This window comes from Methylobacterium sp. AC433, assembly GCF_979253015.1.
Map to the genome: position 1 here is coordinate 277,566 of NZ_CEEDBN010000003.1, position 54,570 is coordinate 332,135.

The 54,570-nt window shown below is 69.8% G+C and carries 52 protein-coding genes, 1 tRNA gene, 2 pseudogenes and 1 other annotated feature (2 of these 56 running past the window's edge); of the genes and pseudogenes, 25 read left to right on the forward strand and 30 right to left on the reverse strand.

All coding sequences use genetic code 11. From position 1 onward, the window contains the following. The 3 genes in view from AC0IWM_RS07270 to AC0IWM_RS07280 are tightly spaced (each overlapping or abutting the next) and all read left to right on the forward strand, a layout consistent with a single transcriptional unit that may run on beyond the window. On the forward strand, window positions 1-36 hold the final stretch of the coding sequence (locus AC0IWM_RS07270; RefSeq protein WP_471753838.1) for a peptide ABC transporter substrate-binding protein. 1,563 nt of this gene lie to the left of the window's left edge; 36 of the gene's 1,599 nt are visible here — the last part of the coding sequence; its start codon lies off the left edge, out of view; its stop codon occupies window positions 34-36. After that, window positions 33-956, forward strand: a complete 924-nt coding sequence (locus AC0IWM_RS07275; protein ID WP_471753840.1) for an ABC transporter permease — start codon at window positions 33-35, stop codon at window positions 954-956. The genes AC0IWM_RS07270 and AC0IWM_RS07275 overlap by 4 nt, the downstream gene beginning before the upstream one ends. Beyond that, complete coding sequence (locus AC0IWM_RS07280) at window positions 953-2,035, forward strand: ABC transporter permease (protein WP_471753842.1); 1,083 nt, start codon at window positions 953-955, stop codon at window positions 2,033-2,035. The genes AC0IWM_RS07275 and AC0IWM_RS07280 overlap by 4 nt, the downstream gene beginning before the upstream one ends. Here the strand turns inward: AC0IWM_RS07280 and AC0IWM_RS07285 are convergent. Next, a complete protein-coding gene (locus tag AC0IWM_RS07285; RefSeq protein WP_471753844.1) occupies window positions 2,019-2,288 on the reverse strand; it encodes a hypothetical protein in 270 nt (89 codons plus the stop codon). The genes AC0IWM_RS07280 and AC0IWM_RS07285 overlap by 17 nt on opposite strands. Window positions 2,289-2,418: 130 nt before the next feature. Between AC0IWM_RS07285 and AC0IWM_RS07290 the strand changes: the two genes are divergently transcribed. Together AC0IWM_RS07290 and AC0IWM_RS07295 are read left to right on the forward strand one after the other, a co-directional pair. Continuing rightward, complete coding sequence (locus AC0IWM_RS07290) at window positions 2,419-3,909, forward strand: MFS transporter (protein WP_471753846.1); 1,491 nt, start codon at window positions 2,419-2,421, stop codon at window positions 3,907-3,909. A 96-nt stretch (window positions 3,910-4,005) separates the two neighbouring features. Then, complete coding sequence (locus AC0IWM_RS07295) at window positions 4,006-4,326, forward strand: hypothetical protein (protein WP_471753848.1); 321 nt, start codon at window positions 4,006-4,008, stop codon at window positions 4,324-4,326. A 4-nt stretch (window positions 4,327-4,330) separates the two neighbouring features. Here AC0IWM_RS07295 and AC0IWM_RS07300 read toward each other — a convergent pair whose 3' ends face one another. Beyond that, a complete protein-coding gene (locus AC0IWM_RS07300) occupies window positions 4,331-4,798 on the reverse strand; it encodes a nucleoside deaminase (RefSeq protein WP_471753850.1) in 468 nt (155 codons plus the stop codon). A gap of 361 nt (window positions 4,799-5,159) precedes the next feature. Here AC0IWM_RS07300 and AC0IWM_RS07305 point away from each other — a divergent pair, with 361 nt between their 5' ends. The 4 genes from AC0IWM_RS07305 to AC0IWM_RS07320 all read left to right on the forward strand — a co-directional run bounded on the left by AC0IWM_RS07305 (window position 5,160) and on the right by AC0IWM_RS07320 (window position 10,283). Beyond that, complete coding sequence (locus tag AC0IWM_RS07305; protein ID WP_056474959.1) at window positions 5,160-5,363, forward strand: CsbD family protein; 204 nt, start codon at window positions 5,160-5,162, stop codon at window positions 5,361-5,363. A gap of 1,171 nt (window positions 5,364-6,534) precedes the next feature. Further along, window positions 6,535-8,526: a pseudouridine synthase gene (locus AC0IWM_RS07310; RefSeq protein ID WP_471754127.1), complete on the forward strand. Its 1,992-nt coding sequence runs from the start codon at window positions 6,535-6,537 to the stop codon at window positions 8,524-8,526. Further along, window positions 8,523-9,080, forward strand: coding sequence for a 16S rRNA (guanine(966)-N(2))-methyltransferase RsmD (gene rsmD / locus AC0IWM_RS07315; protein ID WP_471753852.1), 558 nt, complete (start codon window positions 8,523-8,525; stop codon window positions 9,078-9,080). The genes AC0IWM_RS07310 and rsmD overlap by 4 nt, the downstream gene beginning before the upstream one ends. A gap of 90 nt (window positions 9,081-9,170) precedes the next feature. Beyond that, entirely contained in the window at window positions 9,171-10,283 is a 1,113-nt protein-coding gene (locus AC0IWM_RS07320) for a spore photoproduct lyase family protein (RefSeq protein ID WP_471753854.1), read from the forward strand. Between the two features lie 43 nt (window positions 10,284-10,326). Here AC0IWM_RS07320 and mutL read toward each other — a convergent pair whose 3' ends face one another. Continuing rightward, on the reverse strand, window positions 10,327-12,228 hold the full coding sequence (mutL, locus tag AC0IWM_RS07325) for a DNA mismatch repair endonuclease MutL (protein WP_471753856.1): 1,902 nt from the start codon (window positions 12,226-12,228) through the stop codon (window positions 10,327-10,329). Between the two features lie 131 nt (window positions 12,229-12,359). Between mutL and AC0IWM_RS07330 the strand changes: the two genes are divergently transcribed. Then, window positions 12,360-13,490 (forward strand): glycosyltransferase family 61 protein, encoded by a 1,131-nt coding sequence (locus tag AC0IWM_RS07330; RefSeq protein WP_471753858.1) that lies wholly within the window; start codon window positions 12,360-12,362, stop codon window positions 13,488-13,490. A gap of 4 nt (window positions 13,491-13,494) precedes the next feature. Here the strand turns inward: AC0IWM_RS07330 and AC0IWM_RS07335 are convergent, their stop codons facing one another. Then, complete coding sequence (locus tag AC0IWM_RS07335; protein ID WP_471753860.1) at window positions 13,495-14,523, reverse strand: KpsF/GutQ family sugar-phosphate isomerase; 1,029 nt, start codon at window positions 14,521-14,523, stop codon at window positions 13,495-13,497. A 209-nt stretch (window positions 14,524-14,732) separates the two neighbouring features. On the opposite strand from AC0IWM_RS07335, the gene AC0IWM_RS07340 reads away from it, so the two are divergent. Beyond that, window positions 14,733-16,514, forward strand: a complete 1,782-nt coding sequence (locus AC0IWM_RS07340) for an outer membrane beta-barrel protein (protein ID WP_471753862.1) — start codon at window positions 14,733-14,735, stop codon at window positions 16,512-16,514. Between the two features lie 61 nt (window positions 16,515-16,575). On the opposite strand, the gene AC0IWM_RS07345 is transcribed toward AC0IWM_RS07340, so the two are convergent. The 4 genes from AC0IWM_RS07345 to AC0IWM_RS07360 all read right to left on the reverse strand — a co-directional run bounded on the left by AC0IWM_RS07345 (window position 16,576) and on the right by AC0IWM_RS07360 (window position 20,229). Beyond that, entirely contained in the window at window positions 16,576-17,172 is a 597-nt protein-coding gene (locus tag AC0IWM_RS07345; RefSeq protein ID WP_471753864.1) for an AprI/Inh family metalloprotease inhibitor, read from the reverse strand. 260 nt (window positions 17,173-17,432) lie between these two features. Continuing rightward, complete coding sequence (locus tag AC0IWM_RS07350) at window positions 17,433-18,677, reverse strand: cytochrome P450 (protein ID WP_471753866.1); 1,245 nt, start codon at window positions 18,675-18,677, stop codon at window positions 17,433-17,435. Next, complete coding sequence (locus AC0IWM_RS07355) at window positions 18,674-19,966, reverse strand: NAD(P)/FAD-dependent oxidoreductase (RefSeq protein WP_471753868.1); 1,293 nt, start codon at window positions 19,964-19,966, stop codon at window positions 18,674-18,676. The genes AC0IWM_RS07350 and AC0IWM_RS07355 overlap by 4 nt, the downstream gene beginning before the upstream one ends. Next, window positions 19,963-20,229, reverse strand: a complete 267-nt coding sequence (locus AC0IWM_RS07360) for a ferredoxin (RefSeq protein ID WP_471753870.1) — start codon at window positions 20,227-20,229, stop codon at window positions 19,963-19,965. Before AC0IWM_RS07360 ends, AC0IWM_RS07355 begins: the two co-directional genes overlap by 4 nt. Window positions 20,230-20,484: 255 nt before the next feature. Between AC0IWM_RS07360 and AC0IWM_RS07365 the strand changes: the two genes are divergently transcribed. Then, window positions 20,485-22,602, forward strand: a complete 2,118-nt coding sequence (locus tag AC0IWM_RS07365; protein ID WP_471753872.1) for a TonB-dependent receptor — start codon at window positions 20,485-20,487, stop codon at window positions 22,600-22,602. A 128-nt stretch (window positions 22,603-22,730) separates the two neighbouring features. Further along, window positions 22,731-23,009: a hypothetical protein gene (locus AC0IWM_RS07370; RefSeq protein ID WP_471753874.1), complete on the forward strand. Its 279-nt coding sequence runs from the start codon at window positions 22,731-22,733 to the stop codon at window positions 23,007-23,009. Between the two features lie 113 nt (window positions 23,010-23,122). Here the strand turns inward: AC0IWM_RS07370 and AC0IWM_RS07375 are convergent, their stop codons facing one another. Then, on the reverse strand, window positions 23,123-23,497 hold the full coding sequence (locus AC0IWM_RS07375; protein ID WP_056475002.1) for a DUF6481 family protein: 375 nt from the start codon (window positions 23,495-23,497) through the stop codon (window positions 23,123-23,125). A 221-nt stretch (window positions 23,498-23,718) separates the two neighbouring features. After that, on the reverse strand, window positions 23,719-23,928 hold the full coding sequence (locus AC0IWM_RS07380) for a cold-shock protein (RefSeq protein WP_056180426.1): 210 nt from the start codon (window positions 23,926-23,928) through the stop codon (window positions 23,719-23,721). A gap of 609 nt (window positions 23,929-24,537) precedes the next feature. Here AC0IWM_RS07380 and AC0IWM_RS07385 point away from each other — a divergent pair. Together AC0IWM_RS07385 and AC0IWM_RS07390 are read left to right on the forward strand one after the other, a co-directional pair. Continuing rightward, on the forward strand, window positions 24,538-26,457 hold the full coding sequence (locus tag AC0IWM_RS07385; RefSeq protein ID WP_471754129.1) for an autotransporter assembly complex protein TamA: 1,920 nt from the start codon (window positions 24,538-24,540) through the stop codon (window positions 26,455-26,457). Window positions 26,458-26,573: 116 nt separating this feature from the next. Continuing rightward, window positions 26,574-30,848 carry a translocation/assembly module TamB domain-containing protein gene (locus AC0IWM_RS07390; protein WP_471754131.1) on the forward strand — a complete coding sequence of 1,425 codons (4,275 nt, stop codon included), beginning with the start codon at window positions 26,574-26,576 and terminating at the stop codon, window positions 30,846-30,848. 3 nt (window positions 30,849-30,851) lie between these two features. Here the strand turns inward: AC0IWM_RS07390 and AC0IWM_RS07395 are convergent, their stop codons facing one another. Continuing rightward, window positions 30,852-31,040, reverse strand: coding sequence for a hypothetical protein (locus AC0IWM_RS07395; RefSeq protein ID WP_471753876.1), 189 nt, complete (start codon window positions 31,038-31,040; stop codon window positions 30,852-30,854). Between the two features lie 117 nt (window positions 31,041-31,157). Here AC0IWM_RS07395 and AC0IWM_RS07400 point away from each other — a divergent pair, with 117 nt between their 5' ends. The 4 genes from AC0IWM_RS07400 (at window position 31,158) to AC0IWM_RS07415 (ending at window position 32,816) form a co-directional block, all read left to right on the forward strand. Continuing rightward, the gene (locus tag AC0IWM_RS07400; protein WP_471753878.1) at window positions 31,158-31,661 is read left to right on the forward strand and encodes a peptide deformylase; all 504 of its coding nucleotides are present in this window, start codon (window positions 31,158-31,160) and stop codon (window positions 31,659-31,661) included. Window positions 31,662-31,748: 87 nt separating this feature from the next. Beyond that, window positions 31,749-32,225, forward strand: coding sequence for a hypothetical protein (locus AC0IWM_RS07405; protein WP_471753880.1), 477 nt, complete (start codon window positions 31,749-31,751; stop codon window positions 32,223-32,225). Next, a complete protein-coding gene (locus AC0IWM_RS07410) occupies window positions 32,222-32,527 on the forward strand; it encodes a hypothetical protein (RefSeq protein WP_471753882.1) in 306 nt (101 codons plus the stop codon). Before AC0IWM_RS07405 ends, AC0IWM_RS07410 begins: the two co-directional genes overlap by 4 nt. A gap of 43 nt (window positions 32,528-32,570) precedes the next feature. Continuing rightward, window positions 32,571-32,816, forward strand: coding sequence for a hypothetical protein (locus AC0IWM_RS07415; protein WP_471753884.1), 246 nt, complete (start codon window positions 32,571-32,573; stop codon window positions 32,814-32,816). 7 nt (window positions 32,817-32,823) lie between these two features. Here the strand turns inward: AC0IWM_RS07415 and AC0IWM_RS07420 are convergent, their stop codons facing one another. The 10 genes from AC0IWM_RS07420 to AC0IWM_RS07465 form a co-directional block, all read right to left on the reverse strand. After that, complete coding sequence (locus tag AC0IWM_RS07420) at window positions 32,824-33,033, reverse strand: hypothetical protein (protein WP_471753886.1); 210 nt, start codon at window positions 33,031-33,033, stop codon at window positions 32,824-32,826. A gap of 229 nt (window positions 33,034-33,262) precedes the next feature. Further along, window positions 33,263-33,937, reverse strand: a complete 675-nt coding sequence (locus tag AC0IWM_RS07425; RefSeq protein WP_471753888.1) for an HAD family hydrolase — start codon at window positions 33,935-33,937, stop codon at window positions 33,263-33,265. 107 nt (window positions 33,938-34,044) lie between these two features. After that, window positions 34,045-34,332, reverse strand: a complete 288-nt coding sequence (locus AC0IWM_RS07430) for a hypothetical protein (protein ID WP_471753890.1) — start codon at window positions 34,330-34,332, stop codon at window positions 34,045-34,047. A 226-nt stretch (window positions 34,333-34,558) separates the two neighbouring features. Further along, entirely contained in the window at window positions 34,559-35,026 is a 468-nt protein-coding gene (locus tag AC0IWM_RS07435) for a DUF2934 domain-containing protein (protein ID WP_471753892.1), read from the reverse strand. Between the two features lie 79 nt (window positions 35,027-35,105). After that, complete coding sequence (locus tag AC0IWM_RS07440) at window positions 35,106-35,366, reverse strand: hypothetical protein (RefSeq protein ID WP_056475034.1); 261 nt, start codon at window positions 35,364-35,366, stop codon at window positions 35,106-35,108. Between the two features lie 101 nt (window positions 35,367-35,467). Continuing rightward, window positions 35,468-35,869: a hypothetical protein gene (locus AC0IWM_RS07445; RefSeq protein WP_056475038.1), complete on the reverse strand. Its 402-nt coding sequence runs from the start codon at window positions 35,867-35,869 to the stop codon at window positions 35,468-35,470. After that, window positions 35,866-36,294, reverse strand: coding sequence for a hypothetical protein (locus AC0IWM_RS07450; RefSeq protein WP_471753894.1), 429 nt, complete (start codon window positions 36,292-36,294; stop codon window positions 35,866-35,868). The genes AC0IWM_RS07445 and AC0IWM_RS07450 overlap by 4 nt, the downstream gene beginning before the upstream one ends. 538 nt (window positions 36,295-36,832) lie before the next feature. Continuing rightward, window positions 36,833-37,288 (reverse strand): hypothetical protein, encoded by a 456-nt coding sequence (locus tag AC0IWM_RS07455; protein WP_471753896.1) that lies wholly within the window; start codon window positions 37,286-37,288, stop codon window positions 36,833-36,835. A gap of 43 nt (window positions 37,289-37,331) precedes the next feature. After that, a complete protein-coding gene (locus AC0IWM_RS07460; protein WP_471753898.1) occupies window positions 37,332-38,594 on the reverse strand; it encodes a class I SAM-dependent RNA methyltransferase in 1,263 nt (420 codons plus the stop codon). Continuing rightward, a complete protein-coding gene (locus AC0IWM_RS07465; protein ID WP_471754133.1) occupies window positions 38,591-39,337 on the reverse strand; it encodes a TlyA family RNA methyltransferase in 747 nt (248 codons plus the stop codon). The genes AC0IWM_RS07460 and AC0IWM_RS07465 overlap by 4 nt, the downstream gene beginning before the upstream one ends. A gap of 252 nt (window positions 39,338-39,589) precedes the next feature. Here AC0IWM_RS07465 and AC0IWM_RS07470 point away from each other — a divergent pair, with 252 nt between their 5' ends. Beyond that, window positions 39,590-41,137, forward strand: coding sequence for a CYTH and CHAD domain-containing protein (locus tag AC0IWM_RS07470; protein ID WP_471753900.1), 1,548 nt, complete (start codon window positions 39,590-39,592; stop codon window positions 41,135-41,137). A gap of 18 nt (window positions 41,138-41,155) precedes the next feature. On the opposite strand, the gene rlmB is transcribed toward AC0IWM_RS07470, so the two are convergent. After that, a complete protein-coding gene (gene rlmB / locus AC0IWM_RS07475; protein WP_243214578.1) occupies window positions 41,156-41,983 on the reverse strand; it encodes a 23S rRNA (guanosine(2251)-2'-O)-methyltransferase RlmB in 828 nt (275 codons plus the stop codon). Window positions 41,984-42,322: 339 nt separating this feature from the next. Between rlmB and AC0IWM_RS07480 the strand changes: the two genes are divergently transcribed. Both AC0IWM_RS07480 and AC0IWM_RS07485 read left to right on the forward strand, forming a co-directional pair. Then, window positions 42,323-42,397 (forward strand) — tRNA-Glu (locus AC0IWM_RS07480). A 276-nt stretch (window positions 42,398-42,673) separates the two neighbouring features. Beyond that, a pseudogene (locus AC0IWM_RS07485) lies at window positions 42,674-43,436 on the forward strand (integrase core domain-containing protein). Then, window positions 42,901-43,018: a sequence feature (AL1L pseudoknot), on the forward strand. (Overlaps the previous pseudogene by 118 nt.) 39 nt (window positions 43,437-43,475) lie before the next feature. Here AC0IWM_RS07485 and AC0IWM_RS07490 read toward each other — a convergent pair. After that, window positions 43,476-43,592: pseudogene (locus tag AC0IWM_RS07490) on the reverse strand (transposase); the annotation flags it as partial. A 751-nt stretch (window positions 43,593-44,343) separates the two neighbouring features. On the opposite strand from AC0IWM_RS07490, the gene AC0IWM_RS07495 reads away from it, so the two are divergent. From AC0IWM_RS07495 to AC0IWM_RS07505, 3 genes are all read left to right on the forward strand, one after another. Continuing rightward, window positions 44,344-46,734 (forward strand): TonB-dependent receptor, encoded by a 2,391-nt coding sequence (locus tag AC0IWM_RS07495; protein WP_471753902.1) that lies wholly within the window; start codon window positions 44,344-44,346, stop codon window positions 46,732-46,734. A 41-nt stretch (window positions 46,735-46,775) separates the two neighbouring features. Next, the gene (locus tag AC0IWM_RS07500) at window positions 46,776-47,579 is read left to right on the forward strand and encodes a DUF1868 domain-containing protein (protein ID WP_471753904.1); all 804 of its coding nucleotides are present in this window, start codon (window positions 46,776-46,778) and stop codon (window positions 47,577-47,579) included. Between the two features lie 63 nt (window positions 47,580-47,642). Then, the gene (locus tag AC0IWM_RS07505; RefSeq protein ID WP_471753906.1) at window positions 47,643-48,707 is read left to right on the forward strand and encodes a LacI family DNA-binding transcriptional regulator; all 1,065 of its coding nucleotides are present in this window, start codon (window positions 47,643-47,645) and stop codon (window positions 48,705-48,707) included. Window positions 48,708-48,829: 122 nt separating this feature from the next. On the opposite strand, the gene AC0IWM_RS07510 is transcribed toward AC0IWM_RS07505, so the two are convergent. The 7 genes from AC0IWM_RS07510 to AC0IWM_RS07540 all read right to left on the reverse strand — a co-directional run. Further along, window positions 48,830-49,705, reverse strand: coding sequence for an energy transducer TonB (locus AC0IWM_RS07510; protein ID WP_471753908.1), 876 nt, complete (start codon window positions 49,703-49,705; stop codon window positions 48,830-48,832). After that, window positions 49,702-50,193, reverse strand: a complete 492-nt coding sequence (locus AC0IWM_RS07515; RefSeq protein ID WP_471753910.1) for an ExbD/TolR family protein — start codon at window positions 50,191-50,193, stop codon at window positions 49,702-49,704. The genes AC0IWM_RS07510 and AC0IWM_RS07515 overlap by 4 nt, the downstream gene beginning before the upstream one ends. Then, window positions 50,193-50,828, reverse strand: a complete 636-nt coding sequence (locus AC0IWM_RS07520) for a MotA/TolQ/ExbB proton channel family protein (protein WP_471753912.1) — start codon at window positions 50,826-50,828, stop codon at window positions 50,193-50,195. The genes AC0IWM_RS07515 and AC0IWM_RS07520 overlap by 1 nt, the downstream gene beginning before the upstream one ends. Window positions 50,829-51,077: 249 nt before the next feature. Continuing rightward, window positions 51,078-51,869: an inositol monophosphatase family protein gene (locus AC0IWM_RS07525; protein WP_471753914.1), complete on the reverse strand. Its 792-nt coding sequence runs from the start codon at window positions 51,867-51,869 to the stop codon at window positions 51,078-51,080. A gap of 64 nt (window positions 51,870-51,933) precedes the next feature. Further along, on the reverse strand, window positions 51,934-53,052 hold the full coding sequence (locus AC0IWM_RS07530; RefSeq protein WP_471753916.1) for an extracellular solute-binding protein: 1,119 nt from the start codon (window positions 53,050-53,052) through the stop codon (window positions 51,934-51,936). Between the two features lie 27 nt (window positions 53,053-53,079). Next, on the reverse strand, window positions 53,080-53,904 hold the full coding sequence (locus AC0IWM_RS07535) for an ABC transporter permease (protein WP_471753918.1): 825 nt from the start codon (window positions 53,902-53,904) through the stop codon (window positions 53,080-53,082). Next, a protein-coding gene (locus AC0IWM_RS07540) for an ABC transporter permease (protein ID WP_471753920.1) crosses the window boundary here: on the reverse strand, window positions 53,901-54,570 show its 3' portion. It continues 170 nt past the right edge of the window; only the last 670 of its 840 coding nucleotides appear in the window; its start codon lies off the right edge, out of view; the stop codon is at window positions 53,901-53,903. Before AC0IWM_RS07540 ends, AC0IWM_RS07535 begins: the two co-directional genes overlap by 4 nt.

The following is a 54,570-nucleotide window of genomic DNA, read 5'->3' on the forward strand; positions in this document are numbered from 1 at the left end:
GCCGCGCCGACGCGCTTCCTGAGGCTGACGGCGTGATCGGCTTCGTCCTGCGCCGCCTGCTCCAGGCGATCCCGACCCTGTTCGCGGTGGTGACCCTGAGCTTCTTCCTGATCCGGCTCGCGCCCGGCGGCCCCTTCGACCTGGAGCGGCCCCTGCCGCCGGCCGCCATGGCGAACCTCGCCCGGGTCTACGGCCTCGACCAGCCGCTGATCGTCCAGTACGGGCGCTACCTCGGCGCCCTTCTCACCGGCGACTTCGGACCCTCGTTTTCCTTCCGCGACCTCACCGTGGGCGACCTGTTCGCCCGCGGCCTGCCGGTCTCGATGACGCTCGGCGCCCTCGCCCTGGCGCTGGCTCTCGGGCTCGGCATCGGCCTCGGCGCGCTGGCGGCCTTCCGCCGTGGGAGCGCCGTCGACCGCCTCGTCAGCCTCACCGCCGGGCTGACGCTGGCGGTGCCGACCTTCGTGGTCGCGCCCCTGCTGCAGATCGTCTTCGGCCTGACCCTGCGCTGGCTGCCGGTGGGCAGCTGGGAGAACGGCGCACCGGCCAACCTCGTGCTCCCGGTCGTCACCCTGGCCCTGCCCCAGGTCGGGGCGCTGGCCCGGCTCACCCGTGCCTCCCTCGGCGACGTGCTGGCCGCGCAACCCATCCGCACCCAGCGCGCCATGGGCCTGCCGCCCCACCGCATCGCCCGCCACGCCCTGCGCGGCGCCCTGCTGCCCGTGGTGGCGATCCTCGGGCCGACGGCGGCCTCCCTGCTCACCGGCTCTGTGGTGGTCGAGACCATCTTCGGCCTGCCCGGCATCGGCCGCTACTTCGTCGATGGGGCGCTGAACCGCGACTACACCCTGGTGATGGGCACCGTCGTGCTGGTGGCGCTCTTCGTGATCGCCCTCAACCTCGTGGCCGACCTCCTCTCCGGCCTCCTCGATCCGCGCCTGCGGGCGGCCCGGTGAGGCGCGCCCTCTCGCGGCTCGCCCGCAACCGGGGGGCCGTGGCGGCCCTGGCCGTCCTGGCGCTCGTCGCCCTCGCCTGCCTGGCCGGCCCCCCGCTCACCGGCCACGATCCGGGCCGGATCTACCCCGACCTCGTGCGCACCGCCCCCTCGCTCCGGGCCCATCCGCGGCCCGAGGCGATCGCGCCGGCGCTGGAGCGCCTCGCCTTCCGGATGCGGGTGACGGCCGCGGACATCACGGTCGCGGACGGGCGGCTGCACGTCACCCTGTCGGCGCCGAACCCGATCAACGAACGGGCGCTGAGCTACCTGCCCCGCTCGGACCTGTTCGGCCCGGCCACGATCGTCTCGCGGGCCGAGGACGGGCGCCGTCTCGTGGTCGAAGCGCCGGTGCGACGCATGTATTTTCCCCTCGGCACCGACGTGCTCGGGCGCGACCTCCTCAGCCGCAGCCTCGTCGCCGGCCGGGTCTCCCTGCTGATCGGCCTCGTCGCCACCGGCGTCGCCCTCCTCATCGGCGTCACCTACGGCGCGGTGGCGGGCTATGCCGGCGGCCGGGTCGACGCGCTGATGATGCGGCTCGTCGACGTGCTCTACGCCCTGCCCTTCGTCTTCTTCGTGATCATGCTGCTGGTGTTCTTCCGGGCCGGGCTCGGGCTGATCCTGATCGCCATCGGCGCGGTGGAATGGCTCGACATGGCCCGGATCACCCGGGCGCAGACCCTGTCCCTGCGCCACCGCGACTTCGTGCGGGCCGCCGAGGCGCTCGGCCTCTCGGCCGCCGCGATCCTGCGCCGCCACATCGTGCCGAACACCCTCGGGCCGGTCACGGTGGCGGCGACCCTGCTGGTGCCGCGGGTGATCCTCCTGGAGAGCTTCCTCTCCTTCCTCGGCCTCGGTGTGCAGGAGCCGTCCACGAGCTGGGGCGCCCTCGTCGCCGAGGGCTCGCGCGCCATCGAATCCGCGCCCTGGATGCTGGCCGCGCCGGCCGGGTTCCTCGTCGCCACCCTGGTGGCACTGAACGTGCTGGGCGACGGCCTCGCCGACGCCCTCGACCCGCGCCTCAGCGCGGACCGGTGAGGCCGGGATAGACCACGCGGACCACGCGCCGCTCCTCCGGGATCTCCGAGACCGGCCGGCCCTTCGCGTCGCGCTCGGGCATGGCCTCCGGCGCCCCCACGTCGCTCGGGCGCAGGCGCCACGGATCGAGGCCGTGCGAAGCCGCGCCGCGCCCGGCCTCGGACGCCGCGGCGGGCAGGAATCCGAGGGCGGCAAGGGCAAGGAGAAGGGCGAGGAGAAGGGCGGAGGGAACGGGCAAGTGAAGGCGTGGCATCGCTGAGGCGTCCGGTCGAGCCCGCCGAGTTCAGCCGAGATCACTTACCTTTGCGCCAAGCTTGGCGGAACCGCCGGGCCTCGGCCCGGATTGCCAACAACTGTCCCGGAGCACGGTTAACGAGGATTCGATGGCAACCAAGGCCGTGGCGGAACGAGGCAGCGCGAGCGCGGGGACGACGCCGGAGCGCGTTCCGATGGGCACCGTGATCGACACGGACATCTCCGCCCGGCTCGACCGCCTGCCCTGGGGGCGCTTCCACGTCCTCGTCATCGTGGCGCTCGGCATCACCTGGGTGCTGGACGGCCTCGAGGTGACCCTCGCGGGCTCCCTCGTCGGAGCGCTGCGGGCCGAGCCCATGAGCTTCACCGAGTTCGACATCGGGCTCGCGGCGAGTTCCTACCTCGTCGGCGCCGTCACGGGGGCGCTGGGCTTCGGCTGGCTCACCGACCGCATCGGCCGCAAGAAGCTCTTCTTCATCACCCTGGCGCTCTACCTCGCCGCCACCGCCGCCACCGGCCTGTCCTGGAACATCTACAGCTTCTGCCTCTTCCGCTTCCTCACCGGGGCCGGCATCGGCGGCGAGTACACCGCCATCAACTCGACGATCCAGGAGCTCGTGCCCGCCCGCGTGCGCGGCTGGACCGACCTCGTCATCAACGGCTCGTTCTGGATCGGCGCCGCGATGGGCTCGTTCCTGTCCATCGTGGTGCTGCGCCCGGGGATGATCGACCCGGCCTGGGGGTGGCGCATCGCCTTCTTCGTCGGCGGCGGCATCGGCCTCGTCATCCTGCTGCTGCGGACCTGGATTCCGGAGAGCCCGCGCTGGCTCGCCACCCACGGATACGTCGCCGAGGCCGACCGCGTCGTCACCGGCATCGAGAAGCGCTTCACCGACGAGGGCCACACGCTGCCGCCCATCGACGAGAGCAAGCGCATGAAGCTCAGGACCCGCAGCCACACGCCCCTCAAGGAGGTGTTCGGCACCATGCTGGTCGGGCACCGCAAGCAGACGATGGTGGGCCTCGCCCTGATGGTGGCGCAGGCGTTCTTCTACAACGCCCTGTTCTTCACCTACGCCCTGGTGCTGCAGCGGTTCTACAACGTGCCGGGCGACCATGTCGGCTGGTACCTGCTGCCCTTCGCGCTGGGCTCCTTCCTCGGCCCGCTGCTGCTGGGGCGCCTGTTCGACACGGTCGGCCGGCGCCCGATGATCGCCTTCACCTACGGCATCTCGGCGATCCTGCTGGCGATCACCGGCTACCTGTTCAAGATCGACGTGTTCGGGCCGGTGGGCCAGACCGCGGCCTGGATGGTGGTGTTCTTCTTCGCCTCCGCCGCCGCGAGCGCGGCCTACCTCACCGTGGCGGAGACCTTCCCCCTGGAGATCCGGGCGCTGGCCATCGCGGTGTTCTACGCGCTGGGCACCGGCATCGGCGGCGTCTCCGGCCCGCTCCTGTTCGGCGCCCTGGTGGAGACGGGGTCCCGCGACAACGTGCTGATCGGCTACCTCGTCGGCGCCACCCTGATGGCGGTGGCGGCGGTGGTCGGCGGCCTCTTCGGCACCGCGGCCGAAGGCAAATCCCTGGAGGACGTCTCGAAACCGCTCGCGGCGGCCTGAAACACGAGGTTCGGCGCCGGCAAAGCTTGAAACCACCGGGGATGGTCGGGGTTGGTCACCGATCGATCGTGTCACGCCCATCCCCGGAAGGACCTCATGCGGATCATCCCCACCACGCTCGCGCTCGTCCTGTCGGGCGGCGTCCTCGCCTGCACCTCCGCGGTCTTCGCCGAGGGCAACAGCCCGGCCGAGATCAAGCAGCCCGGTCCGCCGCGGATGACGACGCCGGGCGTCGCCGGCGCGCCGGTGGTCAAGCCCGGCGGCGTCGACAATGGCGGCCCCGGATCGGTCGGCACCATCGCCCCCGGGGCGACGGGCGCCTCCAGCGTCTCGAACAATTCCGGCGCCTCCGGCAATGCCGAGCAGAACCAGAAGCCGATCGGCAATACCGGCGGCGGTGGCGGCGGCGGGAGCTGAGCCTTCAGGTCACCCGCCGCTCGGCGAAGAAGGCCCGCAGCAGATCGGCGGCCTCGCGCTCGCGAAGGCCGCCATAGACCTCCGGGCTGTGGTGGCAGGTCGGCTGGTTGAAGAAGCGCGGACCGTTCTCCACGGCCCCGCCCTTCGGATCCGAGGCCGCGAAGTAGAGGCGACGGATGCGCGCGAACGCGATCGCGGCCGCGCACATCGCGCAGGGCTCCAGGGTGACGTAGAGGTCGCATCCGCTCAGGCGCTCGTCGTCCAGGGCCTGGCAGGCGGCCCGGATCGCCAGGACCTCCGCGTGCGCGGTCGGATCGCGCAGGGCCCGCGGACGGTTATGCGCGACCGCGACGACGACCCCGTCCTTCACTACCGCCGCGCCCACCGGCACCTCGCCCTCCCCCGCTGCCAGGCGCGCCGCCGCGAAGGCGCGGCTCATCGGGTCGCTGGCGGAAGGGTCGGCATCGGGCATCGGCGCTGTCCTGCGATCGGCGCCCGATCCTTGGCCGTCAGGCCGACGATCCGCAATGGGGCACGCCCGCTGCATCCGGCACCCGCGGGACCGGTTCACCGAACCGGGAACGGGTCAGCCGGGGACCCGCCCCGGGCCGCCTGGACGGTCGTCGCGCTCGAAGCCGGAGCCCCGGGACGTCCGAAGGAGAGAAATGAACCCTGCGGGCGCCGCCCGATCCGCCGCGGGCCGAGGCGTGAGGCCGAACCGGTTCACGAGAATGTTAAAGCGCGGAACATCGTCCGGGCGTGGCCGTTGGACTGGGCAATGCGGCTCGGCTGACACGTCGCCTGGCTGCCAACCCGAAGACGAGGAGCGCACGATGAGCAGCACCACCGACAAGATCAAGGGTCTCGCCAACGAGGCCGTCGGCAACGTCAAGCAGGGCATCGGCAACGTGACCGACAACGACAAGCTCAAGGCCGAGGGCAAGGCCCAGGAGCTGAAGGGCGAGACCCAGAAGACCGTCGGCGATGCCAAGGACGGCGTCAAGAACGCCGCCGACACGGTCAAGAGCAAGCTCTGAGTTTTCCGGCCCGGCGCTCGGCTCCGGGCGACACGGAATGGGAAAGGCGGCGCGAGCCGCCTTTTTTCATGTTTGCGCCCCGCAGGCGGCGAACCCGCGGCCCATGAGCGCGGGATCACTCGCAACGGCGCGTCCGCTCTGTTATGGGGCAGGCATGACCGACAAGACTGACGATACGATGGGCGGGTCCGTGGACGCGCCTGCCAAGACCTCCCGTTCGAAGGCCAAGGCCTCGACGAAGACCTCTGCGGCGAAGACCAAGGCCGTCGCGCCGGCCGCATCGGCCGTCGAGGCGCCGGCCGGCAAGCCCGCGAAGGCGGCCAAGGCTGCCAAGGCCGAGCCCGTGACGGTGGAGGTCGAAAAGACCGGGACCGGTAAGGCCAAGTCTTCGCGCGCGCCGGCGGCGGAAGCGAAAGCTTCGGCCGGCAAGTCGTCCGATGCGAAGGCGCCGAACGCGAAAGCGGCGAAGCCGGCCGTCACCAAGGACGACGCGGCGAAGGCGGAAGCCGTGACGGCGAAGACGCCGAAAGCGGCCACGCCGAAGATTGCGGCGGGCAAGTCTACCGCAAGCAAGTCTACCGCAAGCAAGCCCACCGCAGGCAAGTCCGCGGAAGCGAAGGTCGAGACGGTCGCGCCCGCCGATCCCAAGCCCGCCGATCCCAAGCCTGCCGAGCCCAAGCCTGCCAAGCCCAAGCCTGCCAAGGCCGTGGCCCCGAAGACGGCGGCCGAGACCGCGCCTGCGGTGACGGAGGCGTCCGAGCCCAAGCCCAAGACGGGGAAGGCCGCGAAGGCGACGGCCGGAAAGGCGTCGGAGGCCGCGCTCGAAGCCGAGGCAGGCGACGTCAAGGCGAGCAGAGCCAAGGCAAATGGAGCCAAGGCAAGTGGAGCCAAGGCAAGCGGAACCAAGGCACCCGCGGCGCCCGGTCTCGCGACGGAACCGTCCGTTGCCGAGCCGGCAGCCAAGCCCGCAGCCAAGCGCGCCAAGGCGGTCGAGAAGTCCCAGGCCTCCGAGCCGAAATCCTCCGAGCCGAAATCCTCCGAACCGAAATCCTTCGAGCCGAAATCCACCGAGTCGAAGCCGGCGGCCCCGGCGGAGCGCTGGGCTCCGGCGACCGATGCCGGCATTCCCGGCCCCTCGGCGGAGGAGAAGCCCAAGGTCCGCCACGCGGCCATGCCCCGCGGGGGCGATGCGCCCCTGCGCCGCAAGACGGCCCTGGCGAAGCCCGCTCCCGCGCCGCGGCCCGAGGCGGCCTCCTCCGGCGGCCCGGCCCGCGACGACGCCACGCCCGACGGCGACCGCATCGCCAAGGCCATCGCCCGCGCGGGCATCGCCTCGCGCCGCGACGCCGAGGCGATGATCGAGCAGGGCCGCGTCACCCTCAACGGCAAGGTCCTGGCCTCGCCGGCGATCAACGTCACCCCGGACGACCGGATCACCGTGGACGGCGAGCCGCTGCCGGCCCGCGAGCGCACCCGCCTTTGGATCTACCACAAGCCCCGCGGCCTCGTGACCACGGCGCGCGACCCGGAAGGGCGCCAGACCGTCTTCGACAACCTGCCCGAGGACCTGCCCCGGGTCGTCGCCATCGGTCGCCTCGACATCAACACCGAGGGACTGCTGCTCCTCACCAACGACGGTGGCCTCGCCAAGGTCATCGCCCACCCCGACACCGGCTGGCTGCGCCGCTACCGGGTGCGCGCCCACGGCGACACCACGCAGGCCGAACTCGACAAGCTGCGCCGGGGCGTCACCATCGACGGTATGGATTACGGCCCGGTGGATGCGACCCTCGACCGGGCGTCCGGCGACAACCTCTGGCTGACGCTCGGCCTGCGCGAGGGCAAGAACCGCGAGGTCAAGCGCATCCTCGAGCATCTCGGGCTGGCGGTGAACCGGCTGATCCGGCTGTCGTTCGGGCCGTTCCAGCTCGGCGACCTCGAGGCGGGTCTCACCGAGGAGATCCGCACCAAGGTGCTCAAGGAACAGCTCGGCCCGGCCCTCTCGGAGCAGGCCGGCGTCGATTTCGAGAGCCCGGTGCGCGAGCCGATCGCGCCCTTCGGCTCGCCGAAGCAGCAGGCGAAGCAGCCCGCCCGCAGCGCCTCCGCCGCCCAGCGCCGCGAGCCGCGCGCCTATGACGACGAGGCGCCGCGTGGCGGCGGTCGTCCGATGGCCCCGGCCAAGCCCGCCCGGGTTCCCACCGGCGGCAACAGCGCCGGGCCGCGCCGCTCCGTCTGGCGCGCCGAGGACGAGGCTGCCGCGGAGGACGCGCCGCGCCGGGTGAAGATCCCGCGCCGGGGCGCCGACCCGAAGGCCGAACGCGAGGCCGCCGCTGCCCGCGGCCGCGAGCGCGTCGGCGCCATCAGCACCGGCGAGCGCCGGGTGCTGGTGGAACGCCTGAAGTCGAGCCCGCAGGAGCACTCCGCCGAGCCGCATCGCCGCGACAGCGCCGTGCGCCGTCGCGGGGACGAGGACGCGCCTCGGGAGGGCCGCTTCCCCCGCGCCGAGACCCAGGCCCGGCCCTTCCGGCAATCCGACGACCGCGCCCCCGGAGCCCGCTCCACCGGCGAGCGTCCGGCCCGTGGCTTCGGCGGCGAAGGCCGGCCGCCGCGCCGGGACGACGACCGCCCACGCGGAAACTTCAGGCCTCAGGACGGCGCCGAGCACCGCGGCCCGCCGCGCGGCGGCGAGGACCGTCCGCGCGGTCCCTTCCGCGGCAACGCCAACCGTTCGGAGGGCGGCGACGAGCGCGGTGCCCGTCCGGCCTCGCGCGGTGCTCCCGCTCGCGACGGCTTCCGCGGCGACAAGCCCAGCGGCTTCCGCGGCAACGACCGCCCCGGCGCCGACCGTGGCGGCTTCAAGGGCGGCGCCCCCCGTCAGGACGGCGAGCGCGGCGGCTTCAAGGGCGGCGCTGCCCGCCAGGACGGCGAGCGCGGTGGCTTCAAGGGCGGCGCTGCCCGCCAGGACGGCGAGCGCAGTGGCTTCAAGGGCGGCGCGGCCAGGTCCGGTGGCGGCAAGCCGGGTGGCGGCTTCAAGGCCGGCGGCAAACCCGGTGGGTTCGGCGGCAAGCCCGGCGGTTTCAGCCGCGGTGGGTCCGGGGGTGGCAAGCCCGGCGGCAGCAAGCCCGGCGGCGGTGGCCGTCCGCCCCGCGGTGGCAGCCGGTGAGGATCGTCGGCGGCGATCAGCGCGGTCGCCGCCTCGCCACCCCGAAGACGGACGCGATCCGGCCCACCTCGGACCGGTTGCGCGAGGCGATCTTCAACGTCCTCGCCCACGCCTATGACGACGCCGTCGCCGGGGCTCGGGTCCTCGACCTGTTCGCCGGCACCGGCGCCCTCAGCTTCGAGGCCCTGTCCCGCGGGGCGACCTATGCCCTCCTGGTCGACGAGGGGGCGGAGGCCCGGGCGCTGATTCGCGAGAACATCGAATCCTTCGGCGCCGAAGGATCGACCCGCCTGTTCCGGCGCGACGCCACCCGGCTCGGTCCGGCCGGGACCAGCGGCACGTTCACCCTGGTGTTCTGCGATCCGCCCTACAATCGCGACCTCGCACCGGCGGCCCTGGCCAGCGCGGCGGCCGGCGGCTGGCTCGCCCCCGGCGCCCTCGCGGTCATCGAGGAATCCGTCGGCGTGCACGTCGCCCTGCCGCCGGGTTTCGCCGCGCTGGAGCGTCGGGTCTACGGCGATACGGCCCTCGCCTACGCGCGCTACGCCGCCTGAGGCACGACCTCGACACGACCCTCTTGGTATACGGGCGCGACCCGCGCGCGCGCCGCGGACCCCCAGAGGCGGCCGTCGCGTTTACCCGGGATGGCCCTCGCCGAACCCCGAACCGACGCCGCCGCGATCGATCCCGATCCGCGCCCCGCCCGACTCTGGCGCCCGCGCCGCGTCCTCGTCACACCCGCCGCCCTCGAATACGCCCACGGCCGGACCATGGTGGCCCGCGCCGAGGCGCTCGGCCTGCCGGTCGAGCGCCTGCGAGCCAACCGCCTGACAGGACTTAAAAATCCGGATCCGCGCGCCGCCTATCGCGAGGCCAAGGCGACCCTCGCCGTCGTCGTCGCGCCCCCGACGAAGCTGAGGCTCCAGCCGATCCCTCCGAGCGCCGATTGGCGCTTCGATTTCGCCGAGGGCTGCCCCGCGCATTGCCAGTACTGCTACCTCGCCGGCTCGCTCTCGGGACCTCCGGTCACCCGGGCCTACGCCAACCTCGACACGATCCTGGGCAACCTCACGGCCTATCTCGGCCAAGGTGCCATCACCTCCGCCCAGACCGATCGCGCCCACGAAGGCACCACCTTCGAGGCCTCCTGCTACACCGACCCCCTCGGCATCGAACATCTCACCGGCTCACTCTCGGCCGCCATCACCCATTTCGGTGCCTGGGACGCGCCGGTGCAACTGCGCTTCACAACGAAGTTCGCCGCCGTCCAGCCCCTGCTCGGCCTCGCCCATCGCGGCCGGACCCGCATCCGGTTCTCGGTGAACGCGCGCGCCGCCGCCTGCTACGAGGGCGGTACGGCGAGCCTCGATGCCCGTTTGGGGGCTCTCCGCTCCGTCGCAGAGGCCGGCTATCCCGTGGGGCTCACCGTCGCGCCGATCCTGCCGGTCCCCGACTGGCAGGACGCCTACGCCGGCTTGATCCGGGATGCTGCCACGGCACTGTCCGGTGTGAGGGACCTCGATCTCACGGTCGAACTCATCACCCACCGGTTCACGCCGGGCTCGAAGGAAGTGCTCGAGGGATGGTATCCGGGCTCGGATCTGCCGATGCAGGAGAGCGACCGCAGCCGGAAGCTGACGAAGTTCGGCTCGGTCAAATACGTCTTTCCGCGCGATCTCATGCAGGCAATGCGCCTTTCGATCATGAACGAGCTTGCCGACGTGCTGCCGGCTGCGCGGATTCTCTATTGGACCTGAAGCATCACCGCTGTCCGATCTTGGTGACTCTCCGTCGAAAAACTTAGCGCCGCCCGAACAGCCGCTCGATGTCGTGGAGCTTCAGCTCCACGAAGGTCGGACGGCCATGGTTGCAGGTGCCGGCGAGCGGTGTCGTCTCCATCTCGCGCAGCAGTGCGTTCATCTCTTCCGGGCGCAGGCGCCGTCCCGCCCGGATCGAGCCATGGCAGCTCATCCGTGACAGGATCGCGTCCAGACGCCGGCCAAGGGGTCCTCCGCCCTCGTCCGTACCGTCCGGACTTTCGTCCTCCAGCCCGCTCTCGTTCAGCGCATCGAGAATGTCGATCACGAGGCTTCGGATCGAGGCCGTGGCGAGTGCGGCAGGAACCTCACGCACGAGGACCGCGCCGGTGCCGAACGCCTCCAGCGTAAGCCCGAGCCGATCGAGATCGGGCGCGGCGGCCACGAGCCGCTCGGCATCGCCCGGCGCCATCTCGACGACGTCGGGGATCAGCAGGCCCTGGCGAGCGATGCCGCCCCGCGATCGTTCCCGCTTCAGACGTTCGTAGACCAGCCGCTCGTGAGCCGCATGCTGATCGACCAGCACGAGCCCGTCGGCGGTCTGGGCAACGATGTAGGTCTCGTGCAACTGCGCCCGGGCCGCACCGAGCGGATATCCATCGGCTTCCAGCGGGTCGAGGGTCGGGCCAGGATCCGCCGATGGAACCACCAGCTCATCGTCGAATCGTGCCTGAGAAGGCTCTGCCATCCCGCTCCATACCGGAGGGCGCGGGATCGCCTGCCGATACTGACTCGGCGCTGCGACGGACGCGAACGACCGCGGCAGGCTCGGCATCGGACTTCGGTAGGCGCTCGCACCAGAGTGTAATGCGAGATCGGTTGTCCGCAGCACATCAAGGGTCCGGGCAGCGCCGGTGGTGGAACCGCGTAGGCCGGCTTGGCGCAGGGTCTCGTGAATCGCGCTGACGACCAGGCTCCGGACCAGACCAGGATCACGGAAGCGCACCTCCGTCTTGGCAGGGTGCACGTTCACATCCACCAGGGACGGGTCGCACTGGATCGCCAGCGCAAGGACGGGGTGGCGGTCGGAGCTCATCGTGTCGGCATAGGCGCCGCGCACCGCCCCGAGCAGAAGGCGATCACGGACGGGGCGACCATTCACGGTGAAGTGGATCTGATTGGCAGCGCCGCGATGATAGCTCGGTAGGCCGATATGTCCGGATAGGGCGAAGCCCTCACGGGCCATATCGAGGGCAAGCGCATTCGCTCCGAAATCGGGACCGAATACTCCAGTGAGGCGCCGCAAGGTAGCAGCGGGTCCGGTGTCGGCTTCGGCTAGGAAGACCAGCGGCGTCCCGTTCTCGGTGCGAAGCGCAAAGCGGACCTGCGGCTGCGCCACCGCAAGGCGACGCAGCATATCGCTGATCGCCGCCGTCTCGGCCCGATCCGACTTCAAAAACTTTAATCGTGCCGGGGTCGCAGCGAAAAGATCACAGACTTCGATGCGGGTGCCCTTCGCACTCGGCGCCGGCCGTACCTCGCCCTTGACGCCGGCGTCCACCGTGAGTGTGACGCCCATATCCGCGTCTACCGTGCGACTGGTCAGCGTCAGGCGCGCAACGGCACCGATCGAAGGCAGCGCCTCACCGCGAAAACCCAGCGTCTCGATGCAGGTCAGATCGCCACCCGGCAACTTCGAGGTTGCGTGTCGTTCGACCGCAAGCGCTAGGTCGGCTCCGCTCATGCCGGCACCGTCATCGACCACACGGATCAGACGTCGCCCACCGCCTTCGATCGAGACCTCGACGCTTCTCGCGCCCGCATCGATTGCGTTCTCCACGAGTTCCTTGACCGCCGAGGCGGGCCGCTCCACGACCTCGCCCGCTGCGATGCGGTCGACGAGGATCGGATCGAGGCGTCGGACGGGGCGAGGTGGCGTGGACATGCGGAGGAAACTATAGCTGCGCCTAGATCCGGCCGAAAGGCAACGCGAAGGCCGATCATGTATACCGCGGTCCGTTCGCGTTGCTGGCCGCTCCCACGCCGTCGGACCGCTCACGCGACGTGGACTTCCGCATGGCGACTTCGAGCATCATGGTCCAAGGATTCAACCTGCGCGTGAGACCCAAGCTACAGCGGTGCCGCACGGTCTGGGGACGCACCGAGCACCGCGACGCCCTCCCAGGCCTGCGCACGGTGACGAACGCCATTTATCAACCGGCGAGCCCCGACGGGAGCTGGGCGTTGTGCGATGCCGCCGGGACGATCATCGAGTTCGGCGCCGACCCGATGCTGACGGACGTGGTGGATCAGGCCGATGATCGCCCCACCCTCTTCATCGGTCCGCTGATCACGCATTACGGCCACTTCCTCCTCGGCACCTTCGCGCGCCTCTGGCCGCTGCTCAGCTGGACGGGACCGAGGCCGCGCCTCCTGTGCTATGCGGAAGGCCCCTTGGATGTGCTGCACGCGCAATGGGCCGCTCTTCCATTCCTGGCCGACATCTTGGCTCGCTTCGATCTGAGTGTCGAAGACCTCGTCACCTATCAGAACGTGACGCGAATTCCCGAACTCCTGCTGCCGGAGCCATCCGTGAAGGAGCAGGACTTCACCTACGCGACGTACGGGCTGCTCACGCGCTTCACTGGCGAGGCATTCTACGATCCGGCCACTGTCGATCGCGAAGCCCGGCCGGTCTACTTGTCGAAGGCTCGGCTGGGATCGGGCATTTCGCGGCTGCGTAACGAAGATGCGCTGTGTGAGGCCCTGTCGCGGCATGGCGTCGACATCGTCTTTCCGGAAGCTCTGCGCTTTCCCGAACTGGTTCGGCTTCTCTCCGAGCGGCGGATGGTGCTCGGAACAGCGGGCTCGGCCTTTCACACGGCCGTCTTCGCGGCCCCAAACCGGCGCATCCTGGCGCTGAACTGGACGCCGCCGGTCAACGCCAACTTCCTGCTGCTGGATGCGCTGAACGGCACACGGGCGCGCTACTACTTCGTTCCCAGGAGCACGATCGGGGATGAGCCAGGCTTCCACTTCGGCTGGTCGATTCCCGACCCCGAGGCGGTCGCCGCCGAGATGCTGGAGCGCGTTCGGGGCTTCGACACCCTTGATGCCCGTGATGCGGCGGAGGATGCGGCCCGGTGGCGTGCCAAGTGGATTCCGGGCTGGAAGCCTGTCCAGCGCTGGCTCGATCGCCGGACCTGATCGCTCAGGCGACGCCCGAGCGAAGCAGATCGTGGTAGTGCACGAGACCGACGGGCCGGTCGTTCTCGACGACGATCAGCGCGGTGATTTTCATCGATTCCTGGATCTCCAGGGCTTTGGCCAGCAATGTCTCGGGAGTCACCGTCCGAGGCTTGCCGCTCATCAGCGCCTCCACGGCGAGGCCGTCGAGATCGCTGCGGAAAACGTTGCGACGCAGATCGCCGTCGGTGAGGATTCCGGCGAGGCGCCCATCGGATTCCACGATGACCACCGAGCCGAACCCCTTGGCATCGATCTCGGCGATCGCCGCGCGCATCGGCGTGCCGCGTGGGACGACTGGCAGTTGCGCTCCGGTATGCATGACTTCACGCACCTGGCGCAGCGACGCTCCGAGCCGGCCCCCCGGATGGTAGATGCTGAATTCTCGGGCCGAGAAGCCGCGGGCTTCGAGAAGGGCGATCGCCAGGGCGTCTCCGAGGGCAAGCTGCATCGCCGTGGAGGTTGTCGGGGCCAGGCCATTCGGACAGGCTTCGCGTGCCTTCGGCAAGGTCAGGCAGATGTCGGCCTCGCGCCCGAGAGTCGAGGACTTGTTGGAGGTGATCGCGACGAGCCCGACCCGGTAGCGCCTGGCGTAACCGATGATGTCGGCGAGTTCGGTGGTCTCTCCGGACCATGACAACGCCACGACCACGTCCTCGGGCTGGATCATGCCGAGATCGCCGTGACTGGCCTCGGCGGGATGAACATAGAGGGCCGGCGTGCCGGTCGAGGCGAGCGTCGCCGCGATCTTGCGCCCGATATGACCGGACTTTCCCATACCGGTGAGGATGGCGCGCCCCTTGGCGCGGGCAATGTGTGACACCGCCTCCGTGAACGCCGCCCCGAGACCGTTGTCGATGGCCTCCATGAGGCAGGCGAGCCCGTCGCGTTCGGTCTCGATGGTCCGCAGCGCGGAGGCGACCGCGGGCGAGAGCGCCGTCTCGTTGAGCGTCGGGGCGGGGCGCAAGGCCTGGGCACTGTCTGTGGGAGCCATACCGGCCCGTGTCCTTCTCGTGAGTCCGCGCGCCCGTGAGCCGCCAATGCCGACTGGCTATGAACAGCGATTGTGGTCGGATGGCGACTCCGTGCAGCCGCCGATAGCCACTCTCTGACCGTTGACGCCCCATTAACCGTGTCGGTTGTAGGCCTGTTAATCATGACGCCGGGGGGTCCTCCACGAAGGACGTTTGGGCGTCGTCCGTCATGCGTCTCCGCCGACGGTTCAGGTCTCGATGCGCCGGATCCGGCGCGAAGTCAGCGGAAAGACAACGATCCGTGACACGCGCAGGGCCGATCGCAGGGGGAAGCATCCGGAGCCTTGGTGGCTTCGCCCTGATCGCTGCCCTCACGCTCTCGCCCTCGGCGGCGACGGCTCAGGCCCTGCCGTCGGGCGCACCGGATGCTGCTTCCGGAACAGCTGGCGTCGGCGATGTTCTGCCTCTGGGTCCGAGTCTGCGCGGCAGCAACGTTTCGGGCAGCGGCGTCCTCAACAGCAACGGCAGCACAACGGGCGGTGAGACCACGGGAGGCGGCGGGCTGGCGACGCGCGCCCTGGCTGGCAGCCGCTCGGGCAGCGCCCTCGTTTCCGGTGGGACCAGCGGCGCCAACAATCGCGGCCTGACCAATATCCTGCGCCTTCGGGCGATGCCGCCGCGGCGCTTCGGGAATGCCACGGTGCGGCCGGTGCGGTCGATCACGCAGGTGCCGCCCTATGATCTGCGCCTGACGCCGGTGGTGCGCAGCGCGGTGAGCGGCGTGCCGTTGCCGACGATCCTGCCGCTCGCCGGCGTGCAGACGCCGGGATTCTTCCTGTCGACGGCGCTGCGCCGACCGATCACCATCGACGAAGCTTACGCGCCGCTGGGTATCAAAGTGGGGACCTTCACGATCCTGCCCGCGATCCAGCAGAGCATCGGCTACGACACGAACCCCGACCAGATCACCAACCGGCTCGCCAAGCCCTCGTTGGCGCTGCGGACCGACGGCGAATTGAGCTTCCGTAGCGATTGGTCGTCGAGCGAACTCACCGGCGACCTTCGCGGCGGCTACAGCGACTACCCGGACAATCAGGGGGCCAGCCGCCCGAACGGATCCGGCGTGACGCGGCTGCGGATCGACGCCAACCGCGACACGCGGATCGAGGTCGAGGGGCGATTTCTCCTGGAAACACAACGCACTGGCACGCCGGACCTCGCGGCCGCGACGGCGACCCGGCCGCTGATCGCGAGTTACGGGACGACGGTCGGCGTGACCGAGCGGTTCAACCGGGTCCAGGTGTCGCTGCGGGGCCTGCTCGACCGCTCGGAGTTCGAGGATGCGCAGCTCTCCGACGGCACCATCCTACGCCAGAGCGACCGCAACCTGAACCAGTACGGCCTGCAATTGCGGGCCGGTTACGAGATCTCGCCCGTCATCACGCCCTTCATCGACGTCCTCGCCGATACGCGCGTCTACGATCTGCGGGTCGATTCGACGGGAATCCGGCGTGACTCGGACGGCATTACGTTCTCGGGCGGCGCGACCTTTGCGTTGACCCGCTTCATCAGCGGCGAAATCTCCGCCGGTCTTCAGCATCGCAGTTACGTCGACCCGGCTCTGCGCGACCTGACGGCCCCGGTGATCAACGCGGCGCTGATCTGGACGGCGAGCCCGCTGACCACCGTTCGGCTCAATGCCGCGACCGGTGTCGTCGAGACGTCGGTCCCGGGTTCGAGCGGTGTCCTGACACAGACCGCGACGCTGGAAGTCCAGCACGACCTCCTGCGCAATCTCTCGCTGACCGGTGGGATCAGCTACCTGTCGAACGACTACGACCGGGTGAACATCAGCGAGCGCGGTTTCTCGGCGACTGCGCGGATCGACTATCGCTTCAATCGCTGGCTGGCGATGCGCGGGAGCTACATCTACCAGCGCCTCGACAGTACCTCGGCGGCTTCGAGCTTCCACGCGAACACGTTCCTGCTCGGCCTGCGCATCAATCCGTGACGCGCAGGCCCCCGGGGCGGTCGCCGTATACCAGGCAGGTCGTGTCGAGGTCGCGCGGTTTTCAGCGCACCATCGCCAGCGACGCGCCGGATTTCGACAACGCGCCGTCGAGCGCCCCGCCACCCTGGCGCAGGCGGGCCGCGACGGTGCCGCCGGGCTGGTAGAGGTAGACCTCGCCGTCGCGGTAATCCCAGGCGGTGACCTTGGAGAGGTCCTTGTTGGGGCAGCCCGAGGCGCTGGCCTTGTAGAGGTCGAGGGCGGGGGCGCTCGACAGGGAGACCTTGCAGCTCGCACCGGTGGCGTCCTTGGCATTCCAGGTGCCGACCACCGAGGACCGGCCGCTGGCCACCACCGGCGGCGGGGGCGGTGCGACGGGCGCCGGATCCGGCGCGATCACCGGGGTCGAGGGGGCGACGGCGACGTTGGCGCCGACCGGAGGCGGCAGGTCGGCCGGGATGGCGCTGGCGCCCGGCGGCGGGGCCAGCGGCTCCGAGGTGACCGGGCCGGACGGCATCGCCGGCACGACGGGCTCCAGGGCCGCCTGGGGACCCGGGGCGAGTCGGCCGCGCGTCGGTCCCTCGAGGCGCTGGGAGGCGCAGGCACCGAGGCCGGCGGCGAGCGCGAGGATTGCGGCTGTCGACAGGAGCGAACGCGGCATCGATGACAGGTTCCGAAGCAGGAGCGGGATCGGAGCCTGCGGCCCCGGTTCGGGCCTGCGTCACCGGCAATTGCGCTGGCGGCAAGGCACCGTCTGCAGCCTGTGCGGGATTTGTCGGGATGGCCGGAGATTTGCCGGCCGGTGTGGCGTTCGTGTCTCACGGCGCCGGGCCGCGGCTGAAAGGGCCGAGCGGAAGCCGGCAGGAGCCGCACGACGATCCCGGTAGGCCCGGCCTTCCGGGCCGCCGATCCGCGCCGCCCCTACGGTGCGATCCCGTCGATGGCCAGCCGCAGGTGCTTCGGCCCGCGCAGGGCCGAGCCCGGGCGATAGGGCGGCGGGTCGGCGGCCAGGCGCGGGTTCTTCAGGCGGCGCGCGAGGGCCACCAGGGCGGCCTCGACCTCGAAGCGCGCCAGGGGGGCGCCGACGCAGTAATGCAGGCTGCCGCCGAAGCCGAGGTGGCGGTTGTCGGTGCGGTCGGGGTCGAAGCGGTCGGGTTCGGCATAGACCTCCGGGTCGCGGTTGCCGGAGGCCAGCAGCAGCACCAGGGGCGCGCCCTCCGGGATGGTCACCCCGTCCTGCGTGATCGGGCACAGGGTCTTCCGCGTGCGGAACTGGACGGGGGGCTCGTAGCGCAGCAGCTCCTCCACCACGCGGGGCGCCCGGCTCGGGTCCTCGCGCAGGCGGCGCAGTTCCTCCGGGTGGCGCAGCAGGGTCAGCATGCCGTTGGTGATGAGATTCACCGTGGTCTCGTGCCCGGCCACCAGCAGCAGGATGGCGGTGGCGATGAGGTCGAAGTCGCTCATCCGCGAGCGGCCGTCGACGCCCTGCGTCGCCAGGCCGGAGAGCATGTCGTCCTGGGGATCCTTCCGCTTCTCCGCGATCAGGCACTGCATGTAGGCGGAGATGGCATCGAAGGTGCGGCTGTTCTCGGCGCGCAGGTCGTCGTCCTGCAGGGTGTCGGGCTCCAGGGCGGTGGCGAGCTGCGTCGCCCAGCCATGGAACTGCGCTTCGTCCGCCGGCGGAATCCCCAGGAGTTCGCAGATCACCGTCACGGGGAGCGGGTAGGCGAGGTCGTCCACGACATCGATGGATTGGGCGTCGCCGAGCTTGTCGAGGATCTCGTCGACGAGGATGTGCGAGCGCGCCCGCAGGGCCTGGACCCGCTCCGGGGTGAATTGCTGCATCACCGCCGCGCGCAGGCAATCGTGGTCGGGCGGATCGCGGAAGATGAAGGGCCGGTGGGTGTCGGTGATGTGGTCGCGCACCGGCTTCACCAGCCAGTCTTTGAAGGGGTTGCCCGTCCTGGGCCGGTCGGCGGGGGGCAGGGTCTCCGAACTCACCCGCGGATCGTGCAGCAGGCTCGCGATCGCCGCGTGGGAGGCGGCCACGTAGGTGCCGTCCTCCTGGCGCGAGACCGGGCATTCCCGCAGGCGGGCGAAGAGCGGGTACGGGTCCGGCCGGGCGGCCTCGTCCTTGATCTGCGCGAACAGGGTGGGATCGGTCATGCCTTCTCCTTGTCGGCCGGTTCGGGAAAGGCCGGCGGCAGCACGGCGAAGGGGCCGGCATCGACGCCGCCGGGCTCCGGGGGGAACGGCGCCCCCGCCGCGACGCGCTCGGCATAGGTCGGAAGCCAGCGGCCGCAGTCGAAGGCCACGGCGGCGATGCAGCGCCCTTCCCGGCCGTAGACCGCCAGGAACCGGCCCTCCTCGAGGCTGCCTCGGGCGATGACGACGCCGTCGGCGCCGTCGGTCAGGCCCACCGACTTGATGGTGATGCCGCCCTGGCTCGACCAGAAGGCCGGCACCACGGCGTAGGGCTCGGGCGCGAGGCCGGCGAGCAGCCGCCCGGCATGCTGCCCCTGCGCGACGGCGTGGCCCCAATGCTCCAGGGCGATACGGTGGCCGGGATAGAGCGGGTGCGGAAACCGCGCGACGTCGCCGGCCGCCGCGATCCGGGTGTCTGGCCGTTCCGACTCGTCGAGGACGTGGCCCTGCGCGTCGCAATCGAGGCCGCCCGCGTCGAAGGCGAGGCCGGAGCCGGCGAGCCAGCCGGTGTTGCGCACGGCGCCGAGGGCCACCACCACGACGTCGGCGGGAAGCGTGGTGCCGTCGGCGAGCCGCACCCGCACGACGCGGCCGGTGCCGTCATCCTCCAGGGCCGCGACCTTCACGCCGCTGCGGATGGTGCTGCCGAGGCTCGCGTGCAGGGCCTCGACCACGGAGCCGAGATGCCGCCCGAGCACCTTCGCAAGCAGGGTCGGGCCGGTCTCGACCAGGGTGACGGAGAGGTCGAGCGCCCGGCAGGCGGCGGCGACCTCGCAGCCGATGAAGCCGCCGCCGATGATCACGACCTGGCCCGGGCGCGCCGCGAGGGCGCGCCGCAGCGCCTCGGCATCGTCGCGCCCGCGCAGGGTGTGCACCCCCGACAGGCCGGCCTGCGAAGCCTCCGGCCATGTGCGGGCGGAGGCCCCGGTGGCGATCAGGAGCCGGTCGTAGGGCACCGCCTCGCCGCTGGCGAGGGTCACGATCCGCCGGCTTCGGTCCAGGGCCGTCGCCGGATCGCCGAAGCGCCAGTCGGCATCGAGGGTCACGAGGTTCGGCAGGGCCGTGGCATCGGCCGGCACCGCGCCGGTGAGCACCGCCTTCGAGAGCGGCGGCCGGTCGTAGGGCCTGTGCGGCTCGGCCCCGATGATCGTCAGGGGACCTCCGAAGCCCGCCTGCCGCAGGCTCTCGGCGCCGCGCAGGCCGGCGAGCGAGGCCCCGACCACCACGATGCGCGTCTCGGCATCGCTCATCGGGGCGCGGCCCCGGGATCCTCGACGCGGATGGCCTGGACCGGGCAGGCGATGCGGGCGCGCTCGACCTCGTCGCGGGCGGCGGCCGAGGGCGCCGGGTCGTAGTGCAGCGCCTCGCGCCCCTTCAGGATGAAGTGGTCGGGGGCCGCGTAGCAGCACTGGGCGTAGGCCTGGCACAGGTTCAGGTCGACGGTGACCCGCAGGCCGCCGGCGGCGCGCCGGGCATCGGCGCTCGGCCGGTCGTGATGGGGAAGATCGGACATGCTTGCGCAATGAGCCCGGGCGGTCGCCGGTTCCGCGGCGGGCGGCGCGGTGTCGGGACGCGGCCGAGGGCGCGGACCTTCCTCCCGACCGGTGGTGCGACCGGGGAAAGGCCGGGGCCGCGCCGGTGATGTGTGCAGGCCACACCCCACGGCGAAGCCCACCCACCCGCCGATCCGCTCTTGTCATAATATAACATCTGCCACATGAAACATTATAACGTGTTTGGACGAGGTGGGCGGGTGCGGCGATCGCGGATGGTATGGGCCGGAGCGGTCCTGGCGGGAACGGGTGTCGGAGCGAGCCCGGCCGGAGCCCAGCAGGCGCAGGCGACCCTGGAGGAGCTCAGCGTTACCTCGCCGAGCCCGATCGTTCCGAGGCCGGGCTCCGGGCCGGCCTCCGGGCCGCCCATCGGCGTGCTGCCGGTGGTGACCAACACCTTCTCGCCCGTGACGGTGGTGACGGCCGAGCAACTCGCCCGCGACCAGCCGCGCACCCTCGGCGACGCCCTCTCCGACCGGCCCGGCATCTCGGCCTCCACCTACGCGCCGGGGGCGGCGAGCCGGCCGATCATCCGCGGCCTCGACAACAACCGGGTCCGCATCCAGGAGAACGGCGTCGGCATCCAGGATGTCTCGGAGCTCGGCGAGGACCATGGCGTCCCGATCAACCCGCTGGTGGCCAACCGCATCGAGGTGATCCGGGGCCCGGCCTCGCTGCGCTTCGGCTCGCAGGCGATCGGCGGGGTGGTCAGCGCCGAGAACAACCGGGTGCCGACCTACATCCCGGCGGGCGGCGTCTCCGGGTCGGCCACCACCGGATTTTCCTCGGTCGACAACGGCCGCCTCGCCGCCGTGACGGTGGATGGCGGCTCGGGCAACGTCGCGGTCCACGCCGACGGATTCCGGACCGCGGCCGACAGCTATGCCATTCCGGGCGGCATCCAGCGCAACTCCGCCAACGAGAGCCAGGGCGGCGCGGTCGGGATGTCGTTCATCGGCGACCGCGGCTTCGTCGGCCTGTCCTACAGCCACTACGACGCCCTCTACCAGATACCCGGCGGCGAGGCCGCCGAGAGGCGGACCCGCCTCGACCCGCGCCAGGACCGGCTGCTGGCCCGGGGCGAGTACCGCCCCCTCGACGGGCCGATCGCGGCCGTGCGCTTCTGGCTCGGCGGCTCCGTCTACCGCCACGACGAGACCGGCCTCGGCGAGGACGGAGTCGACGGCATCCGCGCCACCTTCAAGAACCGCGAGGCGGAAGGGCGCATCGAGCTCCAGCACGTGCCCGTCGCCCTCCCCTTCGGCACGCTCACCGGCGCCCTCGGCCTCCAGGCCGGGCGGCGCACCCTCGGCACCGCCGGCGAGGCCGGCGGCCTGCTGGCACCGACGGATTCGCGCAGCAACGCCGTCTACCTGTTCGAGGAACTGGCCCTCGCCGGCGGCCTGCGCCTGCAGGCGGCCGGGCGGATCGAGGGCGACCGCTCCACCGGCACCGCCACGGCCTTCCCGGGCGATTTCCTGCCCGTGGCGGGCGAGGAGCCCCTGGCCTTCGGCCGCCGGCGCCGGTTCGCCCCGAAGAGCGTGAGCTTCGGCGCCCTGCAGGACCTGCCCTACGGCTTCGTCGCGAGCCTGAACGGCTCGTTCGTCGAGCGGGCGCCCACCGCCTTCGAGCTCTACTCGCGCGGCGCGCACGATGCGACGGAGACCTTCGAGATCGGCGATGCCCGGCTGAAGAAGGAGCGCGCCCGCACCGTCGAGGCCAGCATCCGGCGCGCGGAGGGACCGCTGCGCCTCGACGCGACGGGCTATTACACCCGCTACACGGGGTTCATCTACAAGCGCGACACCGACATCCGCTGCGGCGACGACTTCGCGTCCTGCGGCAGCGACGATGAATTGCAGCAGATCGTCTATTCCCAGCGCAACGCGACCTTCTACGGGGCCGAGATCGGGGCGCAGCTCGACCTGATCCCGGTGGGCAGCGGCTTCGCCGGGCTCGATGCGCAGTATGATTTCGTGCGTGCCCAGTTCGACGACGGCACCTTCGTGCCCCGCATCCCGCCCCACCGCCTGGGCGGCGGCGTCTTCGTGCGCGCCGATGGCTGGTACGCCCGGGTCAACCTGCTCCACGCCTTCGCGCATACCGAGGTGGCGCCGATCGAGACGGTGACGCCGGGCTTCGACGACCTGCGCGCGGAGGTGAGCTACACCAGGCCCCTCGATCCGACCGTCTACGGCATGAGCGAGGTCACCCTCGGCCTCCAGGGCCGCAACCTGCTCGACGACCGCATCCGCAACTCGGCCTCGTTCAAGAAGGACGAGATCCTGCTGCCCGGCCGCAACGTGCGGCTGTTCCTCACGGCGCGATTTTAGCGTGTCGAGGGGTCGTCTTCGCGTGTCGAGGGCGGCCCCGAAGATAAAGGCCGACGCGGAGCGCCGGGCATGCTAGAAGATCGCAACCCCGCACGACCCCGTGCCCTGGGCAACTCCATGAGGCCCAAGTGGCAAATGCGTTCAAGAGCGGTGCGTCCCAGTCGCGCTCGACCAATGACTTCAACGAGCGCGCGAAGCTGCTGTCCGAGCGCCTCGGTGCCATCGAGAAGCCGGTGCAGATGAAGCGCGCGAACGCGCCGCGCCGCACCTTCAAGGCCGGACCGCGCCCCGAGGGCGAGACCGCCGAGCCGGCCGAGGCCCAGACCGAGGCTCACGAGACCGCCGAGACCGAGACCGAGGACGGCGAGACGGAGAACCAAGAGTCCGAGGGCCGCACCGAGGCCTGAGGGTTCGTCCCGCCGCCTTCAGATCGTCCAAGGAAAAAGGGCCGACGCGCTGCGTCGGCCCTTTTTCATGTCCAGTCCCGGCGCCGCCGAAGGTCGGCGGCACCGTGCGAAACCTAGCGGCGGGCCTTGGCCTTGCGCGCCGCGTAGCGGGCATCGCGGGCCTCCTTCTTGGCGGCGAGCTCGGCGGCCTTCGCCTCGGCCGCGGCCAGGGCCTCGGCCTCCTCGCGCGCGATCTGCGCGGCGAGCTCGGCCTCCTCGCGGGCACGCTTCGCCTCGGCCGCGGCCTTCTCTGCGGCGATCCGGGCGGCCTCACGCTCGCGGGCGCGCTCGTCGCGGGCGCGGGCGATCTCGGCGCGGGCCTGCGCCTTGGCGACCATCTCCGGATCGTCGGCCGGAGGACGGGCCTTGAATTTTTCCAGCAGCATCTGCTTGGCGCTGAGGGAGTTCTTTCGGCGGTCGTCGAAATTCCTGTAGTCGAAGGCGCCCATCTGACCTTTCTCGTGTGGTGTGTCGCCCGCATCCGGCGTGGAGCACGCGCGGCATGGGGCCGTGGGTGGAATCAGGCTTTCGGATTGTCTTGCATCGCAGCAGCCAAATGCCTGACTGCCTGCCGATAATCAACAGAAGCCGCCCCTCGGCGAGCGGCTTCCGACAGGTTGTTGAAACGATGCCTCAGCCTTCCGGCATCGTCGGGATCCGGATCTCCGGATCAGGCGGCCTGGAGGTTGCCGGCCGACTGCTTGCCGGTGCGCCGGTCGCTCTCGATCTCGTAGGAGACCTTCTGGCCCTCGATCAGGTTGCGCATGCCGGCGCGCTCGACGGCGGAGATGTGGACGAACACGTCCTTGCCGCCGTCATCCGGCTGGATGAAGCCGTAACCCTTGGTCTCGTTGAACCATTTCACGGTGCCCGTGCTCATGGTGCTGTTCTCCTGAAGCGTTGATTTGCCTGCCATCGGCTGCCCGGCGCCCGCGTGTGGTCGCGCGGGCGCCCGAAGCGCAGGGTCGTCGAATGGGATGAGATCGAAGCGGCACCCGCGGACAGGCCTGTCGGGCAGTCCTGACGCAATGGCGGGTGTGCGACCCGGTGAAATCCGGCCATGGAGCGATGGTTACAAACGTAGGAAGCCTGCGATGCAGGGACAAGGCGCCAGGCAAAGCTGGGTTCCCTAGCCGGCCGACGAAAGCGTGCGCGCTGTCGACCGCGCCTGCGGCGAAGCGCGCAACCGGCGCTGCGCCTGGGGGTGACCGAGCCCGCAATGGTTGCTGCACCGGGGCCGGAACGGTACGCTGTCGGGCAAGGGACGGGGGTCCGGAGGACCCGGAAGCACGATGGGGATGCGGGACCGGCGGCGAGGCCGCGGCCCGAGAGGGGATGGGATGGCGGGGCCTGCGACGCAGCGACCAGGGCCGGAGGCGCAGCCGCGCCGGGCTCGCGGGAACGGCCATTCGTGACGCGAATTCGGGGGCGGATTCGGCGAGCGTCGGCCTGGAGGCGCGCGGGTGCCGCGTGGACGCTCGCGCTCGGCCTGGCCGCGGGTGGGCCGGCGACCGGCCCGGCCTCGGCCTTCGACCTGTTCGGCCTGTTCGGTTCCGAGGAGGGGCCGCCGGCCCCGAGCGCGGGTGCCCTGCCCTACACGGTCAAGTTCTCCGGCATCGATGACGACGACGTCCTGCGCGCGCTCCAGGACACCTCGACCCTGTATCGCCTGCGCCAGGAGGCGCCGCCGGACGGCGAGGGCCTGGTCCGCCGGGCGGAGGCCGACCAGCGTCGCCTCGCCGACGTGCTCTCGGGCTACGGCTATTACCAGGGCACCGTGACGATCCGCATCGACGGCGTCGTGCTGGCGGGCGAATCCACCGTGGTCCCGGCCGCCCGCGCGGCCGAGGGGTCGCGGTCCCGCGCCCTGGTGCCGGTCAAGGTCGTGGTCGATCCCGGCCCGCTCTACACCCTGCGCTCGGTCGCGGCCCGGGACCCGAGGGGAAACTCCTTCCCCGCGGAGGTCCTGCCCGAGCGCTTCACCCGCACCGGCGACGACGTCCCGGCCCGCTCGGCCACGGTGCTGGCCCGCGAGGCCAAGATCGTCGACCGCTTCCGGGCGCTGGGCCATCCCTTCGCCAAGGCGGTCTCCCGCGACCCCGTGGTGGACGACGCGGCCCACGTCATGGACGTGACCTTCACGATCGATCCCGGGCCGATCGCCGGGCTCGGCGCGGTCGCGGTGCGCGGCACCAGGGACATCGACCCGGCGGTGGTGCGCTCGTTCATCTACGCCGAGCCGGGCGACCCGTATTCGCCCAAGGCCGTGTCGGACATCCGCCGCTCGGTCGCCAAGGTCGAGGGGCTGGGCTCGATCCGGGTGCGCGAGGGCGAGACGCTCGACCCCTCCGGCAACCTGCCGATCTTCGTCGACGTCACCGAGCGCGAGAAGAACCTGATCGGCGTCGCGGCCCGCTACTCCACCGTCGATGGGCCGGGCATCCGGGCCTATTACACCAACCGCAACCTGTTCGGCGGCGGCGAGACCTTCCGGGTCGATGCCGACATCTACTACCTGGGCAACGACCTCTATGCCAAGCAGCGCAAGGCCGCCGGCATCGATTCGAACGGCCTCGGCGGCCGGCTCTCGGCCACCTTCGTCAAGCCGGCCCTCTGGGGCACCCGCAACGACTTCATCGCCAACGTCTTCGCGGGGCGGGAGGCGCAGCAATCCTACGTCAGCGACGCGGCCGGCGGCACCGTCGCCCTGCGTCACCGCTTCTCCGACAGCTTCTTCGCGCAGATCGGCGTCGACGGGCAGGCGGGTCGCTCGCAGGACGCCCTCGGCAAGGTCGATTACCGCCTCGTCGGCGTGCCGCTCTCGGTGAGCTACGATTCCACCGACAACCTGCTCGATCCGACCGAGGGCGTGCGCCTCACCGCCTCGGCGACGCCCTATGCGGGCTTCCTCGGTTCCGACCCGTCGATCTTCGTCGCCAAGGCGCAGGGCTCGACCTACTACGCCTTCGACGACGAGGCCCGCTACATCCTGGCCGGCCGCATCGGCTTCGGCTCGATCTCGGGCGCGAACCTCGAGGACATCCCCGCCAACATCCGGTTCTTCGCCGGCGGCGGCGGCTCGGTGCGCGGCTTCCCCTACCGTACGCTGGGGCCGCGCGGCCCCTTCAACCTGCCCATCGGCGGCCGCAGCCTGCTCGAGGCCTCGGTGGAGGCGCGCATCAAAGTCACGGATACCATCGGCGTGGTGCCGTTCATCGATGCCGGCACCGCCTTCGCCAGCAGCCTGCCCGATTTCGACGAGCGCATCCGCTACGCGGTCGGCCTCGGCCTGCGCTACTACACCGGCATCGGCCCGATCCGCGTCGACGTCGCCTTCCCGATGGACCGCATCAAGGGCAATCACGAGCGCCCGGTGGCCCTGTACATCAGCCTGGGGCAGTCCTTCTGATGGGCATCTGGACCGCACGGACCACTCGGATCGCGGCTCTCCCGCCCGCTCCGCAGGCACCCTACCCCGCGACGGGGAGAGGGAGATTGCGCCTCGCCGCCGTGCTGTGCCTGTCCATGTTCGCCGCGACCCCGGCCACGCTCACCCGCGCCGACGACGGCGAGAAGACGGTGCTGGGCGGGCTCTTGTCGAAGGCGCTGTCGACGCCGGGTTCGCGGGTCGCCATCGGCGCCGTCGACGGCGCCCTGTCCTCGGATGCCACGATCCGCGATGTCGCGATCAGCGATGCCAACGGCGTCTGGCTGAAGCTCGACAAGGCGCGCCTGGTCTGGCGCCGCCTCGCCCTGCTCTCGGGCCGCCTGGAGGTGGAGAGCCTGGAGGTCGGCCGCCTCGAAGTCCTGCGCCGCCCCCTTCCCGCCCCGGTCTCGGCGACGCCGGAGCCGGACGGATCGCTGCTGCCCGACCTGCCGGTGAAGGTGGAGGTGAAGGCCTTCAAACTCGCCGAACTCGTCCTCGGCGAGGCGCTGGCCGGACAGCCGGCCCGCCTCGGCGCCGAAGGCCGGGCGAAGCTCGGTGCGCCCTCCGAAGGCCTCGACCTCGATGTCGCGGTGCGCCGCCTCGACGCCGAGGGGCGCTTCGGCGCCCGGCTGCTCTTCGTGCCCAAGGGCGAGACCCTGGAACTGAAGACCACCCTGGTGGAACCCGCTGGCGGGCTTCTCTCGAAGGCCGCCAACCTGCCCGGCACGCCGCCGATCAACCTCGATCTCGACGGGCGGGGCACCCTGGATGCCTGGAACGCCCGCCTCGACTTCGATGCCGGACCGGACCTCGGCGCCCGCGGCACCGCGCGCATCTCCCGCATCGGCGCCGAGCGGCGGCTCGCTCTCGACCTCGCCTCGCGGATCGAGGGATTGCTGCCCGGCCCGGCCGCCGCGATCTTCTCCGGCACGACCAAGCTCGACGGCGGGCTGCGCTTCGCCGACAGCGGCGCCTTCGGCATCGACCGACTGGAGCTGACCTCGCGCACCGCCCGCCTGGAAGCCAAGGGAACGCTCACCGCCGACCGGGTGGCCGACTTCCTCGTCTCCGCCCGCGCCGTGCCCACCGAGGGCGGCGTCACCAGGGCGGCGGATGCCGAGCTCGACACCCTGGTCTTCGACGGCAGCCTGAAGGGTCCCGTGGCGCGGCCGACCGTGAACGGCGTGCTCAAGGCCGCGGGCCTGCGCGCCGGCGGTTCCGCCCTGGAGCGGGTCGACGCGACCCTGTCGATGCTGCCGGCCGGCTCCGACCCCTCCGTCGCCCGCTTCGCGCTGTCCGCCGACGCGAAGGTCGACGGCCTGCGCCTCGCCGATCCGGCCCTGCGCCGGGCGATCGGATCGCGGGCGGCGCTCACCTTCCGCGGCACCCTGCAGCCCTACGGCATCCTCGACGTCGCCCAGCTGGCCCTCGATGGACCCACGGCGAAGGCCTCCTATGCGGGCCGGGTCGGCCAGAACACCCTCACGGGCACGGTCGATGCGGCGCTCTCCGACCTCGCTGCCTTCTCGGAAGTCGCCGGACGGCCCCTCGCCGGCACCCTGACGGCGCGGGCGGCCCTGACCGGCGACCCCGCCCGCAAGGCGGTCAGCGCCGATGTCGACCTGCGCACCAGCGGCCTCGCCCTCTCGCTCCCGGCCCTCGACCGCACCCTCGGCGCCGCGCCGCGCTTCAGCGGCCGGCTCTCGCAGGTCTATGACGGCTACGCCTTCGAGGGCGCCCGCTTCGAGGGGGCCGAGATCGTCGGACGCCTCGACGGCCGCGCCACCGCGCGCCTCGCCGACGCCAAGCTCGTGGTCGACCTGAAGGACCTGTCCGCCCTCGACCCGAAGCTCGCCGGGCGCGCGCTCCTCGATGGGCGGCTCAGCGGCACCCTGGAGAAGCCCGACCTCACCGCCACCCTGACGGCGGGGGAGGCGCGCGCCCTCGGCCGGCCGCTCCGGGACCTGCGGGTCGAAGCGGCCCTGAAGGATCTCACCGGAGCGCTGGACGGCACCCTGCGCCTGTCCGGCGACGTCGCCGGCAAGGCGCTCCAGGGCGACGCGCACCTGGCCCGCCGCACGCCCGACGACTGGAGTCTCGACCGCCTCGCCTTCCGGCTCGGCTCCGTCGCCCTGAACGGCCGCGCCTCGGTGGACGCCCGCACCCTCCTCACGGACGGCGCCCTCACCCTCGCGGCCGGCAATCTCGACGACCTCGCGCCCCTCGCCCTGACGCCGATGGCGGGCAACCTCGACGCCGCCGTCACCCTGTCTCGGGCCGGCGGGCGCCAGGATGCCGCCATCAAGGGGAGCGGGGCCTCGCTGCGCTTCGGCGAGATCGGCCTGTCGCGCCTGGAGGCCGACCTCACCGGGCGCGACCTGCTGGCCCGGCCGGTGGTCGACGGCCGGGTGAATGCCGACCGGATCGTCGCCGCGGGACAGAGCCTCGACACCATCCGCCTCGTGGCGGTGGGGACGCCGAGCGCGAGCGACATCACCCTGACGGCGAAGGCACGCGGCTTCGACCTCGACGGCGCCGCCCGCCTGGTGCCCGGCGAACGCACCCGCATCGACCTGGCGCGGTTCTCCGCCGCCCGGGGCGGCGACCGCCTGGCGCTGGCCGGCCCCGCGAGCGTCACCCTCGACGGCGGCTCGGCCGTGATCGACAACCTCGTGGTGGCCGCGGGCAGCGGCCGGCTCAGCCTGTCCGGCCGGGTCGGCCAGGCCCTCGACCTCAAGCTCGGCATCCGCAGCCTGCCCCTGGCGCTGGCCCGGATCGCCTCGCCCGGTCTCGCGCTGACCGGCACCCTCGACGGCGAAGCGGACCTGCGCGGCTCCGCCAACCGCCCCGAGGGGCGCTACGCGCTCACCGTCGCCCGCCTCGTCACGCCCGAGACCCGCAAGGCCGGCCTGCCGGCCATCGACGCCCGGGCCAGCGGAACGGTGAGCGACGGCCGCGCCGGCATCGACGGACGGGTCTCGGCCGGGCGCGGGGCCGAGATGACGGTCACCGGCTCGCTGCCCGTGGCTCCCGGCGAGGCGCTCGCCGTGAAGCTGCGCGGCACCCTCGACGCGGCGCTCGCCAACAGCCTGCTCAGCGTCGGCGGCCAGCGCGTCGCCGGGCGGATCGCCCTCGATGCCGGCGTGACCGGCACGCTGGCCGCGCCCCGCGCCGAGGGCGCCGCCACGCTGACGGGCGGCTCCTTCAGCGATCCGCTCCAGGGCATCCGCCTCACCAACATCGAGGGCCGGGTCACCGGCCGCGGCGACACCCTGGTATTGGAGCGCCTGACGGCGCTGACCCGCAACGGCGGCAGCCTGCGGGGCGAGGGCCGGGTGGCGCTGGAGCCCGCCGCCGGCTTTCCGGGCTCGCTCCGGGTCTCGGCCGAGCGGGCCGAACTCGTCTCCAGCCCGCTCATGACCGCGGTGGCCAGCCTCAACCTCGCCCTGACCGGGCCTCTGGCCCGGACTCCGAAGGTGGCTGGCCGGATCGATCTGATCTCCGTCGACGTCTCGGTGCCCGACCGCCTGCCCGCCACCGTGCAGCCCCTGCCCGAGATCCGCCGGGTGAACACGCCGCCGGAGGTGCGCGCCCGCCTCGCCGCCCGGGCCGACCGGCGCGCCAGGGTCGCGGCCCTGGGCAAGCGCGGCAAGGCCGCCCCGCCCTTCGACGCCACCCTCGACATCGCCGTGAACGCCCCGAACCGCATCTTCGTGCGCGGGCGCGGCATCGACGCCGAGCTCGGCGGCGCGCTGCGCCTCACGGGTTCCTCGCGCGATCCCGTGGCCACCGGCGATTTCGAGATGCGCCGCGGCCGCCTCAGCGTCGTCGGCCAGCGCCTGGACTTCACCCGCGGCCGGCTCACCTTCGGTGGCGAGATCGCCACCCCCGACCTCGACTTCGTCGCCGAGACCAAGGCGGCCGAGGTGACGGCTCGGATCGCCGTGACGGGCCCGGCCAACCAGCCGAGCTTCCTCCTCACCTCCGACCCGAGCCTGCCCCAGGACGAGGTGCTGTCGCGCCTGCTGTTCAAGAAGGCGTCCGGCGGCCTGTCGCCGTTCCAGGCCCTGCAGCTCGCCCAGGCCGTGGCGCAGTTCTCCGGCGGGGCCGGCGGCGTCGACGTGTTCGAGCAGGCGCGCAAGGGACTGGGGCTCGACAGCCTCGACGTTTCGACCGGCGCCAGCGGCGGGCCGGCCCTCGGCGCCTCGCGCTATCTCAGCGACCGCCTCAGCGTCGGCGTGAAGGCGGGCGCCAAGCCCGCCGACACCGCGGCGACGGTGGATTACGACGTGACCCGGCGGATCAAGATCCAGGGCGAGGCCGGCAGCGACGGCCGCACCGCCGTCGGCGTCGGCGCCGAGTGGGAATATTGAGCCTCAGCGCGTCAGCCAGAGCCACTGGCCGACGCTGCTCAGCGTCCCGTTGAAATGCGGGACGAGGACGATCGCCCAGAGCATGCCGAGGAGCGTGGTCAGCGCGACGAGGATGACCTCGCCGGAATCGCGCAGCCGCAGGAACCGGCTCGCCGGCGCAGGAGATCGGGTCTCGGTGCGGGGTTCGGCCATTCCGTCTCCGGGTCGGCGTGTCATTCGGCCCGAACGCCGCGAGCCACGGGCCAGCAGGCCGGCCCCGACGCCGCCGCACGCAACCGTGACGCCCCTCCCGCACCGGAGCCCGCCGCCTTGTCCGCCTCGTCCCTGCTGATCTATCCCGATCCCCGCCTGCGCCTGGTCGCCGAGCCCTTGGCGCGGTTCGACGAGGCCCTGCGCGCCTCGGCCCGCGAGCTCGAGGCGGTGATGCTGGCGGTCTCCGCCCTCGGCCTCACCCTGCCGCATATCGGACGGGCGCAGCGCCTGGTGCTGCTGCGGATGGAGCCCGGCGAGCCGGTGACCGCCTACGTCAACCCGGAGATCGTCTGGGCCTCGGCCGAGCGCGGCCCGCAGCAGGAGGGCAGCGTGTCGATGCCGGGCGTCATGGACGTGGTCGACCGGGCCGCGCGCGTCCGGGTGGCGTATCGTGACCTCGACGGCGCCGCGCGCGAGGAGGAGGCGGAGGGATTCCGGGCCGCCTGCCTCCAGCACGAGATCGACCAGCTCGACGGCATCTTCTGGATCGAGCGCCTGTCCCGCCTGCGCCGCGACCGCGCGATCAAGCGCTTCGCCAAGCTGCGGCGCCCCGGTGGCTGAACACGCGATCGTCGGGGGACGCTTTCGGCGCAGGCGCGTTATGCTTGGCTTTCCGTCTGGACAGCCGCCCCGCCGAGATTCGATCTGATGCCCCCGCTCCGACCCGCCCTGCTCGCCCTGGCACTCGCCGCGCCCTTGTCCGCCGCGCCCTTGTCCGCCGCGCCCTTGCCCGCCGCGGCGGCGCCCGCGGTGGCGGCCCCGGCGATCGGATGCCCCTCGCTGGCGAATCTCAGGCTCCTGCTGCGCGAGAGCAAGGACGATGCGGCCGCCGCCGCGAGCCTGCTCGCCGACGACAAGGCCGATCACCTCGGCTGCGCGACCATCCCGCGCGACGCAGTGGCGGGGATCGCCGAGCATCTGACCCTGAACGGCAACGCCTACGATTGCCTGACCTTGCGGACCACGAGCGTCTGCCACTGGGTCGTCGCCGGCACGGCGAAGCCCGTCGCGGCCGGGCCGAGGCCTCGCGGGGGCGACAAGGCTCGGGCCTCCGACAAAGCCGCTCCATCCGACAAAGCCCCGCAGCCCGACAAAGCCCCGCAGCCGGAGAAGGCCCGCCGATGACCCGAACCCTCCGCCTCGGCCTCGTGGCCGCCCTGCTGGCGCTCGCCGCCGGCTCCGCCGTCCGGGCGCAGGCTGTCGAGCCCACGGACGTCGTCGCCTGCCAGACCCTGGTGGAGCTGCGGGTGCTGATGGCGAGCGGCGACCGGGCCGCGGCCGAGGCGGCCCTGCCGCAGCATCCGGGCTGCCGCCGGATCGCGCGCGCGCGCATCGGCGCCGCCGAGCACCGCGCCATGGTGGGCGGGACGCCCTTCGAATGCCTCAGCGTGGCGGACGAAGGCGCCTGCGCCTGGGTGCTGCCCTGACGCGGTCACGGACGAGGACGACGGTGGATCGATGGAACGAACGATGAGATGGACCGGGCCGGCCTTCGCGGCGCTCCTGGTCGCGACGGCGTCGGCGGCGCTGGCGCAGGGGGAATCGACGCCGATCCAGAGTCCGCAGGATGCCGCCTGCCGGACCGAGGCGCGGAACCGGGTGTTCTCGACACCCGACCCGAAGGGGCTCGGCCTCTACGCGATCGGCCGGCAGCTCTACTTCGCCTGCATGAAGCGCACGCAGCCCGGGCCACGCCGGCGGCCGCGGGCGTCCTGAGGAACTCTCAGACGCTGAGGGGGGCGCCGATCCGGGCGCGCAGGACGTGCCGGAGATTCTCATTGTCGTTGGTGTCCGCGTCGAGGGCGGCCATCAGGCGGAGCAGCCGGCTGATCGGCGTGGTCCGGTCCTGGACCGCCGCGTCGATGAGCGCCCGGAGGGGGGTCGGCTCGCTGACCGGAAGCAAAGTCGGGTACGTCTGGGCCGGCTGGGGCATGGTCCGCGGATCCGTGGCGTGATCGGGCGCGATCACGGGCGGCCTGCTACGCCATCGCCGGACCCCGCGCCAGGGTTTTTTGCCATCTATCCATAGCCGGCACGCAATCCTGCCCTGCGCGACGGAACAAAGCGGGATTAAACGGGAAATGTGTGGATCGACTCGGATCCCGGGCCGAACGTGGCCGATTCGCCACCGACCCCGTCCGAATCGACATCGGGGCGACGGATCACGTCGCCAGCGGCGAGGACACGTAGCCGTCGAGGAGATCCTGCGGGTCGCCGTAGATCGCGATGCAGCCGGCCGCGCCGAGATCGGCTTCCGGGAAACCGCCGCAGAGGACGCCGATGGTCCGGAGACCGGCCTTTTCGGCCGCCTCGGCATCGTAGGGGGTGTCGCCGACGACCACGGCCTGCGCCGCGGTGAGCGGCGCGAGCTTCTCCAGAGCCGCCTGGAAGATGTCGGGGAAGGGCTTCGAACGCTCGACGTCGTCGGAGGTGACCACGACGTCGGTGAGGTCCTCGACCTGCATCAGCGACTGGTAATGCTCGACCTCCGCGGCCTTGCCGGACGAGGCCAGCGCGACGGTCAGGCCCTGGCCCTTCAGGTGCTCGAACAGGGCACGGACGCCCGGGAAGGGCTTCACTTTCGACAGGTAGTCGCGCTTGAACAGGTCCGAGCGGTAGGCCTCGATGGTCTCGCCCTCGCGCGCGATCCGGGCCTCGTCGAGGAAGACGGGCAGGAGCTGGTCGCCGCCCTTGCCGATCTGGCTCCGGGCCTGGTCGTGGCTGACGGTGACCCCGAAATGCGCGAAGGCGTCGACCCAGGCCTGGGCATGGAGGTCGACGCTGTCGAGCAGGGTGCCGTCGATATCGAAGATCACCGCCCGCACGGTCTTGGTCATCGCGTCATCCCGAACCCATCGTGCGCCGGTCGAAACACCGGCGCTCCGTGGGCGAACGGATGGCTACCGGGGCTGTTCCGCGCCGGACGAGCGAATCGTTCGCGGGATCAGCGCGGGAAGATGTGCAGCCCGTCATCGGGCAGCAGGTTGCGGGCCGGCCCGCCGGTCTGCTGGCCGCGGCCCTGCTGATAATAGGGCAGTTCCGGCCGGCGGTCGTTGTCGCCGCCCGAATCGTACTCGTAGGAGCGGCTCCATGGGGCGCGCCCGCCCACCCCGCCGGTGGTGTCGACGTCGATCAAGGCCGGGCCGTCGCGATAGCCGACCGGCGCCGCCACGGCGCCGATCGGCAGGCCGGCGAGGCTGAGGGCCAGGAGGGTGGAGAGCGTCGTCTTCATGGGGCCTCGGCTGGAAAAGCGCGCGGTCCCGGGGACCACGGGCGCGTGTCTGGGTCTGGCCTGACAACGGTCAAGGTTTCCCTTCGTTCCTGCCTCCCCCGTACGGGACCTGCCTCCCCGGGCGGGACCCGCTGCCGCAAACAGCAGAAAGCCCGCCCCGCCGGTCCGGCGAAGCGGGCTTCGAAGATCGTGCGGGGCCGGGGCCGGAACGCTCCGGCCCGCTCCCTCAGTGAACGGTGGCGACGCTCTCGGCGGCGCGGCTGCGGGCCGGCGCGCGCGGAGCCTTCGTCACGGCTGCCTTTGCAACGGCAGACTTCGCGACGGCGGCCTTGGCGACGGGGGCCTTGGTCGCCGCGGCCTTGGCCACCGCGGCCTTGGCGACTGGGGCCTTCGCGGCGGCCGTCTTGGCGGCCTGCGTGCCGGTCTCCGCCTTCACCTTGGTCTCGACCTTGGCGCTGGCGCTGCGGCTGCGGCTCGGCTTGGCCTTCAGGGTCTCGGCGAGCACCACGGCCGGGCTGGCCGAGAGGGTGACGTCCGCGGTGGCGGCCTGGAGCACCTCGACGCCCGTCCGCGACGGGGTCAGGATCTCGTTCTCCGCGCGCAGCCAGTGCGCCTCGGCCTGGCCGATCACGCGGCCCTCGTCTTCCCAGATGTAATAGGCGCGCTCGCGCACCTGCTGCTCGAAGGGGTTCATGGTCTCTCCTCGTCCCTGCGGTCCGACGTCCCGGGCGAGGATGAAACCGGATGGTTAAGCGGGGGTTAACCGCCCCGGCTTAGCCCTTCGAGAGGCGGCGGGCATTGGCCCGGACCTTCCGGCGATAGCCGGCCACGACGCGGGCGGTGGAGCCGCCGGTGGCGATCAGCAGGGCCGCCTCGTTCGCGGCCATGATCTTCTCGGTGATCATGCGCTGGGCCTCGGCCTGCGCGGCGGCGCCGCCGGTCGACAGCTTGGCGAGTCGCAGGCCGATGACCTGCTGCGATTCCATGGCGAGCAGGGTCGCGTCCATGCCGAGCTTCCACCAGGAACCGAACATCAGCCATCACTCTTCGAAGCGGTTTCGCCGGGCCATCGTGGCGGCCCGGCATCAAGGAAGCGGTCCCGCACCCGGTGGTCGGGATGCGGGGGCGGGCCGGCTCAGTCGAACAGGCGGTTCTTGGCGCCGGATCCGCCGAGGCTGATCTTCTTCGTGCCCGATCCGCCGAGACTGATCTTCTTCGGCGGCGCGGCGGCCGGGCTCGGCGTCGCCGGGCGCGCCGGCTTCAGGCGGGACTGGCCGTAGACGACCGAGCCGATCTCGTCGGCGACGCGCACCAGGTCCTCGCGCTCGCAGGCCCGCGCCACCCGCAGGCCGAGCTGGTGCATGTGGCTCTTGCCGTAGAGGTACACGGCGAGCCGCGCCCGCGTCGTCGTCGACATGGCGTCCAGGATCTCCGGCAGGTCGTCCTCGTCCGCCCGGTAGACCTGGCCGAGGAGTTCGAGGGAGACCGGGCAGTCCGGATCGGGAACGGCGCCGCTGGTCGGATGGGACTGCGTCATGGAGCGTCTGCCTGTGCGAGGGGCGGAAGGGGAGCGGCCGCGGTATCGGCCGCGATGGGCGTGGGGCCGCCCGCATCGGTGCGGACGGAAGGGGCCGGCGCGGGCACCGGCGGCACCGGCACCGCCGGCGGGAGGGCCGTGAGGCAGCCGGTGCAGACCGAGGCGATGGCGATGCGGGACCGCGCTTCCGCCCGCTGCCAGACCGCCTCGCTCCGGGCGCGCGCGGCCAGGGCGGCGGCCTCGTCGAACGCGCCGCCCCCGCCGAGCCCGAGGGCCGGCTCGCCACCGGGACGGATGCGGATGAACAGCGGTTCCTGCGCGGCGGCGACGCCTGCCGCCGGGACTCCGATAGCAGGGGCGAGGGCGATGAGGCTACCGGCGATCGCGCAGGCGCGCCACAGGCGTGCGGGAATGAGACGGGGCATCGGCTCCTCGGTCGGGCGCCCGCGACGGGATCGGTCAGGTCTGGTCCCATCGTACGGCCCAACAGGGTTAACATGGTCTGAAGCGAACCGGATGCCGCAGCGGCAGCGCGTCCGCTCGACCCTCGGTGGTCGGGCAGCCTAACAGGACGCCATGGAACCGAACGTCTACCTCCTGATGGCGGCAGCCCTCCTGTACTCCGGCTACATGGTCATCGCCATGCGCTCTTGAGCGCGTTTCGGCCATGCGCTCTTGAGCGCGTTTCGGCCATGCGCTCTTGAGCGCGTTTCGGCCATGCGCTCCTGAGCGCGTTTCGGCCATGCGCTCCTGAGCGCGTTTCGGCCATGCGCTCCTGAGCGCGTTTCGGCCATGTGCTCCTGAGCGCGTTTCGGCCATGTGCTCCTGAGCGCGTTTCGGCCATGTGCTCCTGAGCGCGTTTCGGCCATGCGCTCCTGAGCGCGTTTCGGCCATGCGTTCCTGAGCGCGGCCCGACCACGCGCCCAGGAAGGGCGTCGCGGCCATACGGTCGCGAGGGCGGCCTTAGCGGCGCTCGTCGCGTTCGATCACCGCGCAGGCGGTGACGGGCGCCTCGCGGGATCCCGAGAGCGAACAGGTCACGAGGACCTTCCCGGCATTGACGTTGCTGTGCCGCGTCGTCGCGGCGGCGGTGAGCGCCGTCCGGCCCGCCTGCGCCAGCACGTCTGCGGCGATGCCCGTGACGGCGTGGCCGGCGCGTCCCAGCAGGTCGAAGTAGCCGGCGGGCAGCGGCGCCCCCCGGAACTGGGTGCCGGTGGCCGAGAGTTCGCCGCAGGCGAGCGTCATGCCGACCCCGTCGGCGCCGCGGAACTCCGCGAAATCCGCACTCCGCTTCACCAGATCGGCCCCGGTCTCCGAGGTCACCCGGTCGATGAGTTCGCCGCAGACATCCGCCGAGGCGGGTCCGGCGAGGGCGAGAAGGCCGAGGGTCGCGGCCAGGGCGGGAAGGAATGCACGCATGCCCCTCACCTAAGGGCGCGCGGGGGGTTGTCGAGCGCCGGGCCTACAGGCGCTTGCGCGGCGGCCTCGGGCGACGGAACACGCCGACCATCTCGAGATGGCCCGAATAGGCGAATTGGTCGACCGGAATCACCCGTTCCAGCGTGTAGCCGCCCGCCACCAGGGTGGCGGCGTCCCGCGAGAAGGTGCCGACGTCGCAGGCGACCCCGATCACCAGCGGCACCTTCGATTCGGCGATCCGGGCCGCCTGTGCACCGGCGCCGGCCCGCGGCGGATCGAACACCGCGGCGTCGTAGGCATCGAGCTCGAGGGGCAGCAGCGGGCGGCGGAACAGGTCGCGACGCTCGGTGGTGACCCGGCGCAGGCCTGGAACCGCGCGCACCGCCCGGTCGAGGCTCTGCAGGGCGGCCGCCTCGCCCTCGACGGCATGGACGTCGCGGCCGCGCGCCATGGCGAGGCTGAACGGGCCGCTGCCGGAGAACAGGTCGACGACCCGCTTCGTCTTCCTGTCGAGGGCGGCGATCACCGCCTCGGTGAGCACGGCCTCGCCGGCCTCCGTGGCCTGCAGGAAGCCGCCGGCCGGCGGCACCAGCCGCAGGCCCGAGGTCGTCACCGCCGGCGCCCGTCGCTCCACCAGCACCTCTCCGTGCAGCGACAGGCGCGCGAGGTCGAGCTCCCCGGCCAGACGCACCAGGGCGGCGCGCACGCCCTCGGCCGCGGGGCCGTGCCCGCGGACATCCACGTCGAGGCCCGCCTCCGTGGCGGTGAAGGCGACGTCGAGGGGCTTGCGCCCGTGCCCCAGGGGGGCGCTCAGGGCGACCGCGGCCTGGGGCGCCCGGTGCAGGGCCGGCACCGTGATCGGACAATGGTCGATGGCGACGAGGTCGTGGCTGCGCGCCGCCATCAGGCCGGCCTGCGCCGTGCCCTCCACCGCGCGCACGTGCAGCGTGAGCCGCCGCCGCCCCTCCCCGCGGGCATCGACCAGCGGCTCCGGCACCACGCCGAGCCCGGCATGGGAGAGGACCTGGACGAGGTGGTCGCGCTTCCATGCGGCGTAGGGCTCGGGCGCGAGGTGCTGGACCGCGCAGCCGCCGCAGGCACCGAAATACGGGCAGAACGGCGCGATCCGGTCCGGCGAGGCCCGCTCCACCGCGACGAGCGTTCCCCGCGAGCCCGCTCGCTGAATCGTGACGCTCTCCCCCGGCAGCGCCAGGGCCACGGCGGTGCCGTCTTCGGCCAACCCGTCGCCGCGCGCACCGAGGCGGCGGATCTCCAGGGTCTCGGTCTGCGGCTGGGAGTGGGTCATGACGATGGGTCCAGGCGAGCCCCGATCAGGAACTCGCGGTTGCCGTCGCCGCCGGCGACGGGTGACGGGATCAGCCCGAGGATCCGAAGGCCCGCGGCCTCGCAGGCGGCGCGGATCTCGGCGCAGACGGCGTCGTGGATCGCCGGATCGCGCACGATCCCGCCGCGCCCGACCCGGGCGCGCCCGGCCTCGAATTGCGGCTTGATCAGCGCGGCGAGGTCCGCGCCGGGCGCCAGCAGCGGCAGGATCGCCGGCAGGATCAGGCGGAGGGAGATGAAGCTGACGTCGACGGCGCAGAGCTCCGGCGCCCGCGGGATCGCCGTGCGATCGAGGGTACGGGCATCCGTGCCCTCCAGGCTGGTCACCCGGGGATCGTCCCGGAGCGAGGCATGGAGCTGGTCGCGCCCGACATCGACGGCGTAGACATGGGCGGCGCCCTGGGCCAGCAGCGCGTCGGTGAAGCCGCCGGTCGAGGCTCCGACGTCGAGGCAGACGCGGCCGCACGGATCGAAACCGAAGGCGTCGAGGGCGGCGGCGAGCTTCAGGCCGCCGCGCGAGACGAAGGGGTGCGGCGCGGTGGCCTCGAGGCGCGCATCGCGGGCGACGAGGTCGGAGGCGCGCGCCACCGGCTGGTCGTCGGCCCGGACGAGGCCCGCCGCGATGGCGGCCTGGGCGCGGGCGCGGCTCTCGAAGAGACCCCGCTCCACCAGCAGGCGGTCGGCCCTCAGCCGCTCCCGATTCATCACGACGCCCGACATGTCCCCGATCGGCCGGCCCCGGGGCCGGCTCCCTCCCGCTACACCACTCGACGCGGGGGGCGAACCGAAATCGTGACGATTTCAGTCGCGCCGCCGGGCCGCCCTGCTCCATAAACATCGGCAGCGATGCCTGATTCCTCGCGGAACGGTTGCGCCGGGCGGGGCTTGTCCCGATCGTGAAGGGGGCCGGGTGGTCCGTCGCGGATGACGGACCGGGGCCGAAACTTGGGACACATCATGGTCGCGCCGCGTGAGATCGAGTTGAAGCTGGAATGCGAGGGCGGCGACCTCGCCGAGCTCGGCCGCCACCCCTTCCTGCAGGCGCAAGCCCCCGAGACGTCCCACTTCCTCAGCTCGACCTACTACGACACCGCGGCCGGCGACCTGCGCGCGGCGGGGCTGACCCTGCGGGTCCGCCGCGACGGCGACACCGCGCTCCAGACCGTGAAGGCCGCCGCGGCCGCGCCGGGGCTCTTCGACCGGGCCGAATGGGAAGGCCCCATCGCCGGCGACGCGCCCGACCTCGCGACGCTGGCCGAGACACCGGTGCCGGGCGTGCTGGCGGCGGCCGAGGAGCCCGACCTCGCCCCCGCCTTCGCGACCCTGGTGCAACGGCGCAGCCGCCAGGTACGCTACGGCGCCTCGCAGATCGAGGTGGCCTTCGACGAGGGCCGGATCGAGACCCGCAACGGCGACGCGCCCCTGTGGGAGCTCGAGCTCGAGCTCAAGGAGGGGCGGCCCGAGGACCTGTTCACCCTGGCCCAGGCGCTGGCCGAAACCGTGCCCTTGCGCCTCGGCGCGCTGAGCAAGTCGGCGCGCGGCTTCGGCCTCCTCGACGGCACCCTGCGCCGGCCGAGCAAGGCGCGGCCCGTGCGCCTCGCGCCGGAGGCGAGCGCCGGAGATGCCTTCCACGCCATCGCCTTCGCGTGCCTCGCCCACCTGCGCCTGAACGAGGACGTCTTCCTGCACACTCGCGACGTCGAGGCGCTTCACCAGCTGCGGGTCGCCCTGCGCCGGCTGCGCTCGGCCTTCACCCTGTTCAAGCCGGTGCTGGCGCAGGACCCGGCGGCCGCGACCCTGCGCGACGAGATCAAGCGCATCACCGAGCCTTTCGGCCATGCCCGGAACCTCGACGTGTTCCTGGCCGAGACCCTGCCGGCCGAGATGGCCAGGCGCCCCGACGAGGCCGGCCTCGACGACCTGCGCCAGCGCCTAGAAGCGGAGCGGGAGCGCGCCCATGACGGCGTCCTCGCCACCCTCGAATCGCAGGAATGGCGTGCCCTGATCCTCGACATCGCCGCCTGGCTGGAGACCGGCGCCTGGCGGACCGGGCCGGCCACGCCCGACCGCGACGGGCCGGCGAGCGCCTTCGCCGCTCAGGTGCTCGACAAGGCCCTGCGCCGCATCCGCAAGCGCGGCCGCCACCTCGACCGCCTGGAGGTCGAGGCGCGCCACCGCGTCCGGATCGAGGCGAAGAAGCTGCGCTACGGCGCCGAGTTCTTCGCCAGCCTCTACGCCGAGAAGAAGCTGCGCAAGCGCCATAAGGCCTTCGTGTCGGCCCTGTCGGACCTGCAGGACCACCTCGGCGCCCTCAACGACCAGGCGACCGCCCACACGGTCCTGGCCAGCCTCGTGGCGGTGCCCGACCCGCAGGAGATGCCGGGCGAGACCGCCTTCGCGGCCGGCCTCGCCGCCGGCGACAACGAGGCCGATGGCAGGAAGCTGCTGAAGGCGGCCGCCGAGGCCCATGCCGAGCTCGTCGACGTCAAGCCGTTCTGGCGCTGATCGCGGGCGGCGCCCGCCTCAGCCGCGGGGGCTGAGGGCGTAGAGGGTGATCGCGGCGGCGTTCGAGACGTTGATGCTGCGGATCTCGCCGCTGAACGGGATGCGGGCCAGCACGTCGCAATTCTCGCGGGTGCGCTGGCGCAGGCCCTTGCCTTCTGCGCCGAGCACGATCACCGCCGGCCGCTTCGGGCCGATGCTGTCCAGCGCGGTCTCGGCGTCGGAATCGAGGCCGATCCGTGTGAAGCCGCGCTTGCCGAGGTCGACCAGGGCGTCGGACAGGTTGCGCACCACGATGAGCGGCACGTGCTCCAGGCCGCCGGAGGCGGACTTGGCGAGCACCCCGGTGGCGTTGGGCGAGTGCCGCGCCGTGGTGATGATGCCCGCCACCCCGAAGGCGGCGGCGGTGCGCACGATCGCGCCGACATTGTGCGGGTCGGTGATCTGATCCAGGGCGAGGAGCAGCACGTCGTCGCCCAGGTCGTCGAGGTCCGGCCCCGGCAGCGGGTCGGCCTCGAGGTAGAGGCCCTGGTGCACGGCATCCGGCCCCAGCAGCGCGTTGATGGCGCTCGGCCGCACCAGTTCGGGATCGATCCGCAGCGTCCCGATCTCCTCGGTCAGCCGGATCATGGCGTTCTCGGTGGCGAGCAGGCGGTGCAGCTTGCGGCCCTCGTTGGCGAGCGCCTGCGCCACCGGATGCCAGCCGTAGAGCACGACGTGATCGCCCGAGGCCGCCGCGACGCTCGAGGCGCCGCGCTGGTTCTGCGGCGGGCCGCGCCGGAAGGGACCGCGGGAGAAGCCGGGCTTGTTCGTCCTCGGCCCTGGCGGGCCGTCGCGTCGCGTCGTCATGCAGTCAGGTCCGCTCTCGGGCCGCCGATCCAGGGTGCGGGCCGCATCTCACGCCCGACAAACCGGCCGGGGCCTCGTTCGTCAAGCGGCAAACCCGCGGCGTTTCCCCCGTTGCCCCCGCGCCCGAAGCCGCATATAGAACCGCTCACCGCAGCGGCGCCCTTCGTCCGGCGGTCCAGGACGTCTTTATACCTCTACCATCTTACCAAGTGTGTAGGTGCAGAGGGTTAGGCATGGTAGACATACCAACGCCTGTGAGCGAAGGCTTCTTTTTGGGACCGAACAGGCGATTGACTACCTGCGCGGGTGAACATAGAAAACCGGCTGCTGCCAACTAACGCGCCTATCGTCTATCGGTTAGGACAGGTCCCTTTCAAGGATCAGAGCGGGGTTCGATTCCCCGTAGGCGCGCCAGCAGTATCAAATCGAATGTATCCTGTGGAATATCAACGCGATCTTCTGGTGTCCGGCCAGTGCGTTGGCTATCTACAATTCAGATGTGCTCGGTCGCCGTAGGGCGTCAAATTAACCTTCTGAACCCAGACCCAGAACATTAGGTCGTCTGCGACCGCAAATTTACCGTCAACTGAACCGCGCCGGGTTTCCCGGAGGCCCCAACTCTTGCGAGGATGGAGCCCTGACGAAGCGAACCCCGCCTTTTTCCCTGAGGTTTGTGAACGCGCTGTGCGGATGGTGTTGGAGCACCAGGGCGAGCACGACTCTCAATACGGTGCGATCCGCTCGATCGCTGCGAAGATCGGCTGCTCGGGCGAGACGCTGCGGAATTGGGTACGCCAGGCCGAGCGGGACCAGGGCCAACGAGCGGGCCCGACGACGGACGAGCGCGAGCGGATCAAGGCGCTGGAGCGGGAGGTTCGTGAACTCCGGCAGGCCAACGAGATCCTGAGAAAAGCATCGGCGTATCTTGCCCAGGCGGAGCTCGACCGTCCGTTCAAGCGATGATCGCGATCACTCGACGATCAGCGTGGGGCCTACGGGGTCGAGCCGATCTGCCGCGTGCTGCCGATCGCCCCGTCGACGTATCGCGCCCATGCCGCGCGGCGGGTCGATCCCGGCAGGCTGCCGGCCCGAGCCAAGCGGGATGCGGTGCTGATGGCCGAGATCCGGCGCGTGTCACTCCGACCGCGGATCGCAATACGTGAGCATCCGATACACCGAGCGCCTTGCTGAAGCGGGCATCGAACCCTCCGTCGGCAGCGTCGGTGACTCGTACGATAATGCTCTCGCCGAGACCGTGATCGGACTGTTCAAGACCGAGGTGATCCACCGGCGCGGCCCGTGGCGGTCGTTCGAAGCCGTAGAATTCGCCACCCGCGAATGGGTAGATTGGTTCAATCACCGTCGGCTGCTCGAACCGATCGGCAACGTGCCTCCCGCCGAAGCGGAAGCGCGCTACTATGCACAAACCGAGGCGCAAACCTTGGCAGCCTGACCCAAACCAAATCGCCTCCGGGAAACCCGGCGCGGTTCAGTAGAAGGTCGGCTCGGAGACGCCCATCTTCCGGCAGACTTCGTCCACCGAGGCGCCGTTCTCCGCATGCCGCAGGGCGAAGGCAGTCTGTTCATTCGTGAAGCGTTTGCGAGGCATGGCATCCCCCCTCTTTCAGGGTGCAGGATGCCCGAAAAACTTGCGCTCAGCGCGGACCAGTTTGCTGGGTCAGGGTCAGCCGTGACGCGGACGCTGAAATCTAAGCTCGACGAATGTGCCGCCAATGGTCCTGCCTCCGATGAGCGTCGTGCGCAGCGCCACCTCTGCTCCGACCTCCTCGTCGCCGCCCCGGAGACGTAGCTTAGAGCCGACAGAGCCAAGCTCCCATCGTTAGATCGTTTCGGTGAGTGGATCGGCTGTGCTCCAGTACCAGCCGATCGATCAGATTCGATGACAATGCGCATGAAGAATTCTCATTTAAGTCACCCGAAGAGCCTCCGACCCGCCGAGCATCGTTCGACCGAGTGCCGAAGATCATAAGCTGCCTTGAGAACCTGTCGCCGCCGTTGAGATCGTCCCACTGGGCGAGCAGCCATCGTTGGACAGCTATTCACTGGCCTCATTCTATTCGTCCGATGCCATCACTACTGAAAACGCTTCAAATCACCCTTCCTATCCAAATTCCATGTGGCGCCAGCTCGTCGGCCCCGAGGTCGACGGGTCGGATCGTATCGGCTTGGGCGGTTCCGTCGCCGCCCATCTGTCACACAAACGCAACCGTACCATGATTTAGAATTAGAACGTTCTATAAGGGCGAGACGGCGACGCGGCGAGCACCTTGAACCGCACGTAGAATGGCGGGACGGGCTCGGAGCATCGCCGTACGAAGCTCGAGACGGGGGCCATCGATATGAAATTTGGAACGTTCCATGCGGGGTTGATCGCTCCGCTCATCGCATTGCCATTGGCGCCGAGTGCCGCCTTGGGCCAGGATATGACCGATCTGGGGACGGTCTCGGTGGAAGCGACGGCGAATCGCGCCGTGGCGAGCGACCGTGGGACCCCGTTGCTCGCCGAGCAGAATGGAACCGCCGCAGGCACCACGTTGCGGCAGGAGCAGATCGCGCAGCAGCCCAGCACGGAGAACGTCGCTCAGCGAATCGGCTCGGTCGTCGGCGTCAATTCCTACTCGCGCGATGCATCCGGCCTCTTCGGCGGTGGTTACTCGATTCGCGGATTCGACAGTACCCAAATCGGGCTTTCCCTGAACGGTGTCCCCCTGAACGATCCGGGCACGTTCGCGATCCTGCCGCAGGTCTACACCGATGCGGAGAACCTCTGCGCCATCGATGTGGTCCAGGGAACCAGCGGTGGGACGCTGGCGCAGCATGGCGCCATTGGCGGCCAAGTCCAGATGAGGCAATGCGCTCCGACCGATGTGCCGAAGGTCACGTTCTCGCAGAGCTATGGTTCGTATAACACCAATAAATCGCTCATTCGTGTCAATACAGGACCGATGCTCGACAATGCGATGAAAGGCTATCTTTCATATTCTCATAGTTACGCGGATTATTTTGCCGGTCCAGGTTCGGCGGAGCGCCATCACGTCGACGGCCGGTTCGATATGAAACTCGACAACGGCGACACGATCACCTTCAATACGTTCTTCAACAACCAGGAGAACACCTACATCCGGCCGATCTCGCAGGCGCAATATGAGGCCTACGGTTACAGAAACGGCTGGCTAACGGTTCCGCCGACGATCCTCAGCGGTCCGAGGGCAGCCTTCAGCGCGACGAATGCCGCCGTGCCCTACACCCCTAACAATGTCGGTTACGGCCCCTATCAGTGGGAACCTGGCCGGCACTTCTATACGTCCGCCGACGGCAAGTTCAGCCTTTCCGACGGCGTCGAGTTGCACATCACACCTTATTTCCTTCATCAGGAATCCGGCAGCAGCTCTCAAGTTCTTCTCAGGGAAGCTGGGCTTTCCAACAAATTTCTGAAGCAGCCGATCGGCTCATTTTCCGCCTATGGCACGACGAACACGAACGCCCTGCTGGTCCAGATGAGCCAGAGCAATTTTGACCGGGTCGGCAACACGGTAAGTCTAAAGGGCAAAATCGACAACCACACGCTGACCGGAAGCCTTTGGACGGAATATACCTATCAGCATCAGCTCAATCCGTTCCAGCAGATCGATTCCACCAACAACACCATTCCCGACATCTGGTTCAAATCGCATCTCCTGCACGATCGCTTTGGCAACCTCGTCACCAATCGGAATTGGAAGACCGAATATTATAACACCGCGTTCAAGATCTCCGATAGCATCGCCCTGTTCGACGATGCTTTGCGCATCGATCTCTCCGCCCGCGCACGCTTCTACAGCCGCTCGTTCCACAACCTCCCGGCTGGAACGAGCGGAGTGAACAATGCCTACCTAGACTACAATGTGAGCCGCGATTATTCCTTCCTCTTACCCTCTCTCGGCATGCGTTATGATTTTGATGAAGCCCATCAAGTCTTCTTCAATGCTTCGACCAATGCGAGGGTCCCGTCGAATTTCGTCGATGGGCGTCTGGTGAATACGACAACCAACATTGTCACCCCGGCCAACATCAAAGCTGAGCGCGCCCTGAGCTTCGATCTTGGCTATCGTTACAAGGGTGACTACCTCAATTTCAATGCCACCGGATATCTGATCAAGTACAGTGACCGAATTGCGGTGACGGCCGTCAATGACGGGAGCCTCACGAGTAAATACACCAATATCGGTAGCACGACCGCTATCGGAACCGAGATCGAGGTCGGTACAAAGCCATACGAGGGCTGGAGCGTGCTGTTGTCACAGGCGTTCAACAACGACACGCTCGACACGAACATCATTGCCGAAGGCGGCACGGTTGTGCTTCCGACGAAGGGAAAGCAGTACTTCAACGCACCGCGCTCCATCACGAATATGACCTTGCTTTACGAAGATGGTCCGCTCTACGGCTTCGCGCGTGCAAAATTCACCGATGCCGTCTTTGCGACGCTGACCAACGACATCCGCATCCCGGGATACACGAACGTCGACCTCGGACTCGGGTACAAGCTGAAGGACACGGCCTTCCTCGCTGCGATCCCCGGGGCTCAGGGTGGAGATTTCAAACTCAACGTGACCAATCTTCTCAATGCGAAGTATCTCTACATCAACCCGGGCAACAGCACCGGCGTACAGATCACCTCGGCCGGCACGCCGCTCTTCTATCTCGGCGCACCGTTTTCCGTGACGGCGAGCCTATCGCTCGATTTCTGAAACAGAAACGACGCAGCATTGATGCTAAACGAGATCGAATCATGATGCGTCGGAATGTTTTGCGATGGGCCAGCGCATTCGCCATGGGCCAATTGGTCGGACAGTCGGCCGGCCATGCTTCGCCGAATGACGATGCAGCCGAGCCGCGGAAGCCGTTTCCCTGGATCGGGATCAAATTCTCTGCCAGCGGCGAGGTTCTACATTGCCCTGGCAACACCATCATCTGCCATATCGACCCGGACGGGCCCGCCGCCGCCCCCCTCGCAACGTATCGTTCGCGACTGGAGGCGGAAGCTTTCGCACATAAGTTCACGTTCACGCCCTCTTCGAGTTATCATATGACGATCTTCGAAGGGGTCGTCGATCTCGTCCGCAAACCTGGCTTCTGGCCAAAAGATCTTTCTCTCGAGGCCCCGCTGGAGGCGTGCCATCGGCTCTTCCTCCGGAAACTGGAAGCGTTCGATCTCGGCTGTGAGCCGACATCCCGTCTGAAGGTCGCGATGGGTCCGGAAAACTTCGTCGGTCGCCCTGGCCGTGGGATCGTTCTCGCGCCGGTCGACCAGCAGGAGGAAGCGAAACTGCGGACTCTGCGCAATCGCCTCGCCGATCTCCTGCAGCTACGGCAGCCCAATCACGACACGTATCGCTTCCACACCACGCAAACCTACGCGATCACCCCCCTGAGCGAGGCCGAGACGGAACGCTACTGGGCGGTTCGCCGCGACGCGTTGACGATCCTTGCGGCTCAGATGCCGGTCCTGGAACTCGGTCCGCCGGAATTCTGCATCTTCGAGGACATGTTTGCGTTCGATCCGCGCCTTCTTCTCCATAGACAACTGCCCTAAACCCGTTATGCGAACGTTACAGGGCAACGCCGTTCGAGGTGAGCGCCCCGTTTTGAGGCAGTGATGGGTCAAGTGACGATCAAGGATGTGGCCCGGCGCGCCGGCGTCAGCTTTCAGACGGTATCGCTGGTCCTCAACCACCCGGAGAAGGTCGCCAAAACCACGCGGGAGACGATCGAGGCGACGATGCGGGAACTCGAATTCGTCCCTAGCCTCGCGGCGCGCTCGCTCCGCAAGAAACCGAGCAAGAGCATCGCCTGCGTGTTCTCCGTCGGCGCCCAGCCCTACGACGACATGTCGGGGGCCATGCAGGAGACGTATCAGGGGATCGTCCTCCAGGCCTTCGCTCACGTGACGGACCGGCTCGGCTATACGCTGATCCACCGTCGCTGGCACAGCGAGGAGCCCGAATGCATGGCCAAGATCACCACGCTGGTGAACGAGGCCCGTGTCGATGGCATCGTCGTGCTCGCCGATCGACGGGACGATCCGCTGATCGCGACGTTACAGGCCAAGAAGTTTCCGCTGTTCGTGTTCGGGCTCGACATTCCCGGTGTGCCGTTCGCGATGCGGGCGGAGCGCGATGCGATCCGGCAGGTCGTCGGGTACCTGGCCCGGACCGGATGTCGATCGATCTGCCTGTTCAAGGGCACGCGCGAGGGCCGGCAGCTGCCGTCCGTGTTCGATCGCTTCACCGGATATCAGGAAGCATTGGCTGCGGCGGGCCTACCCTTTCGCGACGAACTCGTGGTCGAGTGCGACTGGAACTCGGAGAGCGGCTATCGGACGACGCAACGCCTGCTCAAGCGTGGCCTGCGTATGGACGCCATCGTCGCGGCGAATGACCGGGTCGCTTTCGGGGTGCTGAAAGCGCTCCACGAGCAGAAAGTCCGCGTCCCCGAAGACATCAGCGTGGTCGGCTTCGATAACTTCGTCCAATGCGCCTATACGGTCCCAAGCCTGACCTCGGTCGAGAATCCAACCCTCGAGATGGTCGAATGCGCGGTCTTCACCCTGGTCGAGATGATCGAGGGCACCCAGCCGCCGGGCGATCTCGTGCAGAAGCTGTTCCCGACGCGTCTCGTCATACGGGACTCGACGCATCCGTTCTGCGAAGCGCTGCCCTGATCCCGGACGCCTGCGGCGCGTGTCGTCGACACCCGCCTCGCCAGAAAGTTCCCCAACCGGATCGAAGGCCGACCCGGCGCAGGGCATCCGAATACGTCGCCGCTTCACGCCGTTCGACGGCCTTACCGCTTCAGAGCGAACGCGATGGCGATGCGGCCGTTGAACCGGCCGCCGGGCGGCGGCGGAGGGTTCGCTGAACGAACCGCCTGCACGGCCGCATCGTCCAGGAGGGAATCCCCGGACGATTTCGCGATCGAGGCGCCGGCCACCCGTCCGGACGGACCGATGAAGAAGCTCACCAGGACGATTCCGGCGGCCTGCCGATCGCGTGCCGCGGCCGGATAGACCTTATGCCGATTGATCTCGGCTTTCAGCGCCGCGCCATAGGTCGCGACCGACATGCTGGCCTTCGCCACGGAGCCTTGCTCGGCCCCCGCATGAGCTTCCCGCTTGGCTGCACTGCCGACGCTCGGCTGCTTGGGGTGCGGCGTCGGCTCCGGGCGCGGTCGCACGATCGGCTTGGGCGTGGGAGGCTTGGGCGTGGGAGGCTTGGGCGTGGGCGGCTGAGGTTTGGGAGGTTGAGGTTTGGGCGGCTGCGGTTCTGCCGTCGGAGGCGGTGCCTCCGCCTTTCGAACCGGTATCACGATCGCCGTCGGATCCTCCCTCACGGGCGGTTCTTCGGCTTGCACCAGGGGAGTCGGCTCGGGCGGGGAAGCGGATTCCGGCTCCGGTTCGGGCGGCGGGGCCATCTCGCTGGCGCTCTGCGTCGCCTCGGCACTGTCGTTCGTCGCATCCCCCTGGGCGACGACGCTGATCTCGAGGGTCTGGACCGCGGCGGGCACCAGCGGATGTGACTCCGGCTGAACCCCGCAGAAAAGCAGAGCATGGGCCGCAACCGCCAGGGTCAGGGCCGACGCCCTGAGCACGACCGGGGAATGGGACTGGTTCGGGTGAGGCAGTGCGAAGGGGAGCCCCCCGGTGAATGCCATCGTGGTCATGGTCCCGCTCCCGCCGGTCCGGCTACCAGCGCGGGGGCCGTCGGCAAGGAGGCCGCTTCCGATTTGACCGCAGGATCTTTCCGGTTGTTCGCAACGATGGCGATCCGGGTGATTCCATTGCTGGCGAGAAGGTCCATCACCTTCACCACCGCGCCGTAGGCGGCATCCTTGTCGCCTCTCAGCTGAACCACCCGGGTCAGGTCATTCTCGATCGCTGCGGTCACGGCCGGAACGAGTTTGTCGAGGGCGATCTCGTCCGGTCCGACATAGATCTTCCCGTCCTTGTCGATACCGACGACGGCGGGCTCCTTCGGATCGATCGGCTTGGCGGCCTGGGCCTGGGGAAGGTTGACCTTCACCCCGGCCGTCAGAAGCGGCGCGGTGACCATGAACACGACCAGCAGGACTAGCATCACGTCGATGAGCGGGGTGACGTTGATGTCGGCCGAGGGTCGGTAGCGACCACTCCCGTTGGAGGAGAAGGCCATCAATGCGTCTCCTTGGTCGGGATGCGACCCTTCGCAGTCAGGTCGATCGAGAGCGCCTCGATGAGATGGGCCATTCGCTGGGACAGCTTACCGAGCACCGATCCGAGCCGGCTGTAGGCGATTGCGGCGGGAATGGCGGCGACCAGGCCGATCGCGGTGGCGGCCAGGGCTTCGGCGATACCCGGCGCAACTACCGCGAGGCTGGTATCCTTGGACTCCGCGATGCTGATGAAGCTCGTCATGATGCCCCACACCGTTCCAAGCAGGCCCACGAACGGCGACACCGACGAGATCACCGCGAGGTTGGAATATCCGCCTTCCGTGGCGATCATCGTCTGGGTGGCCGCGCGGTTCATCGCTTCCACCGTCCGCTGACGCAGGTCGCCGACGCTTTCGTTCGGGAGGGAGCGGGAGACGGATTGTGTTCCTGCATCGACGATCGGACGTAGGAACTTGGGAACGTCACCGTGCTCGAGGCGCCGGAGCGAGCGCTTGAGGCGCAGGGTCGTGTAGAGGCATTCGAGAATCACGACCCAGCACCACACCGAGGCGGCGAGCAGGACGATGATGACGGATTTGCCGACTAGGCCGGCCTGAAAAAACATCGCCGACGGCGACAGACTTGCGGCATCCATCGTCAAATCTCCTGTGTGATCATGTGTCGTCGGCGCGAAGCGAGAATCGCTGAAAATGTCGTCTGCCCGCCAATTGGAACGTTCCATTACTGGTGCCGGATGTCGGGCTCATGACAGGCAGCGGATCGACGGCCGCGCTCCGGCGGTGCCTGGAAGGCGCCGGGACTGGCCTGTTTTCGCGCTCTCGATCTGCTGTCGGTAGATGCGACGAAGCTTTGTGCGAGCGGCCTCGAACCGCGGGCGGCAGGCTTATCCCTGCATCGGTCCGACCCGCGAGGCCACCTCTATCTGGGGGCGAACGCGATCGACGAGCTCGGTCGAACCGCATGCAAAGAGCAGCTTGTCGGTCATTCGGATGGTCGGCCAGGGAAGGGTCGAGGTTCCTCCGAGACCATCCAGGATTGCGAGTCCGGCCATGACGTCCCAGGTGCTGTCGCCCATGGCGACGTAGCCATCGGTGTGGCCGAGCGCCACCGAGAGCAGCGACATGGTCGCCGATCCGGTATGACGGATCACGACATCCGCATCGTCTAGGAGATAGCGGATCATGGCGAGGCAATCGTCGGTCGCGATCTTCTTGTGAAACCCGAGACCGACCGCGGCGACCGACCGGTCGAACGGCCGGAGCTTCGCAAGTGCTCTTCCGTCGAGCCGGGCACCGAAATCGCGTCCGCCGATGAGCAGCGTGTCCCGCACCGGCCTGTATATGGCGCCGAAGCCGGGTCCCCACGCCTCGTGCGAGCCGAGGGAGATCGCCCAATCGTCGGAGCCGCGCACGAAATTGAAGGTGCCGTCGATGGGGTCCACCAGCCAGGTACGGCCGGATCGGCCGGGGACGGCGCAACCCTCCTCGCCGAAGATGCCGTCGTCGGGGAACGCCACGGCAAGCCGATCCCTGATCAGCGTCTCCACCGCACGATCGGCTTCCGTGACGAGATCGAACGGACCCTTGGCCTCCACGATCAGCTCGGAGCCACGATGGAAGTGGGTCAGGGCCAGGCTGCCGGCCTCACGAATGATGGTCTCGATGATGTCGTTCATCACGATAGGCCGATCTCGATATGGGTCAGGGTGGCGAGCGCGAAGGTGGTCGACGCGTGATTCGTCAGTCGAGAACGACCTGATTGATGAATGCGGCCCTCAATGCGTCGCCGACGGCCGTGGGCATCGGCTGCGTGGCACGGACCCGCTGCTCGGGCGGGACCAGTGCGAACGGGCTCGAAGCGCCGGCATTCTGCGGCGACGAACCATAGATTCGGTTCAGCTCGGTCTGGGTCTCCGCGCTCGTCAGCCAATCGACGAACAACAGGGCCGCCGCCGGATGCGGGGCGTTCCGGGGCACGCCCGCGAGATTGCCGCCACCCGGCATTCCGAAGGCGGGGACGTAGAACTTGATCGCACGGGATATTTCGCCCTCCTTCTGCAAGCCGGCGAGCTGGTCTTCCCAGGCCGCGACCAGCGCGAATTCACCACCATTGAGGCGGCCGAGGCTGTCGACGTTGGACGCGGTGACGACGTATTGGTCCCGGCGCACCCGGAACCAATCGAGCGCCGGTTTGAATTTGGCGACGGTGTCGGCGTCGGGCAGACCGATTCCGAAGTCGATGTCTGTAACGGTGTGGCGGGCGACCGACTGGACGAGGGCCGGACCGGAGCCGCCATTGGCGACGTTGAACCCGACGAGACCGGGATGGCCGGCCATGTACGCGCCGAGTTCGTCCAGACTCTGCGGCAATTCCGCCGCGCGGATCAGGGCGGGGTTATAGGCCAGACCGGACTGGTTGCCCCAGAAGGCGACCGCATACCCGTTCGACTGGCCGCCGCCGACCCCGAAGGACAGCTTGGCGGCGCCGGGCAGGATACGCGTCAGCGGTCCGATCAGGCTGGTCTCGGGCTTGAACTTGGCCAAGTCCGGATCGCCGAACGAGAGCACGTCGATGTCGCCCTGGGCGGAGCCCTGCGCCGCCAGGAACTTGCTGAAGTTGCCGGCTCCGTCGCCATCCGGAATGACGACCCTGATGCCGGTTCTGGCCGTAAATCCCGTGACGGTTTTCCGGAGTCGATCCTGGAGATACCAATTGTACCAGACGACCTCGCCCTCCTTCCGGGCCTGCGCCACGATGTTCGACCAGGTCATCCCGGTGATGTCGGCGGACCGTACCGACGGGGTTGCCGTCAGGAAGCCGGCGAGTCCGAGGACAAGAGCGAGGACAAGCCCCTTCATCGTGAAAATCTCGATTTTGCGGAAGAACTAACCCTTGCCGACGATCACCGCCGTGTCCCTGCCCATGAGGAATCGCTCGGCGATCAGCATCATGACGACGTTCGGGACGACGAGGATCAGCGAGATCACGGCGGCATTGGGTCGGATGAAATTGTAGCCGAGATACGAGTACAGGATCGTCGGGATCGTGACGAAATTCGGCGAACCGACGATGAAGCTGACTGGGAATTCCTCCACACTCAGGATGAAGACTATGAGGAAGCTGGCGACGAGCCCTGGCCGCAGCACCGGAAGATAGACGTTGCGCATGACCGAGATCCGGTTGGCACCCAGATCCCGCGCGGCATCGACGAGGTCCTGCCGGACCAGGACCAGGGACACGGTGAGGATCCGGATCGCGAAGGGTAGAAACAGCACGACGTGGCCGATCAAGATGCCGAGGAAGCGCGAATGGAGGCCGAGCTTGATCAGAAGCGCGCCGAAGAACACGGCCTGCACGAAACCCGGGAGCGCCAGCGGAACCATCGTCAGGATTTGAGCCGTCGCCTTTCCGGGGAAGTCCATGCGCGCGAAGGCATAGGCGGTCGGCAGCGCCAGCAGGATGGTCACGCATGCGACGCCCGGCGCGAGCAGGTAGCTGTTGCAAAGCGCCGTCGGAAGCGACGTCGTCTCCCAGACCATCTCCCACCGTGCCAGTGACAGAACCGGCGGCAGAACGTCCGGATAGGCCCAGGCATGAGCCGGATCCACCAGCGACCAGAGGATCGCGAGTGCGAAGGGAAGGCCCAGGCCGACGAGACCGAAGACCAGGATCGCTGCGACGAACAGACGGTTCGTAACGGGTCCCCTCATCTCGGGCACCACGCGACGGCGCGGTCGGCCAGAAGGGCCAGGCCGGCGGAGCCCAGGACGGCGAGCAGCATCAGGAGGACCGCGACGACGGCTGCCTCATTCCAACCCTCAGCGCCGGATTCCTGGGTGCGGTACATGAATTGGGCCATGGAATTCACGTTCGTCGGCCCGACCACCACCTGAAAGGAGTAATCGCCGGCCGCACCGATGAAGATGATGGCGAGGGCGGCCTGCAGGCCGCGCAGGGAGAGCGGCAGGACGATCTTGAAGAAGCGTGCGACCGCGCCCGCACCGAGGCCGCGGGCGGCGTCGAGGATGTCGTCACCGATGGTCCGTACGGCGCCCAGGAGCAGCAGGAGCGCAAAGGGCATCTGCTTCCAGACCTGGAGGATGACGACACCGACCCCGTAGGAATCGTTCTGCAGACGCAGCGGGTGCTCGATCAGGCCCAGCCAGACCAAGCCGAGATTGAGGAAGCCTTGGAAGGCGATAAGGTTGACATAGAGGAACGCGGCCACCAGCCCGGGCACCATCATGGGCGCTTTGAGAACGCCGGCGATTATCGTCGAGCCCGTGAACGGGGTCCGAAGCCACAGGGCGATCGGGTAGGCGAGCACGACCGACAAGGTGGCGCTGATCGCAGCGATCCGCAGCGAATACAGGAAG

Excerpts from the sequence above, each read along its gene's own strand:
- AC0IWM_RS07515 (WP_471753910.1), bottom strand. The coding sequence starts at position 50,193 with ATGGCCTTCTCCTCCAACGGGAGTGGTCGCTACCGACCCTCGGCCGAC.
- AC0IWM_RS07320 (WP_471753854.1), top strand. The coding sequence starts at position 9,171 with ATGGCCCTCGCCGAACCCCGAACCGACGCCGCCGCGATCGATCCCGAT.
- AC0IWM_RS07425 (WP_471753888.1), bottom strand. The coding sequence starts at position 33,937 with ATGACCAAGACCGTGCGGGCGGTGATCTTCGATATCGACGGCACCCTG.
- AC0IWM_RS07465 (WP_471754133.1), bottom strand. The coding sequence starts at position 39,337 with ATGAATCGGGAGCGGCTGAGGGCCGACCGCCTGCTGGTGGAGCGGGGT.
- AC0IWM_RS07390 (WP_471754131.1), top strand. The coding sequence starts at position 26,574 with ATGTTCGCCGCGACCCCGGCCACGCTCACCCGCGCCGACGACGGCGAG.
- AC0IWM_RS07505 (WP_471753906.1), top strand. The coding sequence starts at position 47,643 with ATGGGTCAAGTGACGATCAAGGATGTGGCCCGGCGCGCCGGCGTCAGC.
- AC0IWM_RS07455 (WP_471753896.1), bottom strand. The coding sequence starts at position 37,288 with ATGCGTGCATTCCTTCCCGCCCTGGCCGCGACCCTCGGCCTTCTCGCC.
- AC0IWM_RS07290 (WP_471753846.1), top strand. The coding sequence starts at position 2,419 with ATGGCAACCAAGGCCGTGGCGGAACGAGGCAGCGCGAGCGCGGGGACG.
- AC0IWM_RS07405 (WP_471753880.1), top strand. The coding sequence starts at position 31,749 with ATGCCCCCGCTCCGACCCGCCCTGCTCGCCCTGGCACTCGCCGCGCCC.
- AC0IWM_RS07415 (WP_471753884.1), top strand. The coding sequence starts at position 32,571 with ATGAGATGGACCGGGCCGGCCTTCGCGGCGCTCCTGGTCGCGACGGCG.
- AC0IWM_RS07440 (WP_056475034.1), bottom strand. The coding sequence starts at position 35,366 with ATGTTCGGTTCCTGGTGGAAGCTCGGCATGGACGCGACCCTGCTCGCC.
- AC0IWM_RS07375 (WP_056475002.1), bottom strand. The coding sequence starts at position 23,497 with ATGGGCGCCTTCGACTACAGGAATTTCGACGACCGCCGAAAGAACTCC.
- AC0IWM_RS07410 (WP_471753882.1), top strand. The coding sequence starts at position 32,222 with ATGACCCGAACCCTCCGCCTCGGCCTCGTGGCCGCCCTGCTGGCGCTC.
- AC0IWM_RS07535 (WP_471753918.1), bottom strand. The coding sequence starts at position 53,904 with ATGAGGGGACCCGTTACGAACCGTCTGTTCGTCGCAGCGATCCTGGTC.
- AC0IWM_RS07420 (WP_471753886.1), bottom strand. The coding sequence starts at position 33,033 with ATGCCCCAGCCGGCCCAGACGTACCCGACTTTGCTTCCGGTCAGCGAG.
- AC0IWM_RS07460 (WP_471753898.1), bottom strand. The coding sequence starts at position 38,594 with ATGACCCACTCCCAGCCGCAGACCGAGACCCTGGAGATCCGCCGCCTC.
- AC0IWM_RS07445 (WP_056475038.1), bottom strand. The coding sequence starts at position 35,869 with ATGACGCAGTCCCATCCGACCAGCGGCGCCGTTCCCGATCCGGACTGC.
- rlmB (WP_243214578.1), bottom strand. The coding sequence starts at position 41,983 with ATGACGACGCGACGCGACGGCCCGCCAGGGCCGAGGACGAACAAGCCC.
- AC0IWM_RS07510 (WP_471753908.1), bottom strand. The coding sequence starts at position 49,705 with ATGACCACGATGGCATTCACCGGGGGGCTCCCCTTCGCACTGCCTCAC.
- AC0IWM_RS07430 (WP_471753890.1), bottom strand. The coding sequence starts at position 34,332 with ATGAAGACGACGCTCTCCACCCTCCTGGCCCTCAGCCTCGCCGGCCTG.
- AC0IWM_RS07335 (WP_471753860.1), bottom strand. The coding sequence starts at position 14,523 with ATGGCTCCCACAGACAGTGCCCAGGCCTTGCGCCCCGCCCCGACGCTC.
- mutL (WP_471753856.1), bottom strand. The coding sequence starts at position 12,228 with ATGTCCACGCCACCTCGCCCCGTCCGACGCCTCGATCCGATCCTCGTC.
- AC0IWM_RS07285 (WP_471753844.1), bottom strand. The coding sequence starts at position 2,288 with ATGCCACGCCTTCACTTGCCCGTTCCCTCCGCCCTTCTCCTCGCCCTT.
- AC0IWM_RS07380 (WP_056180426.1), bottom strand. The coding sequence starts at position 23,928 with ATGAGCACGGGCACCGTGAAATGGTTCAACGAGACCAAGGGTTACGGC.
- AC0IWM_RS07340 (WP_471753862.1), top strand. The coding sequence starts at position 14,733 with ATGCGTCTCCGCCGACGGTTCAGGTCTCGATGCGCCGGATCCGGCGCG.
- AC0IWM_RS07495 (WP_471753902.1), top strand. The coding sequence starts at position 44,344 with ATGAAATTTGGAACGTTCCATGCGGGGTTGATCGCTCCGCTCATCGCA.
- AC0IWM_RS07300 (WP_471753850.1), bottom strand. The coding sequence starts at position 4,798 with ATGCCCGATGCCGACCCTTCCGCCAGCGACCCGATGAGCCGCGCCTTC.
- AC0IWM_RS07530 (WP_471753916.1), bottom strand. The coding sequence starts at position 53,052 with ATGAAGGGGCTTGTCCTCGCTCTTGTCCTCGGACTCGCCGGCTTCCTG.
- AC0IWM_RS07345 (WP_471753864.1), bottom strand. The coding sequence starts at position 17,172 with ATGCCGCGTTCGCTCCTGTCGACAGCCGCAATCCTCGCGCTCGCCGCC.
- AC0IWM_RS07330 (WP_471753858.1), top strand. The coding sequence starts at position 12,360 with ATGGCGACTTCGAGCATCATGGTCCAAGGATTCAACCTGCGCGTGAGA.
- AC0IWM_RS07525 (WP_471753914.1), bottom strand. The coding sequence starts at position 51,869 with ATGAACGACATCATCGAGACCATCATTCGTGAGGCCGGCAGCCTGGCC.
- AC0IWM_RS07305 (WP_056474959.1), top strand. The coding sequence starts at position 5,160 with ATGAGCAGCACCACCGACAAGATCAAGGGTCTCGCCAACGAGGCCGTC.
- AC0IWM_RS07470 (WP_471753900.1), top strand. The coding sequence starts at position 39,590 with ATGGTCGCGCCGCGTGAGATCGAGTTGAAGCTGGAATGCGAGGGCGGC.
- AC0IWM_RS07295 (WP_471753848.1), top strand. The coding sequence starts at position 4,006 with ATGCGGATCATCCCCACCACGCTCGCGCTCGTCCTGTCGGGCGGCGTC.
- AC0IWM_RS07350 (WP_471753866.1), bottom strand. The coding sequence starts at position 18,677 with ATGACCGATCCCACCCTGTTCGCGCAGATCAAGGACGAGGCCGCCCGG.
- AC0IWM_RS07310 (WP_471754127.1), top strand. The coding sequence starts at position 6,535 with ATGCCCCGCGGGGGCGATGCGCCCCTGCGCCGCAAGACGGCCCTGGCG.
- AC0IWM_RS07365 (WP_471753872.1), top strand. The coding sequence starts at position 20,485 with ATGGTATGGGCCGGAGCGGTCCTGGCGGGAACGGGTGTCGGAGCGAGC.
- AC0IWM_RS07360 (WP_471753870.1), bottom strand. The coding sequence starts at position 20,229 with ATGTCCGATCTTCCCCATCACGACCGGCCGAGCGCCGATGCCCGGCGC.
- AC0IWM_RS07435 (WP_471753892.1), bottom strand. The coding sequence starts at position 35,026 with ATGAACCCCTTCGAGCAGCAGGTGCGCGAGCGCGCCTATTACATCTGG.
- AC0IWM_RS07355 (WP_471753868.1), bottom strand. The coding sequence starts at position 19,966 with ATGAGCGATGCCGAGACGCGCATCGTGGTGGTCGGGGCCTCGCTCGCC.
- AC0IWM_RS07520 (WP_471753912.1), bottom strand. The coding sequence starts at position 50,828 with ATGGATGCCGCAAGTCTGTCGCCGTCGGCGATGTTTTTTCAGGCCGGC.
- AC0IWM_RS07500 (WP_471753904.1), top strand. The coding sequence starts at position 46,776 with ATGATGCGTCGGAATGTTTTGCGATGGGCCAGCGCATTCGCCATGGGC.
- AC0IWM_RS07450 (WP_471753894.1), bottom strand. The coding sequence starts at position 36,294 with ATGCCCCGTCTCATTCCCGCACGCCTGTGGCGCGCCTGCGCGATCGCC.
- AC0IWM_RS07395 (WP_471753876.1), bottom strand. The coding sequence starts at position 31,040 with ATGGCCGAACCCCGCACCGAGACCCGATCTCCTGCGCCGGCGAGCCGG.